The organism is Herpetosiphon sp. NSE202 (genome assembly GCF_042688385.1).
In the GTDB taxonomy this organism is placed as follows: domain Bacteria; phylum Chloroflexota; class Chloroflexia; order Chloroflexales; family Herpetosiphonaceae; genus Herpetosiphon.
The window spans coordinates 1-56,461 of sequence record NZ_JBHUPY010000025.1 but is presented as its reverse complement, the minus strand read 5'-3'; the positions used below and the strand labels follow the sequence as shown (position 1 = coordinate 56,461).

Annotated in this window: 57 protein-coding genes (1 of these 57 cut by a window edge); 38 read left to right on the top strand and 19 right to left on the bottom strand. The window is 52.2% G+C overall.

Going from position 1 to position 56,461, the window contains the following annotated elements; translation table 11 throughout:
* Together ACFMKP_RS22865 and ACFMKP_RS22860 are read left to right on the top strand one after the other, a co-directional pair.
* Positions 1-941 carry the 3' portion of an MFS transporter gene (locus tag ACFMKP_RS22865; RefSeq protein ID WP_382295604.1) on the top strand. Its footprint begins 298 nt before the window's first position, so 941 of the gene's 1,239 nt are visible here — the last part of the coding sequence; its start codon lies off the left edge, out of view; it ends in the stop codon at positions 939-941.
* Between the two features lie 10 nt (positions 942-951).
* Positions 952-2,127, top strand: a complete 1,176-nt coding sequence (locus tag ACFMKP_RS22860; protein WP_382295601.1) for a cysteine synthase family protein — start codon at positions 952-954, stop codon at positions 2,125-2,127.
* A 50-nt stretch (positions 2,128-2,177) separates the two neighbouring features.
* Here the strand turns inward: ACFMKP_RS22860 and ACFMKP_RS22855 are convergent, their stop codons facing one another.
* The 8 genes from ACFMKP_RS22855 to ACFMKP_RS22820 all read right to left on the bottom strand — a co-directional run bounded on the left by ACFMKP_RS22855 (position 2,178) and on the right by ACFMKP_RS22820 (position 10,600).
* Positions 2,178-3,077, bottom strand: a complete 900-nt coding sequence (locus tag ACFMKP_RS22855; protein WP_382295599.1) for a manganese catalase family protein — start codon at positions 3,075-3,077, stop codon at positions 2,178-2,180.
* Positions 3,078-3,178: 101 nt separating this feature from the next.
* Positions 3,179-3,784 (bottom strand): cysteine hydrolase family protein, encoded by a 606-nt coding sequence (locus ACFMKP_RS22850; RefSeq protein ID WP_382295596.1) that lies wholly within the window; start codon positions 3,782-3,784, stop codon positions 3,179-3,181.
* Positions 3,785-3,890: 106 nt separating this feature from the next.
* The gene (locus ACFMKP_RS22845; RefSeq protein WP_382295593.1) at positions 3,891-4,349 is read right to left on the bottom strand and encodes an SRPBCC family protein; all 459 of its coding nucleotides are present in this window, start codon (positions 4,347-4,349) and stop codon (positions 3,891-3,893) included.
* 56 nt (positions 4,350-4,405) lie between these two features.
* A complete protein-coding gene (locus ACFMKP_RS22840; protein ID WP_382295590.1) occupies positions 4,406-6,931 on the bottom strand; it encodes a glucosidase in 2,526 nt (841 codons plus the stop codon).
* On the bottom strand, positions 6,928-7,908 hold the full coding sequence (locus tag ACFMKP_RS22835) for a TIGR03885 family FMN-dependent LLM class oxidoreductase (RefSeq protein ID WP_382295587.1): 981 nt from the start codon (positions 7,906-7,908) through the stop codon (positions 6,928-6,930). Before ACFMKP_RS22835 ends, ACFMKP_RS22840 begins: the two co-directional genes overlap by 4 nt.
* 43 nt (positions 7,909-7,951) lie before the next feature.
* Positions 7,952-9,118 carry a zinc-dependent alcohol dehydrogenase gene (locus ACFMKP_RS22830; RefSeq protein WP_382295584.1) on the bottom strand — a complete coding sequence of 389 codons (1,167 nt, stop codon included), beginning with the start codon at positions 9,116-9,118 and terminating at the stop codon, positions 7,952-7,954.
* 595 nt (positions 9,119-9,713) lie between these two features.
* The gene (locus ACFMKP_RS22825; protein WP_382295582.1) at positions 9,714-10,058 is read right to left on the bottom strand and encodes a hypothetical protein; all 345 of its coding nucleotides are present in this window, start codon (positions 10,056-10,058) and stop codon (positions 9,714-9,716) included.
* 41 nt (positions 10,059-10,099) lie between these two features.
* Positions 10,100-10,600: a DUF892 family protein gene (locus ACFMKP_RS22820; protein WP_382295579.1), complete on the bottom strand. Its 501-nt coding sequence runs from the start codon at positions 10,598-10,600 to the stop codon at positions 10,100-10,102.
* A 635-nt stretch (positions 10,601-11,235) separates the two neighbouring features.
* On the opposite strand from ACFMKP_RS22820, the gene ACFMKP_RS22815 reads away from it, so the two are divergent.
* The 11 genes from ACFMKP_RS22815 to ACFMKP_RS22765 all read left to right on the top strand — a co-directional run bounded on the left by ACFMKP_RS22815 (position 11,236) and on the right by ACFMKP_RS22765 (position 18,679).
* Entirely contained in the window at positions 11,236-11,634 is a 399-nt protein-coding gene (locus tag ACFMKP_RS22815; protein WP_382295576.1) for a DUF2243 domain-containing protein, read from the top strand.
* Positions 11,635-11,865: 231 nt separating this feature from the next.
* Positions 11,866-12,411, top strand: coding sequence for an RNA polymerase sigma factor (locus ACFMKP_RS22810; RefSeq protein ID WP_382295573.1), 546 nt, complete (start codon positions 11,866-11,868; stop codon positions 12,409-12,411).
* Positions 12,401-13,192: a hypothetical protein gene (locus ACFMKP_RS22805; RefSeq protein WP_382295570.1), complete on the top strand. Its 792-nt coding sequence runs from the start codon at positions 12,401-12,403 to the stop codon at positions 13,190-13,192. The genes ACFMKP_RS22810 and ACFMKP_RS22805 overlap by 11 nt, the downstream gene beginning before the upstream one ends.
* A 276-nt stretch (positions 13,193-13,468) precedes the next feature.
* A complete protein-coding gene (locus tag ACFMKP_RS22800; protein ID WP_382295567.1) occupies positions 13,469-13,927 on the top strand; it encodes a KGG domain-containing protein in 459 nt (152 codons plus the stop codon).
* A 167-nt stretch (positions 13,928-14,094) separates the two neighbouring features.
* Positions 14,095-14,760: a response regulator gene (locus ACFMKP_RS22795; protein WP_382295564.1), complete on the top strand. Its 666-nt coding sequence runs from the start codon at positions 14,095-14,097 to the stop codon at positions 14,758-14,760.
* A 242-nt stretch (positions 14,761-15,002) separates the two neighbouring features.
* Entirely contained in the window at positions 15,003-16,160 is a 1,158-nt protein-coding gene (locus ACFMKP_RS22790; protein WP_382295561.1) for a PucR family transcriptional regulator, read from the top strand.
* Between the two features lie 87 nt (positions 16,161-16,247).
* Positions 16,248-16,673: a PleD family two-component system response regulator gene (locus ACFMKP_RS22785; protein WP_382295558.1), complete on the top strand. Its 426-nt coding sequence runs from the start codon at positions 16,248-16,250 to the stop codon at positions 16,671-16,673.
* A 47-nt stretch (positions 16,674-16,720) separates the two neighbouring features.
* Positions 16,721-17,287, top strand: a complete 567-nt coding sequence (locus ACFMKP_RS22780) for a DUF892 family protein (protein ID WP_382295555.1) — start codon at positions 16,721-16,723, stop codon at positions 17,285-17,287.
* 138 nt (positions 17,288-17,425) lie between these two features.
* Positions 17,426-17,812 (top strand): hypothetical protein, encoded by a 387-nt coding sequence (locus tag ACFMKP_RS22775; RefSeq protein ID WP_382295552.1) that lies wholly within the window; start codon positions 17,426-17,428, stop codon positions 17,810-17,812.
* Positions 17,813-17,832: 20 nt separating this feature from the next.
* Entirely contained in the window at positions 17,833-17,997 is a 165-nt protein-coding gene (locus tag ACFMKP_RS22770; protein ID WP_382295549.1) for a hypothetical protein, read from the top strand.
* 85 nt (positions 17,998-18,082) lie between these two features.
* Positions 18,083-18,679 carry a Crp/Fnr family transcriptional regulator gene (locus ACFMKP_RS22765; RefSeq protein ID WP_382295546.1) on the top strand — a complete coding sequence of 199 codons (597 nt, stop codon included), beginning with the start codon at positions 18,083-18,085 and terminating at the stop codon, positions 18,677-18,679.
* Here the strand turns inward: ACFMKP_RS22765 and ACFMKP_RS22760 are convergent.
* The 3 genes from ACFMKP_RS22760 to ACFMKP_RS22750 form a co-directional block, all read right to left on the bottom strand.
* Positions 18,669-19,550 (bottom strand): NAD(P)-dependent oxidoreductase, encoded by an 882-nt coding sequence (locus tag ACFMKP_RS22760; RefSeq protein WP_382295544.1) that lies wholly within the window; start codon positions 19,548-19,550, stop codon positions 18,669-18,671. The genes ACFMKP_RS22765 and ACFMKP_RS22760 overlap by 11 nt on opposite strands.
* A 107-nt stretch (positions 19,551-19,657) precedes the next feature.
* Positions 19,658-22,987 (bottom strand): CheR family methyltransferase, encoded by a 3,330-nt coding sequence (locus tag ACFMKP_RS22755; RefSeq protein ID WP_382295541.1) that lies wholly within the window; start codon positions 22,985-22,987, stop codon positions 19,658-19,660.
* 35 nt (positions 22,988-23,022) lie between these two features.
* Complete coding sequence (locus ACFMKP_RS22750; protein WP_382295538.1) at positions 23,023-24,012, bottom strand: chemotaxis protein CheB; 990 nt, start codon at positions 24,010-24,012, stop codon at positions 23,023-23,025.
* Between the two features lie 141 nt (positions 24,013-24,153).
* On the opposite strand from ACFMKP_RS22750, the gene ACFMKP_RS22745 reads away from it, so the two are divergent.
* The 7 genes from ACFMKP_RS22745 (at position 24,154) to ACFMKP_RS22715 (ending at position 28,987) form a co-directional block, all read left to right on the top strand.
* Positions 24,154-24,711: a dihydrofolate reductase family protein gene (locus ACFMKP_RS22745; protein WP_382295535.1), complete on the top strand. Its 558-nt coding sequence runs from the start codon at positions 24,154-24,156 to the stop codon at positions 24,709-24,711.
* Positions 24,712-24,740: 29 nt separating this feature from the next.
* Positions 24,741-25,400 (top strand): class I SAM-dependent methyltransferase, encoded by a 660-nt coding sequence (locus ACFMKP_RS22740; RefSeq protein WP_382295533.1) that lies wholly within the window; start codon positions 24,741-24,743, stop codon positions 25,398-25,400.
* A 24-nt stretch (positions 25,401-25,424) separates the two neighbouring features.
* Positions 25,425-26,453: a phosphotransferase enzyme family protein gene (locus ACFMKP_RS22735; RefSeq protein WP_382295530.1), complete on the top strand. Its 1,029-nt coding sequence runs from the start codon at positions 25,425-25,427 to the stop codon at positions 26,451-26,453.
* A 62-nt stretch (positions 26,454-26,515) separates the two neighbouring features.
* A complete protein-coding gene (locus ACFMKP_RS22730) occupies positions 26,516-27,091 on the top strand; it encodes a cysteine hydrolase family protein (RefSeq protein WP_382295527.1) in 576 nt (191 codons plus the stop codon).
* A 126-nt stretch (positions 27,092-27,217) separates the two neighbouring features.
* Positions 27,218-27,712, top strand: coding sequence for a hypothetical protein (locus tag ACFMKP_RS22725; protein ID WP_382295524.1), 495 nt, complete (start codon positions 27,218-27,220; stop codon positions 27,710-27,712).
* Between the two features lie 80 nt (positions 27,713-27,792).
* The gene (locus ACFMKP_RS22720; protein WP_204756662.1) at positions 27,793-27,966 is read left to right on the top strand and encodes a hypothetical protein; all 174 of its coding nucleotides are present in this window, start codon (positions 27,793-27,795) and stop codon (positions 27,964-27,966) included.
* Between the two features lie 808 nt (positions 27,967-28,774).
* On the top strand, positions 28,775-28,987 hold the full coding sequence (locus tag ACFMKP_RS22715) for a hypothetical protein (RefSeq protein ID WP_382295521.1): 213 nt from the start codon (positions 28,775-28,777) through the stop codon (positions 28,985-28,987).
* Between the two features lie 225 nt (positions 28,988-29,212).
* Here the strand turns inward: ACFMKP_RS22715 and ACFMKP_RS22710 are convergent, their stop codons facing one another.
* Together ACFMKP_RS22710 and ACFMKP_RS22705 are read right to left on the bottom strand one after the other, a co-directional pair.
* Positions 29,213-29,698, bottom strand: a complete 486-nt coding sequence (locus ACFMKP_RS22710; protein ID WP_382295518.1) for a DUF1579 domain-containing protein — start codon at positions 29,696-29,698, stop codon at positions 29,213-29,215.
* Positions 29,699-29,860: 162 nt separating this feature from the next.
* Complete coding sequence (locus tag ACFMKP_RS22705) at positions 29,861-30,310, bottom strand: SMI1/KNR4 family protein (RefSeq protein ID WP_382295515.1); 450 nt, start codon at positions 30,308-30,310, stop codon at positions 29,861-29,863.
* A gap of 74 nt (positions 30,311-30,384) precedes the next feature.
* Between ACFMKP_RS22705 and ACFMKP_RS22700 the strand changes: the two genes are divergently transcribed.
* Positions 30,385-30,831, top strand: coding sequence for a hypothetical protein (locus ACFMKP_RS22700; protein ID WP_382295512.1), 447 nt, complete (start codon positions 30,385-30,387; stop codon positions 30,829-30,831).
* Here the strand turns inward: ACFMKP_RS22700 and ACFMKP_RS22695 are convergent, their stop codons facing one another.
* Positions 30,832-31,743 (bottom strand): helix-turn-helix transcriptional regulator, encoded by a 912-nt coding sequence (locus ACFMKP_RS22695; RefSeq protein WP_382295510.1) that lies wholly within the window; start codon positions 31,741-31,743, stop codon positions 30,832-30,834.
* A 125-nt stretch (positions 31,744-31,868) separates the two neighbouring features.
* On the opposite strand from ACFMKP_RS22695, the gene ACFMKP_RS22690 reads away from it, so the two are divergent.
* Complete coding sequence (locus tag ACFMKP_RS22690) at positions 31,869-32,813, top strand: alpha/beta fold hydrolase (protein ID WP_382295507.1); 945 nt, start codon at positions 31,869-31,871, stop codon at positions 32,811-32,813.
* Positions 32,814-32,886: 73 nt separating this feature from the next.
* On the opposite strand, the gene ACFMKP_RS22685 is transcribed toward ACFMKP_RS22690, so the two are convergent.
* Together ACFMKP_RS22685 and ACFMKP_RS22680 are read right to left on the bottom strand one after the other, a co-directional pair.
* Entirely contained in the window at positions 32,887-33,897 is a 1,011-nt protein-coding gene (locus ACFMKP_RS22685; protein WP_382295504.1) for a hypothetical protein, read from the bottom strand.
* 81 nt (positions 33,898-33,978) lie between these two features.
* Positions 33,979-34,125: a hypothetical protein gene (locus ACFMKP_RS22680; protein ID WP_382295501.1), complete on the bottom strand. Its 147-nt coding sequence runs from the start codon at positions 34,123-34,125 to the stop codon at positions 33,979-33,981.
* Positions 34,126-34,438: 313 nt separating this feature from the next.
* On the opposite strand from ACFMKP_RS22680, the gene ACFMKP_RS22675 reads away from it, so the two are divergent.
* The 7 genes from ACFMKP_RS22675 to ACFMKP_RS22645 all read left to right on the top strand — a co-directional run bounded on the left by ACFMKP_RS22675 (position 34,439) and on the right by ACFMKP_RS22645 (position 41,172).
* The gene (locus ACFMKP_RS22675; RefSeq protein ID WP_382295498.1) at positions 34,439-34,927 is read left to right on the top strand and encodes a hypothetical protein; all 489 of its coding nucleotides are present in this window, start codon (positions 34,439-34,441) and stop codon (positions 34,925-34,927) included.
* A gap of 203 nt (positions 34,928-35,130) precedes the next feature.
* Positions 35,131-36,732: a tetratricopeptide repeat protein gene (locus ACFMKP_RS22670; protein WP_382295495.1), complete on the top strand. Its 1,602-nt coding sequence runs from the start codon at positions 35,131-35,133 to the stop codon at positions 36,730-36,732.
* Positions 36,733-36,833: 101 nt separating this feature from the next.
* The gene (locus tag ACFMKP_RS22665) at positions 36,834-37,235 is read left to right on the top strand and encodes an Imm10 family immunity protein (RefSeq protein WP_382295492.1); all 402 of its coding nucleotides are present in this window, start codon (positions 36,834-36,836) and stop codon (positions 37,233-37,235) included.
* A 490-nt stretch (positions 37,236-37,725) separates the two neighbouring features.
* On the top strand, positions 37,726-38,496 hold the full coding sequence (locus ACFMKP_RS22660; RefSeq protein WP_382295490.1) for an MOSC domain-containing protein: 771 nt from the start codon (positions 37,726-37,728) through the stop codon (positions 38,494-38,496).
* A 48-nt stretch (positions 38,497-38,544) separates the two neighbouring features.
* Positions 38,545-38,757: a DUF4287 domain-containing protein gene (locus ACFMKP_RS22655; RefSeq protein WP_382295488.1), complete on the top strand. Its 213-nt coding sequence runs from the start codon at positions 38,545-38,547 to the stop codon at positions 38,755-38,757.
* A 53-nt stretch (positions 38,758-38,810) separates the two neighbouring features.
* Entirely contained in the window at positions 38,811-39,587 is a 777-nt protein-coding gene (locus ACFMKP_RS22650) for an MBL fold metallo-hydrolase (RefSeq protein ID WP_382295485.1), read from the top strand.
* A gap of 124 nt (positions 39,588-39,711) precedes the next feature.
* Complete coding sequence (locus ACFMKP_RS22645; RefSeq protein ID WP_382295482.1) at positions 39,712-41,172, top strand: serine hydrolase domain-containing protein; 1,461 nt, start codon at positions 39,712-39,714, stop codon at positions 41,170-41,172.
* 92 nt (positions 41,173-41,264) lie between these two features.
* Here the strand turns inward: ACFMKP_RS22645 and ACFMKP_RS22640 are convergent, their stop codons facing one another.
* From ACFMKP_RS22640 to ACFMKP_RS22630, 3 genes are read right to left on the bottom strand one after another with little or no spacing between them, the layout of a single operon-like run.
* Positions 41,265-42,428 carry a VWA-like domain-containing protein gene (locus tag ACFMKP_RS22640; protein WP_382295479.1) on the bottom strand — a complete coding sequence of 388 codons (1,164 nt, stop codon included), beginning with the start codon at positions 42,426-42,428 and terminating at the stop codon, positions 41,265-41,267.
* Positions 42,425-43,423 (bottom strand): AAA family ATPase, encoded by a 999-nt coding sequence (locus ACFMKP_RS22635; RefSeq protein ID WP_382295476.1) that lies wholly within the window; start codon positions 43,421-43,423, stop codon positions 42,425-42,427. The genes ACFMKP_RS22640 and ACFMKP_RS22635 overlap by 4 nt, the downstream gene beginning before the upstream one ends.
* The gene (locus ACFMKP_RS22630; RefSeq protein WP_382295473.1) at positions 43,420-44,805 is read right to left on the bottom strand and encodes a hypothetical protein; all 1,386 of its coding nucleotides are present in this window, start codon (positions 44,803-44,805) and stop codon (positions 43,420-43,422) included. Before ACFMKP_RS22630 ends, ACFMKP_RS22635 begins: the two co-directional genes overlap by 4 nt.
* A 302-nt stretch (positions 44,806-45,107) precedes the next feature.
* On the opposite strand from ACFMKP_RS22630, the gene ACFMKP_RS22625 reads away from it, so the two are divergent.
* From ACFMKP_RS22625 to cas6, 9 genes are all read left to right on the top strand, one after another.
* The gene (locus ACFMKP_RS22625; protein WP_382295471.1) at positions 45,108-46,352 is read left to right on the top strand and encodes a response regulator; all 1,245 of its coding nucleotides are present in this window, start codon (positions 45,108-45,110) and stop codon (positions 46,350-46,352) included.
* A gap of 17 nt (positions 46,353-46,369) precedes the next feature.
* Positions 46,370-47,899, top strand: a complete 1,530-nt coding sequence (locus ACFMKP_RS22620; protein WP_382295468.1) for a sensor histidine kinase — start codon at positions 46,370-46,372, stop codon at positions 47,897-47,899.
* A gap of 215 nt (positions 47,900-48,114) precedes the next feature.
* Complete coding sequence (locus tag ACFMKP_RS22615) at positions 48,115-49,116, top strand: ABC transporter substrate-binding protein (protein ID WP_382295465.1); 1,002 nt, start codon at positions 48,115-48,117, stop codon at positions 49,114-49,116.
* 181 nt (positions 49,117-49,297) lie between these two features.
* A complete protein-coding gene (locus ACFMKP_RS22610) occupies positions 49,298-50,302 on the top strand; it encodes an ABC transporter substrate-binding protein (RefSeq protein WP_204757183.1) in 1,005 nt (334 codons plus the stop codon).
* A gap of 79 nt (positions 50,303-50,381) precedes the next feature.
* On the top strand, positions 50,382-51,896 hold the full coding sequence (locus tag ACFMKP_RS22605) for a sugar ABC transporter ATP-binding protein (RefSeq protein ID WP_382295461.1): 1,515 nt from the start codon (positions 50,382-50,384) through the stop codon (positions 51,894-51,896).
* Positions 51,893-52,987, top strand: coding sequence for an ABC transporter permease (locus ACFMKP_RS22600; protein WP_382295458.1), 1,095 nt, complete (start codon positions 51,893-51,895; stop codon positions 52,985-52,987). The genes ACFMKP_RS22605 and ACFMKP_RS22600 overlap by 4 nt, the downstream gene beginning before the upstream one ends.
* A 30-nt stretch (positions 52,988-53,017) precedes the next feature.
* Positions 53,018-53,998, top strand: a complete 981-nt coding sequence (locus ACFMKP_RS22595) for a sugar ABC transporter permease YjfF (RefSeq protein ID WP_382295455.1) — start codon at positions 53,018-53,020, stop codon at positions 53,996-53,998.
* A 193-nt stretch (positions 53,999-54,191) separates the two neighbouring features.
* Entirely contained in the window at positions 54,192-55,127 is a 936-nt protein-coding gene (locus ACFMKP_RS22590; protein WP_382295452.1) for a GNAT family N-acetyltransferase, read from the top strand.
* 638 nt (positions 55,128-55,765) lie between these two features.
* Complete coding sequence (gene cas6, locus ACFMKP_RS22585; protein WP_382295449.1) at positions 55,766-56,032, top strand: CRISPR system precrRNA processing endoribonuclease RAMP protein Cas6; 267 nt, start codon at positions 55,766-55,768, stop codon at positions 56,030-56,032.
* Positions 56,033-56,461: the final 429 nt, after the last annotated feature.

Below are 56,461 nucleotides of genomic sequence, written 5' to 3'. Positions count from 1 at the left end.
CAAGTTTGTTTGCTGCTTTGGTGGTTTCGGCCTTGGGTGGAGCCTTGTTCGAGGTTCCCTATCAGGCCTCGATTGCCATGCTGACCACTGACGAATCGCGGCCTCGCTACTATGCGCTGAGCAATTTGGTGAGTGGCGTGGCGACAACGCTTGGCCCACTTATTGGCGTATGGCTGCTGCGCTTTGATTTTCAATGGGTTTGTTTGAGCGCGGCAGCCTGCTTTTTGGTGACGTTTGTGATTGCCGTGCTGGTGCTACCAGCAGTGCGCACTGCCAATTCGGGTAGTAAGCTGGGGGCTGGCTATGCGCTCGTATTTCGCGATCGGCGCTTTTTGGCCTTGACGGCGCTGCTCATGGGCTATTGGTTTGTGGCGGTACAAATTAATATCAGCCTGCCAATTATGGTCGAGCGCCTAACTGGCAGCAGCGATGGCGTTGGTGTGATGTTTGCGCTCAACGCTGGCATGACGGTCTGTTTGCAATACCCAATGATTCGGCTACTGGAGCCACGACTATCCGCCCGCGCAATCCTGGTGATTGGGGTTGGACTCATGGCCTTGAGCCTGGGCGCGGTTGGCTTGGTCGATAGCTTTAGCCTCTTGCTTGGCTGTGTTGGTTTTTTTGCCTTTGGTTCGCTCCTGACCAGACCAACTCAACAAAGCTTGACCGTGGCGTTGGCCGATTCGCAAGCCCTTGGCACCTATCTCGGGGTTAGTTCGTTGGCACTAGCAATTGGTGGTGGCTTGGGCAATGGCATTGGTGGCTGGCTGATCGATTTGGCGGTAGCTTATGCGTTGCCGCTGCTGCCATGGATCGTGTTTGCGATGGTGGGATTGGTGAGCGCAATTGGCCTCGTGCTGTTGCCGCTACCCAAGCCAGCGCTTAATTCTGTCGAGGTCGAGGCTCATTCCGAGGGCGAAACGACTGCTGCCACAGCGTGATGGAGAACCTATGCTTACGATTGTTGATACGATTGGTCAAACGCCGCTGGTGCAATTGCAACGCCTAACCCACGCCAATGAGGCGCGAATTGGGCTGAAGTGCGAGCGCACCAATCCAGGCGGTAGCGTCAAGGATCGTCCGGCGCGCTTTATCATCGAAACTGCTGAACGCGCTGGCTGGCTTAGCCAAGGCGGCACGATCATTGAATCGTCAAGTGGCAATTTTGGCATTTCGCTGGCGATGCTTGGGGCTGCCAAAGGTTATCGGGTGATTATTCTAGTCGATCCAAAAATCACGCCAACCAATTTGGCGCTGCTTGAAGCCTATGGCGCAGAAGTCGAGATTGTGACCGCGCAAGATGACAGCGGCAGCTATCACAAAACGAGAATTGCCCGCGCCAACGAATTGGCGCGCCAAATTCCCGGGGCATTTCGGCCCGACCAATGCTTCAATTTGCTCAATAGCGCGGCCCATGCCAACAGCACCGCACGCGAGATTCTGGTGCAGGGCGGCGATTCATTGGCCATGGTGATTGCAGCGGTCAGCACTGGCGGCCAGCTTGGCGGCATCATTCGACAGCTCAAACTGGTTGCACCACATGTTCAGGTGGTTGGAGTGGATGCAGTTGGTTCGGCGATTTTTGGCGGCGCGGCCCATAGCTATCTAATGCCTGGAGTTGGGCTGGGCTGGACTCCTGCCAATTTACCGTTGGCCTTGCTCGACCATGCCTTCAATGTGCCCGATGAAGCTGCCTTTTTGGCCTGTCGAACCTTGGCGCGCCATGAAGGGATTATGGTTGGCGCTTCGAGTGGCGCAGTGCTGTTGGCCGCCATGTTTTTTGCTCAGCAATTGCCTGCTAATAGCCAGATTGTGGCAATCGCTGCTGATAGTGGCGAGCGCTATCTGCAAACTATTTACAATGATGCGTGGCTCGGCGACCATGGGCTTAGTATCAATTGTAGTCCTGCTGAATTGCGCGCGCGTGCTCGGAGCTTGCGGCCATGCGCGTTTCACGAAGGTCAGGTTGGCACAGTCCAAGCCAATTTGGCCGAAACGCTGCAAGTTCCCGCCTCGACGCAGCAGATGAATCAGTTGGTGCAGGAACAATGGCAGCAACGCTCGGCCTTGCAAGTGGGTGCGGCGTTTGCCATCCGCCAAGCCTTGCTGCAAGATGTCTATTGTTGAGATTTAAAAAAACGCCACTCACTGATTGTTCAGCGAGTGGCGTTAATAATTTATTTGCTGTCACCCATGGCGGCAATTTGGTCAACCAGTTCTTTGAGTTCTGGCGGCAAGCCTGGGCCAAACTCCTCTGGGCGTTCGGGAGCAGGCTGCATTGGGAAGCCCGTTGGTGGGCTGTCGGTAGTTTCGACGGTTGCGCCATCGTTGGCTGGCGAGGAGCCACTGAAAATCTTGGCCATTTCTGAGCTATCCAAGCGCCAATGATGTTGTTGCAGGTGCAAGCCTGTATCCATTAGTTTGCGCACTTCGGGAAATTGGGTTGCATCGAAATTGGGAATTGGCAAGATTTTGCCCCAATTCACGCCCAACGATTCTAAGGCCTTGGCAAACACCAGCTCGTGGGCATGGTCGCGCACAATCAAATAGGAAATGGTTGAGCGAGCCGTGGCATTATCGGTCATTTCATAAATGCGACACTTTTGCAAGCGCCCAGTCGATTCGAGCATTAAGTTATACAACAAATCGAGGGTCAAATTGCCGCTGTTGTAAACATACGAGCCGAGCCATGGGTTGCCAGCGGCATCAACCGGCATTGCACCTTGCGCCCCCACCAAGAAATGGTGAATATTGCCCTCAGAAAGCGCATTTTTCAAGGGCGTACCACCTTTGCCTGCGCCCATTTTGGGCAAGCTCTCCGACGCGCCATCAAGCAGACGGCTAATGGTAGTGCCGATTAATTCAACGTGGCTAATTTCCTCAACCGCAACCGCGTGAATCAAATCGTGATAGGGCTTGGCTTTGCCGCGAAAATTAATGCTTTGGAAGAGATACTGCATCATTGTGCGCATCTCGCCAAACTGGCCACCCAAACCTTCTTGCAAGGCATTGGCTGCCGCTGGATCGGGCTGATCGACAGCAATTTCGTTGATTAATTGTTGGGTATGAAAATACATGAGTCTAATCCTCTGAACAGTATCTATTATAAGGATGCTGTTCCTAAACGTAATTCATAAGCCCCAAGCAACGATGTGAGCGCAATGGAGGGGAACTATCGTTAATCATCGCGATTGTTAAGCTGCTTGATTAGCGTTGCGCTTGTTGGCGTGGCGCTTTGCAAAGTTGTGTTGCAATAATCAAGCGTTGTTTGGCTCAGCTCCTCGGTGTGAGCCGTAACCGCATCCTTAGGAATGATGATCTGGAAATCGCGCATATAGGCATCAATCGCAGTAAATAAAATGCACATATGGGTCGTCATGCCCGTCAAAATCAGGGTTTTGGCGTGCAGCGATTGCAACAGCAGGTCAAGCGGAGTTGCAAAAAAAGCCGAGTGTTTGGGCTTGAGCAACATCACGCTCTCGGCCAAAGGCGCTAAGGCCTCGACAATTGGGCGACCTTTGCTGTTTGGCGCTGCGGCTTTTGCAAGCAACTCAGTGCGATCCATCGTCCATGTGCCTGCGGTGTCGTTGACATACACGACCTTGCCACCAGCCGCGGCCAAACGATCGCGCAATTGCACAATGGTGGGAGCAATCGCAGCACATTGTTTGGCAAGCAGGCTGCCATCTTCGAAACGAAAATCACTGATCATATCAATGATTAGCAGCACGCTGGTGGCTGGCTCAAATGCTGGTTCAGCTGAATGCTGCTGGTTGTTGGCCATTGCTATTTCCTTCTTCAATCAGCGAATGCGTTGGCTGTTCTTCCTAGACCGACGCTCCCCTCTCCCGTGTTTAGTGGGAGAGGGGTCGGGGGTGAGGGGAAACCAATTATGCTTTACCACCATGTTCGCGGCTACTAGTAGCTTCGATATGTTGTTTGAACTGTTTGAGCACTTGTTCAAGCGCGGTTGCTGGGTTGGCTATCACATGGGCCAATGCTTCACCAAGCGCGCCAGCTGGTGGATCGTATTGGAAGGTTACGGCAACGTGGGTTTGATTGTCGGCTAAAGGAGCCAACACAATTTGGCCGCTAGTGGTAATTGCACTTTGCTGACGGCTATTCCAGGTTACTTGGTGATATTGTTCTTGCGTACTAATATCGGTGCTGAGGTTGATCGTTGCCCCAAGTGGCCCTTTAAGCTCCCATTGCAGCTGATCAGGCGTGCTCGTATCAACCGAAGTAATCGCTGGAAAGACGCTTGGGTAGTGGGCGAAGTTGGTCAATTCGCTATAAACCCGTTCGATTGGCGCACCAATATGAATAATTTGGGTTGTTCGCTGTGGCATAATCAAATCCTCCTAAATGAACCACTGTTTCTCATAACCAAGCCATGTTGCAGAAACTATGCCGTGCTTGAGCTGTTTAACTCAACCTGCCACAAACCAGCACAGTGAATAATTGCCGCGATGCTTGCCGTCCAGCCGTGTTGGTGGCTAGCCCCAAGGCCTTTGCCCGTCTCAGCATGAAAATATTCGTGGAACCAAGGATGTTCATGCCAGATTGATTCTTGCTGAAACAAGGCTTGGTTGCCAAGATAGGGCCGTTGGCCTTGCTCGTTGACCACAAAGATGCCAACCAAACGCTGAATTAAGCTATTGCGGGCTTCCGTCAGATTTGCAAATTCATTGGAATGCCATGCTTGTTGCTGCACTCCGCTTTGCAAATTGTGGACTGCTTCGAGCAATAGTTGATTGAGCGGCAACCAGATTGGCCCGCGCCAATTGGAATTGCCGCCAAACATCCGATCAGGTGCTTCGCCTGGCTCGTAGCTAAGTTCATACTGCTCTTGCTCAAGTGTCAGCTGGGCTGGATATTCTGCATGAACCAACGAAACTGAGCGAATGCCATACGGACTGAGAAATTCAGCCTCATCGAACAGCGCGTTGATCAACGGTTTCCAGTGTTGGCCAACCGCAGTTAAAAGCAATTGCTCTGATTGATCGTCAGCTTGATTGAGTTTCTTCAAGTGCGCCGCAACTTTTGGAACCTCGCTCAGGCTGGTAAGATCGATAACCGTGGTTGCCAATAAGGGCACAAGTCCAACCAACGAGCGCACTTTCAGGCTGGTATAGCGATCCTTTTCATCGACCAAAGCATCGTAGAAAAAGCGATCCTTTGAATCCCAAAGCGTGTTGAGTGCTTTGCGAATCGCGAGAAACTCGTCGAGAAAATCACATGCATCAGCATCGTTGCCTAGCACAATCGCCATTTTGAGCAGCATCAGCGTGTATTGAGCCAGCCAGCCCGTGGCATCGGCTTGTACCAAGCGATAGCCTTTGGGCAGTTTTTGGCGATCAAGCAGGCTGATGTTATCCATGCCCATAAAACAGCCAGTAAACAGGCCATCTGCTTGGCGATGCTCACGCAGCCACCAGCTAAAATGGCGTTTTAAGCTCGGGTATGCTGCTTCCAAAAACGCATCATCCTGATCGCACAGATGGTAGATTTGCCAAATTGCCCAGCCATGAATTGGCGGATGCGGGTTGGCCCAAGCACCCTCAGTCGCTGGAATCGCCCCGTTGGGATGCTGATAGCGCTCATTCAAAAGCAACAAGGCTTGCGCTTTGGCAAAGGCGGGATCGACCAAGCCCAAGGTTACGATTTGAACATCTAAATCCCAGGTAGCCAATATTGGAAATTCCCAGCGATCGGGGATTGACACCAAATCATTGGCCCGCAGATGGCCCCATTCTTTATCAGGATGATCTTCGGCTTCGCTGTGCTCGCCTGTGCCAGTTGCTAGCCATTCTTCAACCTCAAAGCGATAGGCCAGCTTGTTCCAATTCAAGCCAGCAAATGCTGCACGTTGAACTAGTTGCAAATCACTCTGCTGTGAAGAATGACTGATCGATCGATAAAATTCATCAGCCTCGGCTTGACGTTGAAGAAAACATTCATCAGCATGAGCAAGCGGATTGGCTGCCGAGCTTGGGCCAAAGCCAAGCGTAATCGACCATGTTTCGCCTGGCTCAAGCATGCGCTGGTAGTGGGCACTGGCTTGGGTTCCATGGCGCTCTGAATTGAGCAAATCGGGCTTGCCATAGACAATCATGCGCTGAATTGCATCTTTGGCCGAGGCTGGTTTGGCTTGGTCATACAACGCATGAGTATTGCTCTGATAGTCGTTAAAGTAGACCGTTGCTGCATCATCAAGCCACCAACGATATTCTTCAAGGTTTGGGTGTTGCAGCACGATCGCCTGATCTGCGTGTTGGTTAATGCGGGCCTGGGCAATTTCGGGATTGCACGGCAACCAAAGTTTGGGCACGATGTGCAATGACGCTGGATCAGGGCCGCGATTAACGGCGCTAATCCGGCAGAGCATGACATCGGGCGCTGGCTTGGTATATTCAATCGTGATATCGAAAAAGCGTTGCTCGCGAAATGTTTGCGGCAAGGCATCGATCAGGCAAAATTCTGGCTCGCTTTGACTGCGCAGTTTATTCTCTTGGCGCAAGCGTTCGTAGGGAAAGGCGACCTGCGGATAGAGATAGCGCATGCGATAATAGGCACCACTGGGCAATGCCTCGATATACCAATAGTATTCCTTGACATCCTCGCCGTGGTTGCCTTCTTGGTTGCTGAGGCCAAAAAATCGCTCCTTGAGCCGATCATCCTCTTCATTCCAAAAGGCGATCGCATGACAGATCTGCTGTTGAATGTCGCACCAGCCAGCAATGCCATCTTCAGTCCAGCGATAAACCCGTTGTTGGGCTTGCTCCCACGGAAACGTTGCCCATGGATCAGCACTTGTCGGTGCGCTTTCGCGAATCGTACCCCAAGCGCGATCGCCGAGATAACAACCCCAACGCCGCCACTGAGCGAGCTGATCGGAATGTAAACGCTGGTGCTCAGCGGTTTGCTTCATACAGACGACTCCTTGCGATCAAGGGTGGGCAAAACATGCTCCCCAAAGGCATGCAGGAACGGGAGTTGTTCCTGATTCACATTGTGGATATAAATCCGTTCAAAGCCAAGCTCAATATCCTGCTGCAACCATTCGCGGTGCTGGCCCAAATCTGCCGAAATGCGAATATGCTCTGGCAGTTTTTCGCGCGGAATTAAATCGACCAATTGATCGAACTGGCTGGGCATGCGCAATTCGGTGCTGATGGTGCTTGGCAAAGCAGCATTACGCCATTGATCGTACGCGCCTGCTAGAGCGGCTTCATAGCTGGTAGCATACGACGTTTGGGCTTGTAAAAAGATTGGTTTATGCTCGCCGCCATTCGTGCGAAAGGCCTCGATAAAGGCCCGTTGCTGATCAAGCGGCTTATGCACGGTAATAATGCCATCGGCCCAACTAGCAACCCACGCCGCCGTTTCAGGCGTAATTGCTGCGCCTAGCAGCAGCGGTGGCTTGGCTGGGCGCGTATACAAATAGGCTTCATCAACCTGAATTGCCGCGCCTGCATACGAGACGGTTTCGCCCGCCCAGAGCGCCCGAATAACCTCAACACACTCCAAAAGGCGGGCGTTGCGTTCAGCTTTGGCTGGCCAGCGTTGCCCAGTTACGTGCTCGTTCATCAGCTGGCCAGTGCCAAAGGCACACCACAAACGCTCAGGAAACATGGCAGCGAGGGTGGCCGCTGCTTGGGCAATAATCACCGGGTGATAGCGCTGGCCTGGTGCATTGACCATGCCAAATGAAAGTGACGTTGCTTGCATGGCTGCACCGAGCCACGACCAGACAAACCCGCTTTGGCCTTGGCGTACGCTCCACGGGGCCAAATGATCGGAGGCCATAACGCCCGTAAATCCAGCTGTCGCAGCAACCTGCACATAGTGCAATAAGGCTTGCGGGGTAAATTGTTCATGCGAAGCGTGATAGCCGATTTGAACCACAAAGCGCTCCTTCTCGATATAACTAACGCGCTAAGCCAATGGCTTAGAACGTGATCATATATTTGATGCTTTGGTTTTCCTTGGTGCGAAACTGCTCGTAGGCCTCGGGCACTTCGTCGAGGCCAATGCGATGGCTGACGATAAACGAGGGATCGATTTTGCCGCTGGTAATCAGGTCGAGCAGTGGTTCGAGGTAGCGTTGAACATGAGTTTGACCCATTTTGAAAGTCAGACCCTTGCCAAATGCCGCCCCAATGGGCATTTTGTCGATCAGGCCACCATATACGCCAGGAATTGAGACCGTACCACCTTTGCGACAGGCCATAATTGCTTGACGTAATGCGGTAGGACGATCGCTTTGCAAGCGCACAAATTGTTTGGCTTTATCATACAGCGCATCAAGGCCATAGCCATGAGCTTCCATTCCAACTGCATCGATACAGGCATCAGGGCCGCGACCACTGGTCAGGGTTTTGAGCACTTCATCAACATCTGCATCTGCATAATTGACTGGAATAGCGCCAGCGCTACGGGCGAGTTCGAGCCGTTCAGGAAAGCGATCGATCGCAATCACCTGTTTTGCGCCAAGCAAGAGGGCTGAGCGAATTGCAAATTGGCCAACAGGGCCACAGCCCCATACTGCAACTGTATCGTTGTCGCCGATGTTGCAATTTTCCGCCGCCATATAGCCAGTTGGGAAAATGTCGCTCAAGAACAGCACTTGATCATCGCGCCAGCCAGTTGGCACTTTGAGCGGGCCAACATCGCCATAGGGAACCCGCACATACTCTGCTTGGCCGCCAGCATAGCCGCCAAACAGGTGCGAGTAGCCAAACAATCCTGCTGGCGAAGCGCCATAGACCGCTTTGGCCGCATCGGCGTTGGGGTTGGATTCGTCGCACGCCGACCATAAATCGCGTTCGCAGAAGAAACAATGGCCGCAGGAAATGGTAAATGGCACAACGACCCGCTCACCAATCGCCAAGTTTTTGACTTCCGAGCCAACTTCGACGATCTCGCCCATAAATTCATGGCCCAGAATATCGCCTTCTTTCATCGATGGGATGTAACCATCGTAAAGGTGTAGGTCGGAACCACAAATTGCGCTGGCGGTGATTTTGAGAATAATATCGCGGGGGTGTTCGATCTTTGGATCGGGCACAGTATCAATTCGGACATCGTGGACTCCATGCCAACAAGCAGCTTTCATCACATACTCCTTCCGTATCTATTACTATGCGCTTGCAAATCGCAAGATCTGTTCCCAAATTGCTACTTCGTGTGCGTCGCGGTTGCGACGCGAGGGGTCGGGGATCAGGGGCTCTTACAAGGGTAGGTTTTAAGATCCCCTCACCCCAACCCCTCTCCCGTGGCGCGGGCGAGGGGCTTTAAACGGGTGGTTCTTACACAGTTCTTGGTAAACACTGGTCGGCTCCCCCTCGCCCGCGTTTTCGTGGGCGAGGGGGCTGGGGGGTGAGGGAACGATCCACCGCAGACCAATCGCTCAAAACCTACCCTTGCAAGGATCAGGGGCTGGGGTCGGATCTCCAACCAATGCCACCATTTCCGACTAAACCCCGATAGCCAAAAGCCAAAAGCCTGTAGCCAAATTTCTTCGCGATCTTCGCAGTTTCCTATCCCTGCCATCTAACTTCTGATCCCTGTTCCCTGACAACTGAACCCTCAATTTCGTATCCCTGCACCCGCTAAATCCCGATAGCCAAAAGCCAAGAGCCTGTAGCCAAATTTCTTCGTGTTCTTCGCGGTTTCGTATCCCTGCTCCCTGACACCTAGCCCCTAGCCCATCAACCCTGATTAACTGCTTGTTGATCGGGGTTAGCAGCGGCATTTTTTTGGGCATAGCGCACACCGTGATAGAGCGAAAATAAACGCCGCGCGATGGTAATAAACTCGACTTGGCGCACATGATCGTCTGAGGTTGGAGCCTCAACCGCGTGGCGGCTGACCCGATCGGCAAATTGCACCAAGAGTTGTTGATACTCAGGCAGCAGCTCCATAACCCGCATCGTATTCATTGGAAGGATTGCCTGATACGCTGATTGCAAGCGTTCGTCGAGCGAACCGGTGCCTTCTGCCAAGGCTTGGAGCGCCTGAAACAGGCAGGATTCTTCGTGTTGATAGTGTTCCATCCATGCTCCTTTCGATCGTATTCATCAGCAACGCGCTTTGGTTATGCACCAAGGCTGCGAGCATGTTCTTGTTCAAGATAGTGTTGGGTGAGCACAGGAATTTGCTCGGCCAGCCATTGGGCCATTGCATGTTCATCGGCAAGGATTTCTTGACAAACGCTTGCCAGTTGTTCATCGCCAATCAGTTGGGCGCTGGCAAGCAATGAGCTATAGCAGGCAATCTCAAATTGCTCACTGGCATAATCGCTTAGCGCATTTTTGACGATGGTATCGGCGGCTAAAGCCATTGGCACTTCTTTGGCCATGCCACCAAGGTTGGCCATGCCAGCTTTAAGCATTGATGGATCGTCGCCCAAGCGCTCAAGGCACGATTTAACTAAATCGGCGTGGCGCTCGGTTTCGGCAATATGTTGCTCGATGCGGCTGCGGGCGGCTGGCAGATGCTCAAGATCATTGGCGTGTTTTTTAAGCGCAGGAATTAATGATGTTTCAAGCGCATAGGCATCTTTGAGCCAGCCAATGACGGTTGCTTGATGTGACATAGGTTCCTCCTAAATTGCTTTTTCAACACTCTTGGTTAAAGCGTACCTGAGCAGTAGGCCAAAAACATTAGGCATTTGCCTAATAGCTGGTTGGCGTGCTTGCCCATAAAACCGTGCAAGCGCCTAAGTGTACTGGTTCATCAGGTTAACCACGGCCTGATCCCCTCACCCCAACCCCTCGCCCACGTGGCGGGCGAGGGGCTTTAATCCCGTGGTTCTGTCGCACGGCGTTGGTAAAAACGGCTGCTCCCCCTCGCCCGCGTCCAGTGGGAGAGGGGGTTGGGGGTGAGGGAAAACGGTTGCTAATCTAATAAACGATTACACCTAAGTGCTATGCCTGCTCGCTCCTGGATTCGTGGCTGAGCTTTAGGCATTTGCCCAAAACGCTGCTTGCTGTATGCTAATTTGCTTGGGCGCTTGCCTGTGGGTTATGGCTCTGTGGCTGGTTATAGTGAAGCTACCTGATCGAAATTAAGCACAATCAAACGGAGGCTGCGATGGATCTTGCAGAAGCAATTATTGCTGGCATTGAGCGCATCGTTGTGAAGCTCTTAATTGGTATTTGCTGTTGGCTACTTATGGCATGTGGCTATAGTGCCTGGTTGCTGGTTCATTAATAGGAAGGAGGAATTAATATGCTTGCTGATTCGCGAAGTGTGCAACTTAACCAATCAATAACCATTAAGCCAATTATCCTTTTAGGCGTTGCCTTGGGTGGCATGGTTGATGGAATTGTGCTGCATCAGGTGCTGCAATGGCATCATATGGTCAGTCATGCCGACCCTAGCGTGAGCCAATTTAAATCGATGGTTTGGGCTGATGGCTTGTTTCACGGCACAACCTATCTGCTCTTATTAATCAGTGGGTTTTGGATTTGGCGGCTGCTATTACAGCACGCTTCACTGTGGACGACGCGCCAAATCATTGGAGGCTTGCTCAGTGGTTGGGGGTTATTTAATGTGGTTGAGGGCTTGATTAACCATTATCTGCTTGAATTGCACCACGTTAATGAAACTGTTGCGTTTGAGCAGTGATATCTGTGGGATGCAGGCTTTTTGGTGTGGGGAGCGTTGATGCTGGTTGGTGGCATGGTGCTGATGCGCAACGCCAACCAAGATTAAGCGCTTAACGGTTCATTCCCCTATGCGCAGCACGTTTTTGGTTCGTGCTGCCGCTTAACTGTGTGCAATTGCTGGTCTGGATAGCCTATGGAATTGATGCCTCATCTGATGAGATACATCTGACAGTTCTGGCAATAATACAGTATGAAGATACACGCTTTGGCGACACCCGCCACCACTAGCCCACCAGACACGGTTGATTGGCCAGCTGTCTATTCGGCCTTTCAGCGGCGCGTGTATAACCTGTGTCTGTACGCCGTCGGCGATCGCACGCACGCCGAAGATTTGACCTCGACGATCTTTTTGGAAATTTGGCGCTGTCGAACGCGCTATGAGGCGAAGAAAGGAGCTCTCTCAACTTGGATCTTTACGATTGCCCATCGGGCGGTTGGTCACCACCTGCGCCAACAACGCCCAATTGCCCCGCTTACGGAAGCCATCCTGCTGCCTGATACCACCAACATCGAAACCATAGTGGAACGGCGAGCGGCCATTGCCAACTTGATTCCGCATTTGCGTCAGCTCAGCGTGGAGGAGCATAAGCTGATTGCACTCAAATATGGAGCTGGATTGACGAATCGTGAGATTGCCACCGTGCTCGGCCTGAATGAATCGACGGTTGGAACGCGCTTGCATCGACTTGTGGTGCGGTTGCGCCATAGTATAGGAGTAAATCAGGATGAAGAATAATCATGATGACTTTCTGTATCAATATCAGGAGACCCCTGATCTGGAGTTTACGACTCGCCTGCGGGATAATTTGATGGCGGTTGATCGTGCGCTGCCTTCCGCCGCCAGCGTCATGGCCCAATCTACGCCACGCATGCGTGACCGACGCTGGAGTGGGCGACTGCGGATGCTGATGGGCGGCGTTGCCCTGCTTTGTGCCCTGACCCTGACACCCTTGCGGGCACTAGCGACCAACATTCTCCACGAACTTGGGCTAGTGCAAATTACAAATGCCCCAACTTATGCTGATATGATCGCTGCCGGGCAGACCCCAACGCCTCAGCCGCCATCGGTCCCCCAAGTCAGCTTTACGTTCGATACTCAACTGACGGAGTTGGCACCAATCCAAGCGCAGGCAGGGTATAGCGTCTATCAAGTGGATAGCCTGCCAGCTGGGGTCGAGTTGCAGGATCGCGACATTCAACATGTGGTGGATAACGACTATGCGATCGCGACCGCGTATAAGCAGAGCGGCGAGTCCAGAATGATCATACTCATCCAAGTACGCGAAGGGAAAATGTTGACGAATGTGCCGGTAGGCGCTGCCCAGACGGAATCCGTAACCATCAATGGCGCTCCTGGGGTATGGGTTGACGGTGTCACCTTCTACGATCAGGAAGATGGAGTCATGCCGAGCAATAAGCTGATCTGGAATGCTGATGGCTTTAGCTTTCAGTTGGTGGGTGTTCCAAGTAAAGCCTTGGCCCTGCAACTTGCCGCGAGCGTGACACCTGCCCCGTAGTGGCTATTCTCCCGAGGTTTGATCCACAACCAGCCAGTAGCAGAGCAACGATCACAGTTTGAATCCCCCGCACCTACAGGCGCGGGGGATTTTTACGCATCGATTGTTGGGCAAGCATAGGGCATGTGACCAAAAACAAGGCCATGTTTTGGCTCGAAGATTGTTCCAGTGCTCATTGTTTGGGTGAGCAGGCTGAGCTAAAGTGAATTCACGAGTTGGAAGTTGGTATGATGGGCCTTCCCAAGAGCAGGAAGGCACGAATATAAGGAGGATTCAATGGCGAATCAAAACCAAAATCAAGAACGTGGCTTTGCTACAATGGACGAAGCCAAACAACGGGAAATTGCCAGCAAGGGTGGCCGTGCCGCGCACCAACAAGGCACCGCCCATGAATTCACCTCAGAAGAAGCGCGTGAAGCTGGCCGCAAAGGTGGCCAAGCATCGCACGGCGGTCAAGCGAGCCAAAGTAGCCAAGGCAATCAAGGCGGCGGCAACCAAGGTGGCCAAGGTGGTGGCCCTGGTCAAGGCCAAAGTGGTGGCCAAGGCGGTCAGGGCGGTAACCAAGGTGGCCAAGGCGGCAACCAAGATGACCGTGGTGGCAATCAAGGCGGCGGCCAAGGCCAAGGTGGCAACCAAGATGATCGCGGTGGTAATCAAGGTGGCCAAAGTGATCAGGCCCAAAGTGGCCAAGGCAACCAAGGTGGTCAAGGCGACCGCGGCAACCGCGACCGTTAATCCCAAGGCTCTCCTGTTATCCTAACTCCTTTGTGCGCCCCGCTGATTCTGAAGGCTTTTCAGTGGGGCGCATTATTTGGGGGCTTGGCATAGCTGTTGCTAGCTTGCAGCATCCGCTATGTTATGAGCATAGTGCTACTGCCCAAGTAGGGTAAAGGATACCGAGAATGATGATCCGCATTTTGCTTGCCGATGATCATGCAGTGGTTCGCGCCGGATTACGCGCCTTAATTGATAACGAGCACGATATGGTTGTGGTTGGCGAGGCTGCCTCTGGCAGCGAGGTTGTGCCCTTGGCCCAGCGCTTAAATCCAACGATTGTGCTGACCGATATTGCCATGCCCGAAATGAATGGCATGCAGATCACGTCGTCGGTGCTCGACGATAACCCAGCGATTCGGGTGTTGGCGCTGAGCGCCTATGAAGATCGCAGTTATCTGCGCGAGTTGATTCGGCGTGGAGCCTCAGGCTATGTGCTCAAACGCGCCGCCTCTGAAACCTTGATTCAGGCAATTCGGGCGATTGCTATAGGTGGCTTATATTTTGACCCAGCTCTCACGCGCTATTTAACCTCAACAGAAACGAGTTCATCGATGAATCACTATCCTGACGAAGTAACCTTATTAAGCGATCGCGAAACCGCGGTGCTGCAACTGATTGCCCAAGGCTATACCAATAAAGAGATTGCCGCTCAATTGGATCTAAGCGTGAAAACTGTCGAAACTTATAAAATGCGCGGCATGGAAAAGCTCAACTTGAACAGCAGGGTCGATTTGGTGCGCTATGCGTTGCTCATTGGCTGGCTGCAAACCAAAGAAACCATGTCAGGTTAATCCTGACACACAAGTGGGGATTAACTGACAGACAGCTACGAACTACGGTCGTATACTGAGCATAATGATAGCAGCCAAGCCAGCATCATCGTTGACCTGCTCTTCTGCACACTCTTTTTCCTACTCGTACAAAAATCCATGTACTGGTTATTACGCCACGAGTCTGCATATTGGGACTCCGCATTGGCACATTGTTCGCATGCGAACAGTTGTTGCTGCTGCTGAATTCTAGGGAACTTGCTATGCTCGCCCACCAGACTCCCATCGCCGCCCCAGCGCTTGCGTTTGAGCATGTGTCTGCGTTAGTCCGTCATTTAGCGCAGATTTTCGATGGCACTGTTACGATTATTGATGACAGCAAAACAATCTTAGCAACCGCCCCAAGCACAATCGGTCACGAGGATTCACACCATAGCTGCCAATTGCCAGTGCTGATCAACGGTCGCCTTGGGACTTTGATTATTGGCACCCTCCACCCCCATGATTTGCCCTCATTAACCATGCTCTACCGCTTAATCGATCACGTTTGTCGCAGCGATGTGCAAGAGTCGCTGCAAACCGGCTATCGCTTTGAACCGACAATGCCTGCTTATACCATGTTGCTGCAACGGCCAACCTTTGCGGTTGAGCAGTATCCTGCTGCCCAACAGTTTCGCTACGATCAAGCCTATTATTTGGTGATGATTCGGCTTGGTACAAGCGACCAGCCAGCAGAACTTGCGCCCAGTAATCAGCAAGCCTACGATGGCGTGCGCATGATGACTCAGCATCTTGACCAAATTCTTGGCGAGCCACATGGCTGGATGCGCTTTTCGACCACCCCAAGCGAATTGGTAATTTTGATCGAATCGCAACGCGCCAGCCACTATCGCTCAGCCCACGCTTGCAGCCATCAAGCAGCATGCTGTTGCCCCATCCAAACGGTTGCCAACCATATTTTCGAGCGCCTAACCGCCTTGCTCAACGCCGAAATTCGGATTGGGATTGCCCGCGAACAAAGCGATCATACGACCGTCACGAAGGCCTATGCAGAAGCAGAGTTGATTATTCAGATTGGCTCGCGCTTTCAGTTGCCAGCCCATGCCTGGACACTCGAAAAATTGGGCTTGTTTGCCTTTCTTGGTAGCGCTGATCAGGCGATTCAAGCCTATGTTGCCAATTTGATTTTGGCTCCGCTGATTGCTGAGCCTGACCTGCTACTGACGCTACGCAGTTTTATTCGCTTGAATGGTCATAGCAACGAAATTGCCAGCGTTTTGCATATTCATCGCAATACGCTGAGCTACCGTTTGCACAAAATTCAAGAGTTAACTGGCTACAACCCCTATAGCTTGAGCGATATTGTGGTGTTCCAAAGCGCCTTGCTAATTTACGACAACGGGATTGTGCCCGCCGCCTAAGCAGTTGTGATTCGAATTCCTCTTGCTTACTCAATCGAGTTCAATTGACCTACCCATAGCAGCGTGCAAACGCTGATTGGAGTTTTTATGGATTATGGTGTTAGCACAAATGCGCATCAATTGATTGATATTTTGATTATTGATGACGATCGTCCAACCTGCGACTTTTTATCCACACTCTTGACTGCTGCCCGCTACACGGTGCTCGATACCCAACGTGGCAGCAACGCCTTGGCATTAATTCAGCATTATCAACCACGCTTAGTGATGATTGATATTCATATGCCTGATTGGCATGGGCTGGAGTTTGCCCAATACTTAAGCATGCAGACCGAGTTTCCCCCACCAGCGATCATATTGATGAGTGCCAAACCGTTGCCCAGCGCAGTAGCGAACCAAACTTGGGCCTATGTTGAGAAACCATTTGATATTCGTAGCTTGCTGCAACAAATCGATCGACTGCTGCATTTACCAGCGGCGCATAACCCACGCTGGATTTGGCACGGAACCTAACATCGGCGTTATGAATCGATGCCAAATAGTGCTGTGAGGAGCCATTGATGCCTGCCTATGCAACCATTCACGATCTTTTTTATCACCATTTAGATGAACTGTATGCTGCCGAAAACCAAATTATTCATGCAGTGACCAGCCTGCTGCCGCAGATTAGCCAGCCTGCCTATCAAGATGCGTTGATGCTCTATCGGGCTGAAGCGCTGCGCCATCGCAATCTACTGCACGAGGCATTTGAGGCTTTAGAACGCCATCCAGCTGATCATCCATGCACGGTTGTAAACAGCATGCTGAGCGGATTAAAGCAAACGCTTCAGCGCAACCAGCTGGGATTAATTCGCGATTTAGGTATTCTCGCGGCGTTGCATCAGCTCTGTCATTATGTGCTGAGCCACTATCAGCTGCTGGCACACTGGGCCGAACGCGCCAACCATGAGCCAATTGCGCTTATTTGTACGACGATTCAGCAGCAAAAAACCTATGCCGCGCATATTCTGACGCGGCTTTGTCAGCAGGGGCTGCAATTGGGTTTGCCGGAGCAACTTCAAGCCCTAGAACGCGGTGGCTTCGGGCAATTGCCCAATCGACCTGCTCTAAGCAGCCACAAGCGTTAAGCAATTGCCCGATCACATTGGCTTCGCCTCCAACTATCATAGAACAACAGCGTTGCCTCACTCCCAAGCGCCGCCCAACCACAGCGGGAGCAGCTTTGGGAGTGAGGGAAAATCGACGCAATCTATGGAGGATGGATTATGCAGCATAGTCGTTTTTTGCAGCTCGCGCTTTGTTTGGCGCTGCTGCTTGGCTTGATTGCCTGCGGTGAAAGCACCACCACAACCAGCGTCGCAACCCAAGGCGGCGCAACTGCCGTCAGTAGCGTTATTCCAACTTCAGATGGTCAGGCGGTTGCCACTGCAACCAACATGCAAGTTGGCGAGGGAACGCCATGCCCCAGCAATGCAACCTTTCCCCCAGGCGGCAATGCAACAACGGCCACAGTTCAGGCTGCTACGAATGTTCCTGCAACAACGACGTTGGGCGCGATGACCGATATTCCGCTTGGCACGACAATTCCCGATGATCCATGTATTCAGTTGCCAGCCGATGCCCCAACGACCCAAACCAGTCCAACTCCTTAACCTCACTAAAGGAGCAGTCTATGATTGGCTACGCTTCGCTGCAGCAAGCAGGATTAAGCAGCGACGAAGCCTATCACGCTATCCGTAAACGGATGACCTCTGAGGTACTTGCTTGTTTGGCTGAGTTGCGGCGCGCAGCACCCGAGCTGTTTGCGACCTACGAGGCTCAATGGCATAGCGCTTGAATCCACAGGTGAGATCGCGGATACTAGTACTTGTTTCGGTATAATGGGGCAAAATCTGTTCCCGATAGCCGATAGTGAGGAACCTATGAGCCACCTACAGCTGCGCGCCGCTATCCAGAAATGGGTGGCATTGGAGAACACTCAGTGGACAGAACTGGCTGCGATCTTTCATCAACGCAGTGTGGCTGCCGGAACCCACCTGCTCCTGCCTGGTAGTCATAGCCATGAACTTGTTTTTGTGTGCAGCGGCCTGCTACGCTTCTATTATTTGACCGAACAAGGCGGCGAGGCCAACAAGGCGTTTATTGCTGAAGGAGCCTTTGCTGGCCCGTTGGCCTCGTCGGTCCTTAATCTGCCAGTAATCTATGGCGCGCAAGCACTTGAACCGAGCGTTCTGCTTGTGGCCAGCTATTCTGCGTTTAGTGCGTTGTTTGACCATCATCCAGTGTTTGATCGCTTGGGACGGAAGTTGGCCGAGTATCTGCTGGTGGGCAAGGAACTACGGATGCGCACGTTGTTGCTGCATCAAGCAAAAGATCGCTATTTGGCCTTTGTCAATCAATATCCCGATTTGATCGAACGGATTCCACAGTATCACATCGCTGGCTACTTGGGCATCACTGAGGTTTCGCTTTCACGTCTGAAGGGCGACCTTCGCCGTGCTCAGACGGTCATTGTTTGAGCATTGTTGGTTGTTCGTCGGCCTGAAATAGCTGAGCAATCGCCGAAAAATCCTGGTCGCCTAGGCCATATTCAAGCGCTTGCTGATACAGGGCAGCGGTGGTTGTGGCAAGCGGGATCGCTGCTGAGGATGCCGCAGCGGCGATCATGGCGAGATCTTTGTGCATCCAGCGTAGCGGGAACTCAGCAGCATAGCTGTTGTTGGCCAGCTTTGCCCGCTTGAAGCTGAGAAATGGTGCCACGATCGGAGCGCCAAGCAGCGTATCTAGCAACGTCTCACGACTGATACCGAGCGATTCGCCGAAGGCTAACCCTTCGGCAAACGAAGCCATTGCATTGGCGAGCAGCAGATTGAATACCAGTTTGAGTGCAGTGCCCATGCCATGAATGCCGACATGGATGGTCTGCCGCCCCATGCATGAAAACAGTTCATCGGCTGCGGCCAAATCCTCGACATTCCCGCCAGCCAGAAAAACAAGTTGTCCGGCTTCGGCTTGGCCTTTGGAGCCAGTGACTGGCGCATCGATGAAGGCCACGCCGCGCTTGGCCGCTTCCGCCGCCATCCGCCGCGCAAACGCTGGATTACCAGTGCTACAATCGATCCATAGCGCACCTGCTTGGAGTTGGTCGAGGAAGCCAGCGTGATCAAGTGCCGCTGCTTCGACGGCCTGTGGATGCGCCAGCATCGTGATAATTGTGGCAGAATGACGACCTACCTCAGCTGGATTGGTTGCCAGTTGTGCCCCATTAGCAATCAGTGCTTCTGCTTTGGCGGGCGTACGGTTGAAAATGATCAACTGCTTGCCAGCGTGCTGAAGATTGGCCACCATTCTGCTACCCATAATCCCTAAGCCAATAAAGCCAATGGTCATTGTGTTGCTCCCGTTCTAGATTGATTCGACGGGAGTATAGCGCGGCAAAACCCACCGCGCCTTATCAATTGATAAGTTCATGAGGCGTTTCACATGGATTTATGCTGTTAATGCTGGCCATCGTCCAAGGGAATTTGGACATAGATAGTTGTGCCTGAGCCTGGTGTCGATTCAATATCGACGGTTCCACCAAGCAAGAGCACCCGCTCCTGAATGCCTTGGATGCCGAGGCTTTGCTGTGGATTGGCTTGGATAAATTGCGCATATTCGAAGCCAGTGCCATTATCTTCAATAATTAAGCGCAAATGTTTGGGGCTATGGTGAATAACTAAGCTGACTTGGCTGGCTTGGGCATGCTTAATAATATTGGTTAAGGCCTCTTGGGTAACCCGATAAATCGTGGTTTCGATCTCTGGTGCAAAGCGCATCGATAGCGCAACATTGAAATGCATTGCTAGCCGAATTTCGGTGCGCTCTTGCCATTGTTCGCCATAACTACGCAGCGCCGTCAGCAGACCCAAATCGTCAAGCACGGTGGGCCGTAAACTTAACGCCAAATTATGGGTTTCATAGCCTAGAATGTGCAAATGCTCTTGAATCGCATTCAGGATTGTACGCGCTTCTGGAACGGTATTGAGCGTTCCGAGCCGCTGCATATCAAGCCGAATTGCCGTCAGTTGTTGCCCAATATGGTCGTGTAATTCGCGCGCCAAATGCTTGCGTTCATCTTCTTGGACAGTAACAAGTTGCCGTAATACTTCTTGGCGCGCTTTTTGGGCCTCAATCCGTTGATTGATCTCGGTTTGCAAGGCAGCGTTGGCTTCGACCAAGGCCGCAGTGCGCTCCTGCACTCGCGCTTCGAGAATCGTATGCGTCTTGGAGAGTTCTTCTTCGCTTTTGCGCAAAGCATCTTCAGTGATTTTGCGTTCAGTAATATCAATGAAGGTAATCACCACTCCATCAATCCGATCTTCAAGGGTGCGATAGGGCAGCAGGCGCATAATGTACCAATGGCCATGGCGGCTAGAAACTTCGCGCGAAACTGGAGCTAAGGTTTGCAGCACTTGCTGGACATTCTGCATCAGATCATCATAGCGCAGTTCATGGGTTACATGGGCCAATGGCCGCTCAAGATCAGCGGGAATCAGATTGAAAATGCTTTGAACGCTGGGCGTAAAGCGCTTAATGCATAATTGGCGATCAAGAAAAATCGTGCCAATTTGGGTTGACGTAATCAGATTTTGCAGATCGTTGTGCGCTTGACTGACCTCTTCGACCTTATGTTTAAGTTCAACATTTAAGGTCGTTAGCTCTTCGTTCACCGATTGCAGCTCTTCCTTGCTGGTGACCAGTTCTTCCGACGCAGCTCGCAGCTCTTCGTTAATTGCTTGCAGTTCTTCGTTTGCGGCTTTATATTCTTCCACGGCAGCCTCATATTGGTCAACGGTTGTGCGCAATTGAAAGCGCGTGTGTTCAAGTTCGGCCTCCAGTTCAGTCAGCAGCATGTCGGTACTGCTCCCGCCGCTCGCACCTCGTAATCCAGCCTCGCCAACATCGTGAAACAATACCAACATGTGGCCAAGTGCCCAATCTGGCTCAAGAATCGGCTGGACGGTCAAATCAATTAATCGGATGCTCTCGTTGATTTTGGCGCGTACTCCGTTGACACTGATTGGTTCTAAGCGTTGGCGGGCCTTGAAGAGAATGCTGCGCAAATCCAGCCGCAAATCGGGATGAATCACGGTGAGCAAATTCGACGAGAGCCGCCCTTCATCAAAATGCAAGAAACTGCCCATGCCTCGCCCAAGATGGATAATTTCGCTATCTTCATTAATAATTACGCTGGGCGTGGTATAGGCTGCCAGCAAACGCTGATGCAAATCTTCAAACGAATCGATTGGTTGGGTTGCGCTTGGCCATTTGGGCAAGGTGCTAATCGAGCGGCTTGGGCGATTGGCTGGCAGTTTGAGCGCAAGCGAGTTGTTGGTCGTGCCTGGCAGGCGTTGAAAAATGCGCTGTTTTTTATCAACCGCCGTAAAGAGATTCAGCGAGCCATCAAGCGATTCGGAGCTGCCAAGCATCAAATAGCCTCCAGCGCGCAAACTAAAATGAAAAGCCTGAATCACATTCGCCTGCGCTTCATGATTGAGGTAAATCAGCAGATTGCGACATGTGAGCAAATCCACTTGCGAGAAGGGTGGATCGTGCAAAACATTATGCCGAGCAAACAAAACTAGATCGCGAATCTCTTGGCGCACGCGATAGCCGCCTTGATCGAGCACAAAAAAGCGTTGCAAACGATCTTCGCGAATATCACCTGCAATCGTCGCTGGATAAATTGCCCGCCGCGCAATCGTAATTGCATCGTCGTCAATATCGGTGGCAAAAACCTGAATTTTAAGCCGTCGATCCAGCGTATCAGCAAATTCGCGCAGCAAAATGGCGATTGTATAGGCTTCTTCGCCGGTGGCACAGGCCGAAACCCAAACCCGAATTGGAATTGTCGCTTGCTTGCGGGCAAAAATCAGCGGCAAAATTGCTTCGATTGCACGCCAAGCCTCGTGATCGCGAAAGAAATTGGTGACACTAATCAGCAAATCTTGAAACAAGGCTTGAATTTCGTCAGGCCGATGGCGAATTAATTCCAGGTAGGACGGAAAATCAGCAGCTCCCGTAACTTGCATGCGGCGGCGAATGCGGCGTTCAATCGTTGGGCGTTTATATTGGCTAAAATCGTGGGCGGTGCGGCGCTGGAGCAAGGCGAAAATATCGTGCAAAATTTTCTCGTTATCGGTTGGATCGCCCTCGAATAATTGGCTTGAAAGATGCACCCCGCGGTTCCAGTAGGAGCTGAGCATGCTGGGTAAGGTTGACGCAACCGCAATAAAATCGATCAAGCCCGTCATCATTGCTGCCCGTGGCATTTCGGGATAGTCGGCGGTTTGGGGATCTTGGGCGAGGGTTACGCCGCCAGCCTCTTTGACCCGTTTGATGCCAATTACGCCATCGCTGCCACTGCCAGAAAGAATAACTGCCGCCGTGGCCCCATTGAAATGATCAGCCAACGCCCGCAAGCCATGATCAATCGGCATGGGAATACCATTAATCGCTTCTGCAGGAATACTATTGAGCAGATTATTGCGAATCTGAATTTGATGCATTGGTGGCACGAGATACAGCTGATTTGGCGTAAGTGCGATTGCGCCGTGCAAACGAATAAATGGCAGCGCTAGCTGATCGGAAATGGCATTGTGCAGCTGTTCTTCTGATGGGCCATTGGTGCTGAGAAACAGAATAAACGCCATGCCGCTATTGCTGGGAAGTTGGGCAAAAAAAGCGATCAGCGGCTCAATGCCACCGCGACCTAGCCCAATGCCCACAACAGGAAACACCCCAGCCTGTTCAATATCGCGCTCAAAAAAAGCATGTGCATCCATCAACAGTGTCGATCCTTTGCTAAATAGTCTATGGATTAGGCTGGTTTGCGCAGCAAGGCTAAGCGCACCAATTGTGATTGTTGCTCAACCGCCCGCGCATGCTCGCGCAACTGTTCGGCCATCATCAACGAAGCTTGTTCATCCATATGCTGGGCGATATGTTGCAACAAAAAGACCTTTTCATCCATTGCCCGAATTGTGCTCCACAACGAGGCCTCAACGGCCTTAGAAACTTCATCAAGCAGCGTTCTGGCTGAATAGGCATGGCCTGTATGGCAGCGAAAGCGCAAAATGCCATCCTGCATAATCTGAAACAACACGCCATGGCATTCAGGGCAGGTATAGGGCGATAGTTCGCCAAGTTGGCTTATATCATACTTGTGATCACCATGGGCTTGGGCAATTTGGGTTTCTGTCACCAAATCCCAGCGGGGCTGGTAGTCGGATGGAGGCGCGGTTTGGGTCTTGGCCAAGCTGGTTAAGAGTGAGCCAATGGCCGCCGCTGATTTAATATAATCGATCGCTACTTGATTAATTGCGTGATGCGGCATGCTTGGCTCAAAGGCTTCTTGGGGATCTTGCACAATTGTGATGCCGCCTTGGGCCTTGATCGCCGCCAAGCCAGCAATTCCATCATCAAGCGCACCACTCAAAATAACCCCAACCGCCCGTGGCCCAAAGGCAACTGCTGCCGAACGGAACAAAGGATCAATCGCAGGCCGAAAGCGATTTTCTTTCGGCCCATAAGAAAGTTGAAAAACATGATCAACAATCAGCGTATGATAATCGGGCGGCGCAACATAGATAATGCCTGGGGTAATCGGTTCGTTGTGTTGCACAAAGCGCACGGGCAGTGGGCTGACTTTGCTTAACATTGCTGGTAATACCCCGGGACTTTCTGGAGACATATGCCAAACGATGCAGATTGTGGCTGGAAGATCGGGGGCAAGCGTGGCAATGACTAATTGGAGGGCTTCAACACCACCGAGTGATGCACCAATCACAATCAGATCATGAGTTGGCATGGAAAATCCCCTTGTCTAACGCTACACTATTCTTCAGTATTATGGCATAGCCCGCAAAATAAGCGAGCTGAGCCCATGATTGAGGGTAGAAAAACGCACACATGTTCGTTATAATAACCGAGATTGTGCATGGAGGACAGTATGGGCCTTTTGACTTTCAGTATTAACCTTACCTTGGATGGGTGCATCGATCACCAAGAGGGCATCGCCGATGACGAGACCCACACCTTCTTTACCAAGCTCATGGATGAGAGCGGCGCAATGCTGTGGGGCCGCGTCACCTACGAGCTGATGGAAAGTTATTGGCCAGCGGTAGCTCGCGGTGAAACGGAGGCTCCGCCGGCGCTGCGTGAGTGGGCGCTCAAGCTCGATGCCAAACCCAAGTATGTGGTTTCCTCGACGCGAACGGACTTCCCTTGGAATAACAGCCACCAGCTAAACGGTGACCTGCGCACTGCCATCCAGCAACTCAAGGACGCAACCCCTAATGGTGTGCTGCTCGGCAGCGGCAAGCTCGCGACCGAACTTGATCGGCTGGATCTGATCGATGCGTACACATTTCTCGTCCAGCCGAGGATTGCAGGTCATGGCCCAACCCTCTATGAGCGGGGTTTGCCAAGCACCCGAAAGCTCGAGTTTATCTCAGCAACTCCGCTTCGTTGCGGCGCAGTCGCCATGCACTACCAGCGCGCATACTAGCCAAATTAACATAATGAAATGAGGAACGCATGCTAGGACGATTCGTTAATCTTGATGCTCAGTATCGACGACCGAGCGGCTGGTTGGGTCGCTACATTGGCCACGACATGGCCCGCGACCACCAGCCAGAGAATCGCTGGACGCTCGATGTTTTGCATGCCCGACCAAGCGACCAGATTTTGGAGATTGGCTTTGGCCCGGGGGTTGCGATTCAAGCGTTGAGCACGATCGTCAGCACAGGCCAGATCATCGGGGTGGATTTCTCACCAACAATGTTACGAGCAGCACGCCGCCGTAATGCTGCCGCAATTCGGGCTGGTCGGGTGCGGCTGCTTGGAGGCGAGGCCAATAATCTGCCATTGGTAGGAGAGCGCTTTGATCAAGCCTTCAGCATTCACTCGATTTATTTTTGGCCTCAAGCCTCGGCGGCACTGGCGGAAATTTGGCGGGTGCTGCGGCCGGGCGGGCGCTTGGTGCTCACCATTTTGCCACGCGAACGCTGGAACAGCGACAACCCTGATCTGCCAGTTGGCACGCCTGAATGTCGCCCATACACTGGGGCCGAGTTACAGACGATGCTGCACGTTGCAGGTTTCAGCGCCACGAGCATTGTTGCCGACTCCAACCCTGCCCATCGATCCAACTATTGTGTGGTTGCAAGCAAGGATGTGGCAACCAGCAATTCGTAGCAGATTTACGGAGGAGTGTGATCGATGCTAGAAAAACCGCAGCTTTCCGAAACAGCCCTTGTTCAGTGCATTAATTCGACCTATGGATTGAAGGTGCGTGATCTTAGCTTTTTGCCGCTGGGAGCCGATGCGCATACGGCGGTTTATCGGGTGGTTGCTGCCGATGAAACACCCTATTTTTTGAAGCTGAGACGGATGCACTTCGTCCCAGCCAGTGTGCTTATTCCAACCTATCTGCATGATGTTGGCATGCGCCAGGTTATTCCGGCCATTCGCACCCAGACCGGATCCATGTGGGCGCAGTTTGAGTTGTTTACGGTGGTTCTCTATCCGTATGTTGCTGGACTGCATAGCATTGATCGTCCGCTCTCCGATGAACAGTGGCGCACGTTTGGCTCTACACTCAAAACATTGCATACGGTGCAGTTTCCAAGCACGATAACTGCTGATTTGCCCCAAGAACAGTTCGCGCCCCATTGGCGCGAACGGCTGGCATGGTTTCTTGCACAGGCGGAAAGCCTATCGACTGCAGATTCAGTTGCTGCCGAACTGGTTGCGCTGTTAAAAACTAAGGCTGCCGAACTGCACGCAATAATTACGCGAACGGCTGCTCTCGCCCAGCACCTTCAGCAGCAGCCACCGCCATTTGTGCTTTGTCACGCCGATTGCCATGGCTGGAATCTCTTGGTTGTGGATGGTGATCGCTTCTTTCTGGTTGATTGGGATACATTGCTGTTCGCTCCCAAAGAACGGGATTTAATGTTTATCGGGGCTGGGCTTTTTGGCAACGCGCATTCGTCAGCGGCGGAGGCTGCGCTATTTTATCAGGGGTATGGTTCGGCTCCCGTTGATCAAGCAGCACTCAGCTACTATCGCTATGAACGGATTATTGAAGATATTGCGGTCTATTGTGCTGAAATTCTCGATAGCGCAACGGGCGCTGCTGATCGCCGCCAAGCACTGGTCTATCTTCAATCCAACTTTCTGCCCGGCAGTACGATTGCGCTGGCCCGCCAAGGAGACGATCAAACCTTAGGAATGAACACTGGATGATTGAACATACGTGCTATACTAGGCCAATGTTTCTCTGCTCAATTGCAATAAAGGATCACCATATGGCAACTATTCGGGAAGGCAACAACGCAGCACTCGTGGTCGTCGATGTTCAGGTCGGGGTGGTCAATGAGGCGTGGGATGCCGCACGAATCATCGGAAATATTGCCCATGCTGTGGAGCGTGCCCGCGCTGAAAAGATTCCTGTGCTGTGGGTTCAACACACTGATGAAGAACTGCCCACCGATAGTCCACAATGGCAATGGGTTCCGGAGTTGGTGCCAGCAGCAGGTGAGTCACGCATCCATAAGCAGTTTAATTCAGCGTTTGAACAAACCAATTTAGCCGAAGAACTAGCGGCACGTGAGGTCTCGCACATTGTGCTAGCAGGAGCGGCAACCAATTGGTGTATTCGGGCCACCGCCTATGCTGCACTTGAACGCGGCTACGATCTTACCTTGGTCAGTGATGGGCATACCACCAGCACGATCGAATTGGAGAGTGGTGTCACAATCGAAGCAGCAGATATTATTAAGGAACTCAATATCGCCATGCAATGGCTCTCCTATCCTGGCCGCACGAATAGCACGGCCCGCGCTGAGCAGATCGATTTTGACCAACCAGGCGGCGCGCAGTAGGTTCCACGAGGATCGGTGAATTCAGCATTGCGATTGGGGCTTGCTTTCTCGCCATCCTTCAGCTTGTAACGCCAGCGTAACATCATAGCAGCATACTGCATTCATCACTAGCACAAGGAGATCGCGATGAATGCAGTTCGAGCAACACGCAACACGCCAACGCTTAAGGCGCTGTTTTGGAACATTGGCGAGCAGTTGGTTTTGTCGGGTTTGATAGCTGGCCCAATCTATGGCGTTGTGATGGCATGGCTGTACCTCGTAATCTCGATGCCTTCTTCGTTAGCAGGAATGCTGATCATTGGCTTTGTGGTTGGGGGCTTTATTGGTTGCTTGTTTGGCATCATCAATGCAGCCATGGTTTCATTGCTGCTTGCGATCATTGCGCGGCTAGGGCTGGTCGATTGGCTATCAGCACGTTATACGCCAAATAGAGTGCGCTGGATTGTGACTATTCTCTGTTGTGCCAGCTGGATTATTGGTTGTTTTAGCGCTTTTTATGGCGAATATGGCTCGCTCCAAGTAGCCTTAGAAGGTATTCTGATTGCTAGTATTGCCCCAACCGGAGCTGGTATATTTATTTTCTGTCCATGGTTGGTGCTGGCTGGGATTATTTTTTGGTGACTGCCAAACATTCTGAATGAACTGCCGGAGTAATTCGTGCTTTTTTCAGCCATTTGCTACAATACGGCTAAGGAGGCATTATGCAATTATCAGTAACGTGTGAATGTGGAACTGAGTACGATCTGAATTATGCGGAACATCAAGACGGTGAGATTAGCTTCGATGCCTGCCCCGATTGTGGTGTGCAGCTCGCTAGCGAAACCGTGCTTGAGGCAGTCAATGCTGATGTCGACGAGAGCGAACAACTTTATTAATTCCATTGGCTAGCCAAGCGGCACGGTTTAACCGCGCCGCTTGTTCACCCACCGCCAGCAGCGAAGAATGTATGCTGATTACCTTCATAGAAAATGGAATAACCCCAAACCCGCTAAACTATAGGCAAGCGTCGAGAGCATAATCCATCTGATAGGCTTATAGCAGGCTGGTAGCGCGGTAGCTTGGACGAACCCCAACATCAAACCCCAAAAACCATAGGTAAGTCCGGCTTGGAGTCTGGATTGTAACTCCATAGGATAATTTGGCATATATGTCTGTATAGCAAATCTCAATAATGGTTCTAACCAAAAAGTCGTTAGCAACAAGCTCAGCATAAAGACCCCAATACTGCCAATGATCCAGCGCAGCCCATCGGGATGGGGCACAAACAGCCACCATTGCAGCGTAAAGAGCAACCCTGTGCTAACTAAATAGAGTGGCCACAACCCATAGCCAAAAATGTTTGTTAGCAACCAATCGCTGAAGCTAAAATAGCCAAAACTTGTCAAGAGCACAAGCCAATAGCGCCAGTGGATGCCACGCTGGGGTGATGTGATTAGGCTGAACATGGATTCTCCCTTTCAGCAGCCATTAAATAACCAGAGTTGCTGCTTGAAGAGAGGATAGCCCTGTGATGTTACAGCGCTGTTACACATAGGGCTATGCTTGACAATTCGATGTGCAGCACCTACGCTTGCACCGCAAAGATACATCCTCACGTTGGATAAAAGCCACGTTTAGTTTTTAAGGGTACGATTTTCACCTCTTATTTTGCATAATGAAAGATATATTAGAAAGCGATTTAGTATGTGGCATGTGCCATCAAACCAGCCAATCCCATCACGCTGGAAAACGGCGATGCATTGGTTTTGGACGTTGGTTACAGCACGTATTTGGCTCATGCTTGCTAGCTTTCTGTGGTATCTCGATTTATGGCGCTATTCAATGTGGGAGTGGCTACCGCGCATTGGCGCAGGACTCCTCAAAGATCCAGAAACTCATGCCTTGATTCCCAGCTGATCATTTATCTTGGAGTGAGCATCGATGCGGCTCGGCAACGCCGCCATGGGCAACGGATTGGTAGCCCGCCAGATTTACGCCAAAATTATTGGATTCGTAGCGGGTTATTGCTCGTATCTGCATATCTGTTACTACGAGGAATAGCTGCATAACCTACTGTGGTTAATGTTGCTGGCATTGGGCTAAATGGCCGTCGGACACCTCTATTGATGTCCGACGGTCGCACTAAATGCGTGAGAACTCCATAATCCAGTTGGTTTCCCATGTATCCCCGTTATCGGCGGAGAAGGCTTGTTCCCAGCGCAACGCATCCGGCGTGACCGCGAACCAGAGGAAGCGCACTTTAATTGGCTTGCCGCGCAGCGTATCATCAGCGTAGAACGTGCCCACACCGTCGAAAAAATTTCCGACCACGGGCACATCAAGCTGGCCGGGCATGCGCCCATCGAGCCACCAGATCGACCAACTCATGGTTTGGGGATTGAACGAGCGAATCGCAATCGCGCGATATGGCCCTTCTGGGAGATTCAAGAGGTTGTCTTCGACATTGCCATAGCCGCCAAGCACTGCTTGGGTGGACATCTGCCCAGTAAAATCAATCCATTCGCTGCTGCCAACTAGCCGATCTTTGAGCCGTCGGTGGCGAACATTCCAGTCGCCAAGCACAAAATCAAAGTCGGTTGGGGCAGCAGCCAGTCGTTCTAGTGCCATCGCAAAAACTCCTCACAGTATATGCAATACGTAGCGGGCGAATGCCCAGCCAGCACCACAATACCACCAGCCAGCGCTGCGGTTAACCGCTTGTGGACTGAGTTCTCATCGCCAGTAAGCCGCTTGCCAGCAGCTGGTTACGCTGCAACCATCAGCTCAAACTTATACATCGAGATTTTCTGGGGTCAGGTTGGCAAGAAAGGTCGCTAAATCGGGCGCACACCATGAAAAGGGATCGTCGTCCTCGGACGTGTCATGATCCCAGAAAAAGATCTGGCCGGTGGTCTCGCCCGCCAGCGAGAGACAGATTAAATTCCCGCCTGGGTCATTAGCAATTGGCAACATCGTTGCAGGGATCTCATCGCCAAAAATATCCAGATCGCGGTGAATATAATGGTGCGGATCAGCGGGATCAACTGACGAAAAGACGTTCACATGGCCTTCCGTAATCCATTTTCCCTTGATACTAAAGACAATGGGATTGGGTCTGCCCCCATTCGTGGTGCGCAAAAACGTACGATAGGCTTCGGGCAACGGGTAGCCGATGCGTGCTTCTAGTGCTGCTAATTGCTCATCGGTGGCTGGTGGTCGTACCTGCGAAAACGTTGGCATTGAGAACGATCCTTTCACGCATACTCAACATTAGTATAATTGCATATTAAAAACTATTTAATTCAGGAGGAGCCATGATCCACCGACTCAGACAATGGTGGCATCGGCGGCGGATGATTCGGAGTATGGCGGCAACGCTCAACAACCATCAAGGATTTGGTGCGCGGGGCTGGGATGTTAGCGCCACAATGGCCTTTGAGGCACGCAAGGCATTGGCTGATGACGTTTTGGCCTGGCTTCGCTCCCAATTACCCTATACTGCTACGCCGTATGGCATTAATCGCTACCAACTGCACCTTAGTTTTGCGCATATGGCTGGCCAACAACGCACCTTCCTTGGTCATGCCGAGGGGTTTCCTGCCTTCAATCGCTTGGAGAGTGGAGCCATTTTTGAGCAGCTGCATCAGCGCTTAACAACCAGCGATTGGACTGCAATGCCCACTCTCACGACTCTTGAAGTCTATCTGGTTAGCTATGGCGATTTGCTCAAACCCATGCTTGATGCTGATGCCAAGCGCTAATCAAGCATAGTTTTGGAGCATTTGGGCGAGATACGTGCGAAATTCAGCAACGTAGCTTTGTGGTTCGAGCACTTTAATCTGGGTACCAAAGCTGGCCAAAAGCTGAAATCCCTGCGGATTCTGCGGCACATACATCGTTGCCAGCCCATATTCAGCAGTAGCCGCTTCAATGCTGCTGCGGCCATAGCGTTCGATAATTTGGTCGTGGATGCTTGGTGCAACCATCGCTTTAATGGTCACGAATTGCGGATTAGCGTGGGTTGGATTAGCGTGGGCTGGCCAATCAGCTCGCTGCTGAAACCCGCGTCTATCCATCCTCAGCTGCCCCATTCTGGCGAGCTTGAAGCTGCGATAGCCATGCCGATCAAGGCAAAAGCCTTGCAAATACCAGCTTGATTCGCTGAAATGCAGCGCATATGGCTCGACCATGCGTTGGGTTTGCACGCCAGTTTTATCGGAGTAGTCAAATGCGACAAGCCGCTGCTTTAATAACGCTGTTTGGCAGATTTTTAAGCTTTCACGTAGCTCGGCTCGCCCTTCCCACGCATAAAATGACAGCTGCATCGAGCGATTAAGCGCCAATGGGCCGACCATGGCCTCGATTTTTTTAATTGTTTGGGCAATCTCTGCGCTGAGGATGAGTTGTTCCAAGCCAGCAAGCGCAGTTAAGAGATGCTCCAAATCGGCGCTGCTCAACAGGCGCTTATCAACTTTGTAGGTATCCAAAATGCCATAGCCACCGTTGACCCCAGTCAGCGCGTAGATCGGGATATTCGCCATGCTCAAGGTTTGCATATCGCGCAGAATCGTGCGCTTGGAAACTTGGAAGAGCTGGGCGAATTCGCTTGCCGAAACGCGCTCTTTTTGCAGCAAGATCATGGTAATCGCAATCAAACGCTCGACTTTTTCCATGGAATCCTTCTTTGCTTCAGTAAAACAGTGACATATTGCTGTCATCGTTTGGCTATTATACTCGCGCTATGAGCAGCACGTCGTGTTGATGAACTTCAAACACGATAAGTAACGAAGGAACCCAAATGTTTAATCCAAACGATTTTCCCAAGCCCATATTAATCACCGTCAATGGAATCAGCCTTGAAGTTTTTGAAGCAGGCAACGCCAATGGTGGCAAACCAATTGTGCTGTGCCACGGCTGGCCAGAGCATGCCTTTTCGTGGCGCTATCAGCTGGCAGCCTTGGCCGATGCAGGCTATCACGTTATCGTCCCAAATCAGCGCGGCTATGGCAACTCAACCAGGCCAGTAGCTGTTGAAGATTACGATCTTGACCATTTGGCGGGCGATCTGGTTGCTCTGCTCGATCATTATGGCTACGCCGATGCCACGTTTATTGGCCACGATTGGGGCGCAATGGTGGTGTGGGGCTTAACGTTATTACATCCAACGCGAGTCAACAAACTGATTAACCTGAGTGTGCCCTACATGGATCGCGGCACCATGCCATGGCTCGAATTTTTAGAGGCAATTCTGGGCAGCGATTCGTATTTCGTGCACTTTAATCGCCAACCAGGCGTTGCCGATGCGATCTTTGCTGCCAATACCATGCAGTTTTTGCGTAATTTGTATCGCAAAAATGTGCCGCCCACTGAGCCACGGCCCGGGATGGCCTTGATCAATCTGGCCAACGCTGAAACACCACGGGGCGAGCCGATTATGGGTGATGAAGAATTGGCTGTTTTCGTCGCCGCATTCGAAGCATCAGGCTTTACTGGTAGCATCAATTGGTATCGCAACCTTGACCGCAATTGGCAGCGCTTGGCCGATGTCGACCCAATTATCCAGCAACCAGCGCTGATGATTTACGGCAATCACGATTCAGTTCAGCGCTCGCCAAACCTGCCGATGTTCGTGCCCAACGTGGAAGTGCTCAGTTTCGATTGCGGGCATTGGATTCAGCAAGAAAAGCCTAACGAAACGAACCAAGCAATCTTGAACTGGCTCAAACGCCACGATTCGGTTTAGGCCCACTAATATTGTGCCCTCCGACCTAATCGGAGGGCACATAAACTTCAGCCCTCGTTCAACTGCTGGAGACTTAATTGCCGCCGCGCCGCTGCCAGGTTTTGCCACCTGTATACGAGGTTGCAACCGTAATGCCAAAACCACGCGCCGAACTTGGATTCAAGGCGCAGCCCGTCATTAGGCCAACGTGTTGCGGCGCGGCGTTGCTTGCACGCGGTCGCAACAGCGATACAAACAGCGTTGAGCGACAATGAGGCCCTAGTTGTCCAGTAAATTGAAGCGTTTCAGTCTTGCCACCATCAGTAGATTGATAAATCCAATAGGTTGCGCCATCCTGAACTAGCTGATTATTTGGGTCGGTGATTGTCGTAATCTTTAGCTCAAGGCGATAACGGGTTGTGCCATCGGCGCTGGTAAACTGCGATTGATCCATGACATAATCGTATTCACGGGCTGCTTGCGGATTGGTGAGCCAATCGTAGTAGTGTGCGCCAACATTGCCCATCTCAACTTGAAAGGCTGGCGGGTTGGCAGGATTGTAGGTCAATACTCGACGCTCAAAAACTTGGAAAAGCACAGTTTGGGGCTTACCAGCAACTGTCGTCTCGACCCAAACAGCTGGTGTTACTGGATGCCCAAAGATATAGACTGGATCATAAATCATGCCTGTTGTCACCTGCCCATCGCGCAATGTTTTTCCTGTTTGCTGCATAAAATCGAGCATTGCTTGCGGCACAAAATGCCCATTCGAGCCTTGGCGCAACAGCGTTGCTGGATCATCATGGAAGCTATTGACAACCCCAATCGAGAGATCGGGCCGTAGCAGATCGTGGGCTGGCGTATTGATCGTTGCGCTGGATTCTGTCGCTGGATTCTGGTAGAGCACTTGTAAATCACGGTAGGTTGGAAACGAACCTGGATCGCCTATTACAGCAATAAAGGCATCGTGCCAGCCATTGTGATCCCAACTGGTTTCTGCATGCATCAGGTCGATTGGGAGCAAGCCGCTGGTCACATACCAGAGATCATGTTCGTTGGCATCAGGATTATTGATCTCCATGCGGCCTTTATCGAAATACTGCACTGCTCGCTCACGGTCGGCTACTTGGGGATCGGGTTCGAGCAGAACGTCGGTTAGGGGAATAGGCCCCCATGTCCATGAGCGTTAAGCCGAGCCGTCAGTGACCAATGAATCATGGCGTTGCCAGCGCTCCTGAAAAACCATTGCTGGCGAAGGTGCTGCCGTGGTAGGCAGGCTTGGAACAAGCACAGCGAGCATAGTCAGACCCAATTTCCAGAAACGACGACGCATACCAGATTCCTTTCATATCATATAAGAGCGGCGCGATTCCTCAGGATGGGGTGCATAGGTGAATGAGGATAGGTGTATCATACATGCTCAGCGCGGTATCGCGCATAAAAGCAACGTGATGCGCCTCTGATAGCCTGCTGAGAACCCTAGCTTGTTATGTTTGACGAGATTTTAAATAGAGCTAGAAGGAAAAACAATGCTTCCACTGTTAACTGAAACCCAACTTCATCAGGAGCTAGCGCTTAGCCAAAAGCAGCTGGCAGAACGGCGAAATTAGGGCCGAATAGAGCGGGTAGCACGCTGTCTGCGCCTGTTGGCTGATCCAGCAGCTGCGGCCTTATTTTGTGAGGCAGCAGCCTTGCACGAACGCGTATTCCATGAACCGACCAGTTTTGATAGCTTAACCAGAGCAAATCTCTATCGTTTAGCTGGCGAAAAGCATCTAGCACAGCGCTGGTTTCAAGCAACGACCGAGTATGCAGCGGCGCGACTTGTGCGCTACCCACGCAATACGACTGAGCAAACAACAGCAGCGATTGGCTGGTATTTTCTCGGCGACTATGATCAGGTTCGGGAGTATATTGTCCAGATTCGCAACGATCCTGATGGTGATGGCGGAATGGGCGAATGGTTGACAACCCTGATGCAGCTTGAAACTGCTCCCAATCAACAGCTGGCCCACCAATTTGTTAGGACAATCGAAAAGTACATTCAGCACGATCAGATTCGTTTTTCCGATACTGGCTCAGTCACGATTTGGGATTGGTATGAACTTGCCTATCGTTATACCCAGCACCATTAGCGTACAATTGTGGGCATTGGATTCAGCAAGAAAAGCCCAACGTAACCAATCAAGCGATAAAGGAGGATAGGATATCTTTGGATAGCATGCAGATTGACCCCTTTGATTCACTTCCTGTGCGGCAGTCCGTCGTTTATCCAACGGCGTTTATTCCGTTTGAGTCAAGTCTTACTTTTATAGGTCGTGCGGTGGAATTAAAAGCCATGGCCGCTGCGCTGGTTCCAGCTCAAGCTGCGCTCGTTCTACTTGGGCCAAGCGGAATCGGTAAAACCAGCCTCGTGACTGAGTCCATTGCTCGTTTTGGATACGCTTTTCCTGGTGGGATCTTTTGGCTTAATTGTGCCAACCGTAATCCGATTGAGCTTCAGCTTTCAGGCTATGCGCAGGAATTATCGATTGATAGAACTGGTTTGGATGGAGACCAACTGATTGAGCAGGTGATCAAGGCTTGGCAGTTGCCCATTCCACGCTTGCTGGTCTTTGATAGCTGCGACGATCCTCGCCTGCTAGAGCAATGGCAACCGCTAATTGGCGGTAGTCGGGTCTTGGTGACATCGCGCTTCGATCAGTGGTCAACCCTGAGCTCGCTTCAGCTTGACGTGCTAACGTCGATCGAAAGTCGTGAACTTTTGCAGCAAATCTGCCCGCGATTAAGCGCTGGAGAAGCGACAACGCTTGCGGCTGATTTGGGCCATTTCCCGTTGACATTACATGTGGCAGCGATCTATCTCCAAGCTGCTGCTTCACATAGCGTGCAACGCTACCAACAGGCGTTAAGCTTGATCAAGCAGCAAGCAAGCGTGGTTGTGTCGCAGCCATTAGATTGCTGTATAGCCAGCGTACGCTTGACTATTAATCAGCTTGATAGTTTGGCCTTGGGCCTGCTCGATTGTGTTGCATGGTGTGCCTATGGCGTGCCGCTACCGCGTGCGCTTGTGCTAACGTTTATTGCTGCTGAAACGCCAGTTGATACCGCCGTTGCGACCTTGCAGCGCTTGCTGGACGTAGGGCTACTTAGCGGAACAAATGCGATCATCATTCATCAAATAGTGGGCCAGATCGTTCATACACAGGTGGGCGATCATGCCCATGCCATCCACGTTGTAGAACGGTGGCATACCCAGCTTGATGGTTTGGATGGATCGGCTTATTTTGCCGCGATGCGTTGGGCGGCTCCCCATTTGCAGCAGCTTGCTAGCCGTATGCAGGGCTGGGGCGATCGGGCGGTTGCGATCTGTGCCAACCAACTTGCTGCTTATGCAGACGATTTGAACTGGGATTCGCTTGCAGAGTATTGGTATCAACAGGCTATGCTGGCACAAGAACGCTCATTGGGCTTGGTGCATGAGCAGCTTACTACAAGTTTAAATAATTTGGCCGAAAGTAGTGTGCGCCAAGGCAAAACTCTGGCCGCAATCGATTATGCCCAACGCGCCTATCAGATCAATCGCCAGCTCTTTGGGGAAATTCATGAGACCACGATGTTTCACGCGCTTAGAGTAGGCCAAATGCTGCGTGCCCATGGTTCATACCATTCAGCCCAAGCCTGGTATCGCCAAACCTTAGCGATTTTAGCGCAGCTTGATCCTGCAGAACACATCAGCACTATTCTTGAAGCGAACCTTGCTCTCATTGGCCTTTTGCAGCATGAAGGACAGGCGAAAGATGCTCGCCATATCTATCAACAGGCGATGCATATGCTCCATCCCTTCCCAATTACCAACGATATGGATGCGTATTGGGATCAATATCAAGCATTACAAGCAACACATCCTCATCAGACCGATCAAACAATGGATTCTTAAAAGCAGTTGGCGGAACGCCGAAATTATGGCCCCCTAGAACGAGTAGCTCATTGTCTGCATCTATTGGATGATCCAGATCATCGTGGATAGGAATCGTATTCATGGAAAAAATTCATTTTTTGGCGCGTGCAGTTGGCATCGATTGGATTGATGATGATATTTTAGCGATTGTTTTTGCTGATGATCCTGAGGAGCCTGCAGAATATCTCGAATTGCAGCGTAGCTTTGCCGCGCCTGATGAACAGGATCTTGCGTTAGGCATGGATACCTATTGTCTCAGTACCGCAGCGGGTGCTACAACCTATGGCGGGATTACGAGCTTTGTTATTCGTGATAACCAATGCACTATCGACCTAGCGCCAAGCGCAGCAGCAGAAATCGGCATAGCGCAGTATCAGATTGAGTTCGATCTCGCAGCAGACGATAGACTAATTCTGTATGAGCATATCCGCCAACTTTTTCAGGCTGCGCCGTCGGCTCCGCAGACGCTGCTTTTAGCGTAACGGAGCGGCATTGTGCTGCCATGGCCATGGCTCGTCAATCAACTGAGAGTTTGCCGCGCTGGGCATTAGGATCGAGGAAACTAATCCACCCGACGATGGTTTCACCAGGCAAGGCTGTGCGATCATCAGCTGAAAAAAAGACGCAGTAGCAACCAAACAAATCATGAGGATAATAGAATGATGTTCGGGTTTCTTTGGTAAAAAAAGGGAACGTGTGGGACTGTACTCCCTAAAAACGTCATCGTCACTTCAAGATCTGGTATATAAGCCATTGCATAACTCCAAGCTCTCAGTCTTTGTTGGCAGTGCTAAACCAGCACCTAATCTGGGGCAATTAAAGGTTCTTTTAGCATAGCATGCTGGGTAATGTCAACCAGCACTGCAAGAAATTATATTTACATAATAAAAAACTTTTACTGTTTAGCTTGATCCACTATAATTGCCAGCGCACTCTATCACCATATGCGTGCTTATCACAAAGGATTGTGCAATGTCGCGAGCTACAATACAGGCGCTCTTTCTTAAACCAGCCAAGGGTCAAGCGCTGGTTGATGTCAGCGCGCTTGGTATGGCAATGCAGCAAGGCTATGGGATTGTTGGCGATTGCAATGCCCATCTTTTGAGTCCTCGGCAAGTGTTAGTGCTCCGGCGCGAAGATCTTGATGCTTTTAAGCTGCACCCGGGCGATTTGCGCGAAAATATCGTGCTTGCTGGGCTGCCAGAGGCTGAATTCGTGCCTGGCGCAGTGCTGCATGTAGGCAAGTGCGTACAAATTCGGCTTACTTTTCATTGTGAGCCGTGTAAGCGAATCGCCCATGTGCTCGGCAGGCCGATTAAAGAGATTGTTGGCAAACGCGGGATTTTAGGAACGGTGCTTGCTGGTGGGGAGCTACGTTGTGGCGATGCGGTCGTGGTTGGCGCGGAGACTCAGCCGCCGCTCTCGCATATACCCTATAACCGTTTTTTGAGCTTTATTGCTTCCGTTCCCTATGCTAAAGTTGTAAGCTACAAAGAAATTGTGCTTGGCATGGGGGTGGCAAACAGTTTTATGCGGGTTATTCCGCATTATCTGCAAAAAACAGATCCTGAGCAGTATCCGATTCATCGGGTGGTTGATACACAAGGCCATCTGCTGCCCCACTATATTCCTAATCAACTTGAGGCCTTATGTGCTGAAGGTATCGCGTTGGTTAAGCTTGATAGCCTTGAACCAGCAGCGTATCAACTCGATCTTAAGCGCTATGGATGGCGTGGAAAATAGCGCAACCAGCGGCGATGCTTCACAAATAGCGATTCAGAAAGGATAGGTATGACGAAGGAACCATCGGTCAAAGGCCCAGCTTCCTATTTTCCAGCAATCGAAAAAACCTATGGCCATTCGATTGATCATTGGATGACGATTCTCGCTGGCATGACGGACAAAACCCATATGCAGATGGTTGCTGCACTGAAGGCTGAGTATGCTATGGGCCATGGCCATGCGAATGCGCTAGTTGCCTATTATCGCGCTCAAAAGCAATAGATCTGAGCGCTCGTGACGGTCTTGTGCACTTGCATCACGTATGAGGAAATTCGATGGAAATTCATTTGCTGCGCAATGCCACGATGCGGCTGCGCTATGCCCAACATACCTTGCTGGCTGACCCTGATCTTGCGCCACGCCATGCGCGTGATTCGTTTACTGGGCGTTCACGCAATCCCATGGTTGATTTGCCGCTGGCAAAAGAAGCGATTGTCGAAGGCATCGAGGCGGTTTTGGTATCCCACCTGCATGCCGATCATTTTGATGCTGAGGCGCAACAGCTTTTGCCAAAGGACATCCCCGTTTTTTGCCAACCAACTGATGCTGAACGGATTCAAGGCTATGGGTTTCGTAACGTTATTCCAGTCGATCACGTCGTTGAATGGCAGGGTGTGCGGATTACCCGGGTGGCTGGCCAGCATGGCTTTGGCGCTGACCTCGCAAGCATGGGCCAAGTATCAGGGTTTGTGTTGGCGGCTGCGCATGAACCAACGCTGTATTGGGTTGGCGATAGTGTGTGGTATCCCGATGTTGCAGCAACGATTGAGCAGTTTCAGCCAAGCGTGATCGTGACCCATTCATCGGGCGCGATTTGGGAAGCAGGAACTCCGATTGTGATGGATGCCCAGCAAACCATCACGCTATGTCAGACAGCAACCGCCAGTACGGTCGTTGCGATTCATCTGGATTCGCTTGATCATGGGCAGGTGTCGCGAGCTGATCTCCGCATGGCAGCCAGTGCTGCTGGAATTTCTGCGGCTCAACTGCGCATTCCCAACGATGGTGATGTGCTGAGCTTCGAGGGTTCATCAGCAGTTGCCTCTCAATAATCGACTAACCAGCAACGAAATGGCGTGGGCAACATAGCTCATGTGGTTCTGGATTGCTCCCGCAACATTCGGGCTATACCTTCCGTCTGATGCACTGAATAATGCTTCAGATAGGAGGATCTGTGTGCGCGTAACGATGTTTACGAGAATACTGCTTGCCATTTTTTGTCTACTTCTGATATTTGCTGGCCATCCAGGATTAGCGGCAACGCAGATTTCAATTGATTCGGTTATTCAAGACTTTATGCGCCAATCGCATGTCAGCGGCGGTGCGGTTGCAATCATTAAAAATGGGGAAGTGATTCATTCAGCAGGCTATGGGCTTGATTCGCTGGGCAATCCGGTTACTCCAGCTACGCCAATGCGGATCGCCTCAATGAGCAAATCGTTTACGGCAGTTGCGATTATGCAGCTGGTTGATGAGGGGAAAATTGAGCTTGATCTGCCTCTCACAACCTACCTACCAGAGGTCACGACGAGTAGCCCTAGCGGCCAACCGCTGATGGTTCGCCACCTTTTGAATCAGACTTCTGGTTTGATGCCCAGTGTCTCATCAGAATATGCCCATCCAACCCGTAGCTCGCTGGCTGAGGCCGCTGCCGATGTCCATGCGATCACGTTGGCAACCGCACCAGGAACAAGCTTTGCCTATCATAACCAGAACTATATGCTCGCAGCCCGTGTGGTTGAGGTGGTCAGTGGCCAACCCTATGCGCAGTATGTGCAGCAGCATATTTTTGAACCGCTCGCCATGCAGCACTCGGTTGAAACAACCCTTTGTAGTGATCCGGTGCCTGGTTTAACCAATGGCCATATCCTGCTTTTCAACCAAGCCATTGCTGCTCCAGAACCAATGGCGTTGTGTGCTGGCTCTGGTGGGGTGGTCAGTACTGCTGATGATATGGCGAAGTGGCTAAATCTACACACTGCGCAAGGCCGACTTTCCGATGGAACCAGCTTGCTGAGCGCTGCCAGCCTTGCAACCCTGCATACCCCGCCGAGCCAAGTCAGTGATTATGCGATGGGCTGGCATCGACACTTAGCGCCAGAAAAAACCCTGATCGAGCATAGCGGGAGTCTGATGACCTTTACCTCAGCCATGATCTTTAATCCAGCTACCAAGACTGGCGTGGTGGTTTTGCTCAATACCAACTCGTTGCCGCTCATCCTCGCCAAAAATTTGCTCACGGTTGTCGATGGCGATTCATCAGCACTCGAACCAATCAACGACCCGCGAATTTGGCTTGATATTATTGGCGTTGCGTTGACCTTAGGAACGCTGGCATTGGGCATCCGTGGGATTCGACGGGCACGGGCTTGGGCTACCCGTTTGAGCACAGCCTCAGCTTGGATTGTGGGCTTGCGTCTGTTGCCCTATGTACTACTACCAATCATTGTTGGCTTTCTGCCTTCAATCCTCAGGCGAGGTTTCAACAGCGATATTGATTGGGTTGGGTTGATCTATCTCCTGCCTATGCCCAGTTTGTTCAGCATTGTGCTGGGTCTGATGCTCGGTGCTATTGCGATCACCCGCATTCGAGGCTACTTCCAAACTCGAGCCAAGCGGCCAACCCCAATTGCCTAAATGCTCTCGTGAGGATGCACAGCATAAGGGATGTGCATCCTCCTCTGCCTTCGGCGTGCATGCAGCACAACCATAGCCAAGTGGTGTTTTGTTTATTCAAGCAGCAGCCGAATGGCCTCGCCAAAGGGAAAAGCTTCGCTATCCAGGCCGCCAGCAACGACCACCCACAATAATGGATATTCAGGGGGCATTGGCGGAAAACTGCCATAGCCATCGGTCAGATAGACCGCCACAACTGGCATATGCGGATGAATTAAGCCCTCAAGGGCTGCAAAAAAGGGGCGAAAATCGGTGCCACCACCGCCGATTGGCGCAGGAATTGGGCTATGGGCGGTGAGCTGAAATGGGCCATGGGCTTCTGCATCAACATAAAATAAATCACAGTTAATATGCGGATAGGAGCGTAAAATCCCCTGCACCTCATCCATAAAGAGCTGCAAATGGCGCTCATCGATTGAGCCGCTGGTATCGACCGCCACAAAAACGTGCAGACTCTCGCCAGCTAAGGCATCGAGGTAGAGACCGCGACTCAAAAAACGTCGATCAAAGCCAACAAAATCGGTGGGCGTTTGCACCAAATAGCGCCATAAATAGGTCCGCCAATCGAGTTTCTCAGGGTCGGTGCTGCGCAACTCGCGGCGTATGCTGCTTGGCAAACTGCCTTGGGCAACCATCAGCGCAATCAGATCTGCTTGGTGGCGCGCATTGCGCCAATGGGCTTCCAGCACTGCATTGCGTTTGGTGCCACGCGTCTCTTGTTCAAAACCGCCTTGGCCACTGAGACCCGATCGATTAGCCTCGGTTGCTTCGAGCAAATCAAGGCTGTCGGTCAGGGGGTAGCGGCTGGAGTCGCGGACTAATAATTCGTACACTTCTTCGACGCTTAATGCTTCAAGCTCAGGGTCGCGCTGGGTCATGGGGTCGCAGCCAATGCCCTCGATCGTGCTGATAATGCCATTCAACACAATATCGCAGGCCGTGTTCCAAATCCGTGGGTTGCGACTGCCACGGCGGGGAAGATGCAGCAAGGCCGCATGCAACACCTGATGCAGGATCAAGCGATCTTGATCCTGCTGGCGGAGAGTGGCGAAATAATCAGGGTTGACATACACCCGTTCACCATCAGTTGCAGCTTGATTCACATTCGTGGCCGCAACCACGGGCGCAAATAACACCAAGCTCGCAAAATAGGCTGAACGGGTGCGTAGCCGCAGCACCGACGCACTGATCATGCGCTCAAATTCGGCGGCACTCATGCCAACATCCTTTGATATGCTTGGAAGAAGGCTTGCAATTGGGCATCGCCCTGAACATAGGTGGCAAAGGCTCCAATTTGGCCTTTGAGCCGTAACTGACGCATTAGATCGGCAATAAAGACCTGTACCCATTCGGTTGGCGCTTGGGCCGCCATCCAACAAAAGGCTTGATAGGCGCTATCGGCAGTTGCAGCGCGTAAGGTCAAGCCGATCGTGTTGGCATAGCGTGCCCCAGGCTCGCTAGGAAAGGCCAAGTTTGCGCCTTCACCACGCAGAATCGCCTCAAAATCGGGCAGCGTTTGATACAGCTCGGTGTAGGAGTAAAACTCAGCTGCTGCATCGATCCCCACCACAGGAGCAAGATCAAGCTCGGCCTGATAGAGTTGGCTGGCCATCACCCATGAGCGTGGCGATGGCCACGCTGGATGCTGCGGATTGAGTTTGTGCAACAGGGTTGGGCGAAATGAGAGAAAGGCAATCACTTGCTCAGCCACATTCGCATTCAGCGCATAGGCCTTGAAACTATCAAAATCGGGCGTAACTTCAAGGTGGACAAAGCGATTCGCCAAGGGCGCTGGCATATCGAAAACCGCGGCTCGATCCTCTTTGCGATTACCTGCCGCCCAAACAAACCAGCCCTCAGGCAGGGTGTAGGAGCCAACCCGTCGATCAAGAATCAGTTGTTGGGCGACCCCTTGCATGGCTGGGGGAGCCATGTTTAATTCATCAAGAAACAAGATACCTTGGCCAGTTTGGGGCAGAAACTCTGGTGGGAACCAGCGCGAAATCCCGTTATCGGGCACTGGCAAGCCCCGCAAATCGGTTGGCGCAAGCTGCGATAAGCGCACATCAATAAACTCGATGCCGCTGTGTTGGGCAATTTGGGCCACAATGCTCGATTTACCAATCCCAGGTGGCCCCCAAATCATCGTGCTGAGATACAGCTTTTTCTGCACCAACGTATCGAGATAGTGCTGTAATTCTAACGGATTCATGCTTGCTCCTTCGCTCGTTGCTCAAGCACAGTTTGGGCTGCGCGGCGGACAAAACAATGCGCATCGTTGGCCAATTCGCTGATAATTTCTAGCGGAACTGCGGGATTGAGCGCCAATGCATAGCGCGCATACCAATAGGGCGAGCGCAGGCCTTTGCGCAAATGGTCGGGATTGGTGTATTGATTGGCCATGGCAATAAAATGAAACATTGGATGGGCCGAATAGAGCGCGGCGGTTAATGCCCGATCAAGCAATTGTTGGCGCGCGCTGGCTGATGTTTGCTTGTTGCGAACCACTGCATTGCGCACCTGAATCGATTCATCGGTCGCCAGGCGGGCTAAAATATCGGGGGTGACATTGGGATGCTGGGCAATCGCCTTGCGCATGCGTAACGCCGACCAGCTATAATCGCGGGCCATGGTCGCCAACAATGCAGTTGGAACATTGGGATTTAACGCGAGGGCATTGCGCACTGGCTGCACATCATCAAGCTCGAGGCTGGGCAACACCTCAAGCGGCGTATTGATATTGAAGGCAACTCGGGCACGAACGCTTGGGTCATCATCATCAGCCAGCAGCCTGAGAATTTCGGGGTCGCTCGATTCAGCAGCGAGTTTGCGTAGCTCACGATCTGCCGTGGCAATGGTAGCCAGATCGAAGCGCTCATGATTGACCGTATAGCTCATCGCCGCGAACACTTCATCTTCTAAGACCGTGACTGTTTGCTGCAAGGCTTGTTGAATATGTTCCTCATTTGATGCACGAAGGCGTTGCTCAAGCCAAGCTGGCAGCGTGCCCAACGCCAGATGCTCAATTAACGCCTCTTGGCCATCGACTGGTGGTAACGCAAGCTGGGCCACGAGCGCCTCAGCTTGCGCTTGCCAATCAGCGCCAGCCTCGCTATAGCTATTAATATGGTAGGCAATGGCTTGGGCAACATCGGGCGAGGCATAGCCACGAATCGTATTGAGCAGATTAAGCGGAATTGCTGGGTGGCGCAGAAATACTAATAAGCGCAGTTCATCCATCTGGCGAAATAAATCGGGATGTTCGAGCAGCAACAACAGCAAGACCGGATTGGCGAGAAACGCTTCGGGAAAGTCAGCGGCAAAGTGTAAGAGCGTTTTTTGCGGCGTATTGGGGTTGGCAACCAAGGCGGCAACAATCGCCGTGCGGGGATGAGGCTCTAAAACAACTGCTAATGGGCCTTGGCGACCAATAAAGCGCAGGAAGTCGGTTCCAGAAGTCGGGCGTTCAAAGTCGGGGTCGGCTACCAACGCAAGATAATTGGCAATCCGCAACAGTTCTTCGGGCGTGGTTGTCGAATCAGATGCTGCTTGGACCATGGCTTGTTCGTCAAGCGCTAATGGCTGATTTGGCACAGAAAACTCCCCCAATAAATCGCTCGTTTACCCAACCGCTCAATCGATAAACTTGGCTGATTGTACCATTTATCTAGATAGCCTGGAATGTGTAATGGATGCTTAAACGTCCAAGTCGCAACTTGACACCCATGCCATCATAGCCCTACACTACCCAAACATCTTCAAGCTCATTCCGCAAGCAGGCACAGCCTGGCTTAAATTCAAATAAACAGTAGCGGCAATATCCTCAATTGAACTGCTTGACACAAGCTATCTAGCCGATAACGCTGGGCGTGCGACGACGCATGAGGGGCGCAACGATGACCTACAAACTATTTTTAGTCGAGGACGAGATTATTACCCGCGAAGGGATTCGCGATGGGGTTGACTGGGCAGCGGCAGGCTATCAGTTTTGCGGCGAGGCCCCAGATGGCGAAATCGCGCTGCCGCTCATTCGCGAGCGCCGACCAGACATCGTGATCACCGATATTAAGATGCCGTTTATGGATGGCTTACAGCTCTGTCGAATTCTCAAGGAAACGCTACCAACCACAAAAATTATGATTCTCAGCGGCCATGATGAGTTTCGCTATGCCCAAGAAGCACTGCAAATCGGCGTTACTGAGTATCTGCTGAAACCCATTGTGGCCCACGATCTACTCGCGGCGCTGGCTAAAATCGCGCGCCAAATCGCTGAAGAACGACAGTCACGGGCGCACTTGGCAACACTGCAAGCTCAAATGTCCGACCATCAACCACTGTTGCGCGAGCGTTGTCTGCTTGATCTGGTTGCTGGAAGTAGCTCAGCAGCTGATTTTATGGAGCAAGCACGCAGCCTTGAGATTGATCTGTTGGCACCTTGGTATCAGGTGCTCGTGCTGCACGTTATGCCGCCGCATGCCAGTGCAATCCCGCTGTATGCCGTTTGCCAGCAAGTTGATGCAATCGTCGCCGGAATCCTCGCTGAGTCGCTATCGGTGGTGGCTTTCAAGCATGGCCTCGAAGACACGATCCTGATTATCAAGGGCGAAACTCGCGCTGATGTGGCCCAACGCGCAGCTGCGCTTAGTGCAGCCTTGAATCGGCAGTTGGCCGAGCAGGCAACTTGGCGGGCGAACATCGGCAGCGGCGAGCCAACCGATCGGCTCAGCATGATTACCCAATCATTTGCTCAGGCCCTGCTCCAGATCAGCGCTGGTGAGCGTTCGGCCGAGGTTGGGTTTAGCGATCAAGCGCCGCTGCACGCCGATCCGATGATTATGAAAGCGCTGGCCTACATCGATGCCAACTATGCTGATCCTGCGATGTCACTGAGCCAAGCTGCTGCCCAAGCCTTACTCAGCCCAACCTATTTCAGCGCACTCTTCCACCGCGAGGTTGGCGAAACCTTTATCGACTACTTGACCAATCTCCGGATTCGCAAAGCGATTGAACTGCTGCGCTCAACCTCGCTGACCGCCAGCGAGATCGCCTATCGCATTGGCTATCAGAACCCACGCTATTTCTATTCGGTGTTCCGCAAGGTTGTCGGGATGCCACCCAACGAGTTTCGCCAACGCGCCTAGGCTACGAGAGGCTCTCTATGGATGAAAATCTTTTCGCTCGTGCTCGAATCAGCGGCTTAGCAGGCATGCTTACCCTCCCTCGGCTACGCATGCGGCTGTCCATCCGCGACAAAATTCTGCTCGCCTTGCTGATGGTCGTGATTCTGATGAGCGTGCCCTATGTTTTCTTGATCGTGCCTGGCCTCGAATACAAGACCCAGTACGATGGGCTGATTCAGAACATTACAACTGCGAATAGTATCAACGGCTATATCAAGCCATCGATTGATGCAGAACTGTGGGAAATTATTGCTGGCAAAAAACCATTTGCCCAAGGTACGCAATATGCAATTTTGAGCGATGTCGACCATCGAATCGAGCAGATGATCAATAACTCCACCTCGGAAAAGGGTCGGGTTAAGCTCAGCATTATCCAGCACACCCTGCAAACCCTGCGCAGTTCGATCGATCGGGTTGGGATTCAGATTGCCCAAGGCAAAACGTTTGCCGAAAATTTGCTGCTGATGGAGGAGATTCGCAGCATTACCCAATTGATTGAGGGCAACGTTCAAGCCTATGCGCTGTTTGAGGTGAAGCGGACGCAACTGCAATATCAGGCGATGCAAAGCGACCTCACTAACTGGGCGATTGGAGGCCTGAGCGTCATAATCACGTCGATTGGCTTTTCGATCGTCGCTGCCTGGCGCATCTCAAAAAGCATCTATGTGCCAATCAAGAAGTTGCACGACGTAACCACCACGATTGCCCGTCACGATCTTGAGGCTCTCGTTATTGCCGATAATGCCGATGAGATCACCGAACTTGGCTTGAGCTTTAACATCATGGTTGGCAAGATCAAAGAATTGCTTGATGCCAAGCTCGAAGAACACGAGAACCTCAAAAAGGCTGAGTTGCGGGTGCTGCAAGCCCAGATCAACCCCCATTTCCTCTACAACACGCTCGATGCGATTATCTGGATGGCCGAATCCAAGCGCACAGCCCAGATCGTCGAGCTTGTTTCGGCGCTGTCACGCTTCTTCCGGATTACGCTCAGCAAAGGCCGAGATTGGATTACCGTTCGCGATGAGATTGCGCATATCGAAAGCTATCTGGCGATCCAGAAGATTCGTTACCGCGACATTCTCGACTATCAGATCGATATTCCCGAGGAAACTCGCAGCGGTGAGATGCTCAAACTTACGCTCCAGCCGCTGGTGGAAAATGCGCTCTATCACGGCATCAAGAACAAGCGCAACGGCGGCGCGATTGTGGTGCGTGGCCGCTGGCTGGCTGGCGATCGGCTCCAAATCGAGGTTGAAGATAATGGAATTGGGATGACCTCCGAACGGCTTACCCAGATTCAGGAGCTGTTGGCGGCGGGCAACCGCTGGGTAGCAGGCGCGATGCCGATCGTCGAAGATGGCTATGGCATTAGCAATGTTAATCAACGGATCAAGCTCTACTACGGCCCCGACTATGGGCTGTCGATCGAGAGCAGCCATGGACGTGGCACCTGCGTAACCTTGATCATTCCGCAGCAGCGCAAACCAGCGCCCGGCGGGAGCTGATATTGGTTGCCAACTCATTAATCATAAAAAATTAACCACCAGCTTAAAAAAACGAACACGTTGATTGCTAAAAAAACATTAAAATAGCAGCTATTCTGCATACAAATCAGGCTTGTTTGATGCGAGCCAGCCGCTATAATAGCCAGCATCCCAAGTCAATCACGTGTAATAGCCGACCATGACTGGTCGGGAATGCGCCAAAGGAGGCGACCTCAATGATTGCTCTTGCTCTCTACCGCAGCGTTATCGCGCTAGCCATAGTATCGACTCTGGCGGCGTGCAGCGAGTCTGCGCCTACAGCGAGCGGAGCACTAGCAACTCCACAAACTATCCAAACCAAAACCTATCCTGAACTCGTTGTCGGGTTTGCTCAAATCGGAGCCGAAAGCGAGTGGCGTACCGCCAACACCCGTTCGATCCAAACGACCGCAGACCAACTCGGCATCGAATTGGATCTTTCCGACGCTCAGCAACAGCAAGCCAACCAAATCAAAGCTATCCGTTCGTTCATCGCCCAAGGTGTCGATGTCATCGGGGTTTCACCAGTCGTCGAAACCGGATGGGACGAGGTTTTTGCCGAGGTCAAACAAGCGGGTATCCCGCTCATTTTGCTCGATCGCAGCGCCAATGTATCAGCCGATCTCTACAGCGTTCGGATCGGCTCGGACTTTGTTGAAGAGGGTCGGCGTGCTTGTGGCGAGTTAGCCCGCCTGCTTGATGGCCAAGGATCAATCGTCATTTTGGAAGGCACGCAAGGCTCGGCTCCAATGCTTGGGCGCGGCGCTGGCTTCCAAGAATGTCTGCAAACCTATCCAGATCTGCACGTGCTCGCCAGCCAATCTGCTGATTTTATTCGCGCTCGTGGCAAAGAGGAGATGGCGGCCTTACTGCAAACCCATGGCCACAGCATCGACGGTGTCTTTGCCCAAAACGACGACATGGCGCTTGGCGCAATCGAGGCCATTGAGGAGTATGGGTTGCGGCCAGGTATCGACATCAAAATTGTTTCGATTGATGCGGTGCGAGCCGCCTTTGAAGCAATGATCGCTGGCAAGCTGAATGCCACAATCGAGTGCAACCCGTTGCTTGGCCCGCTTTTCTTCGCGACAGCCCTCAACTTGGCCAATGATCTTCCAGTTGAAAAATGGATCAAGCCAGACGAAGGGATTTATCGCCAAGATACCGCCGCGCAGGAATTGCCCAATCGGCTCTACTAGAACTTTCTTTTCCCGATTTCTTTGAATCTAGCGAAATTCCTTTTGGGTGCGCACAGGCTGCGTGCTGTGGATCAGGCTGCGCTCGATCCGGGAGGATACATCCAAACTACGCTATTTTTTTTGTGGGCAACGACCGTTTACAAACACGATTTTCGTTTTCTTCGCGTAAGGAGGACTTTCCATGAGTAGTTCACGATCATTCGCCGCGCGTCTTATGGCGCTCCTGGTTATCATCGGGTTGGTTGGTTGCGGTGCCCAAACAGCGACCGAAGCGCCTGCGAACGCACCCGCGACCGGGGCAGGAGCGAAAACCTACAGCGATATGGTGCTTTGCTACCCACAGCTTGGGGCCGAAAGCGACTGGCGCACTGCCAATACCGCCTCGATCAAAGAAACAGCAGCCACCTTGGGCATCAAGCAATTGGTCTTCTCTGATGCTCAGCAAAAGCAAGAGAATCAAATTTCCGCTGTGCGTGCTTGTATTCAGCAGGGCGTAGATGTGATTGCCTTGCCGCCCGTGGTTGAAGATGGCTGGGATGCGGTTTTGACCGAGGCCAAAAATGCTGGCATTCCGGTGATCATTGTTGACCGCAGCGTGAGCGCCGACAAATCTTTGTATAGCACCCACATTGGTTCGAATATGACCTTGGAAGGCGAACGAGCTGCGGCTGAATTCAACAAAATGATGCCAAACGGCGGCGTGATCCTCGAGCTTTCGGGCACGACCGGCTCTGGTGCTGCCGTCGGACGGGCCAAGGGCTTACGCAACAAACTCAATTCGAACATCACCATTCTCGACTCGCAAACGGGCAATTTCACCCGCGCCGAAGCCGTACCGGTGATGCAAGCGTTGTTGAAAAAATATACCCCTGGCAAAGATTTCCAAGGCTTGTTTATCCACAACGACGACATGGGTATTGGCGCGATTGAAGTGCTCAAGGCAGCTGGGGTCAAACCAGGCGATCTCAAGATTGTATCGGTGGACGGCACACGTGGCGGTTTCCAAGCCATGGTCGATGGCTGGTTCCAAGCAGATGTTGAGTGTAACCCATTGCTTGGGCCACAGGTATTCGAATTGGCGCTGAAGCTGATGAACGGCCAACCAGTTGATGCTGAAGTGCTGACCGATGAAACCGTTTACTACCCAGAAAACGCCGCAGAGTTGTTGCCAACGCGCAAATACTAGCCAGCAAACAACCGCTGGAGGAGGCTCGATACCTTCTCCAGCGGTTTATGTGCTGCTAGATGAAAGGCGAGTGATTGTTATGGCTGATCCGCAGAATTTTATCACCGTCAGCGGCGTTTCCAAAGCATTTCCTGGGGTTGTCGCCCTTGAAGGGGTTGAGTTTACCCTACGAAAAGGCGAGATCCATGCCCTGATGGGCGAAAATGGCGCTGGAAAGTCGACCCTGATCAAAATTCTCACTGGCGTGGAGCAGCCCGACACGGGCTACATAGAACTAGAAAACAGCGCCATTAGCATTAGATCGCCGCAGCATGCCCAAGCGCTTGGCATCAGTACGGTGTATCAAGAGATCAATCTCTGCACCAATATTTCTGTGGCCGAAAATATTATGCTTGGCCATGAGCCACGGCGTTTTGGTGCCATCCATTGGAAAAAACTGAACGAGTTGGCGCGTCAGGCGCTTGCGCGGCTTGGCATTGAGTTGGATGTAACGCAGCCCTTGGGAATCTACTCGATTGCAATTCAGCAGATGGTTGCGATTGCCCGGGCGCTAGCGATTGCCTCGGCCAAGGTGTTGATTTTGGATGAACCAACATCGAGCTTGGATGCCACCGAAACTGCCCGTCTCTTCGCGGTTATGCGCTCGCTCAAGCAGGCAGGCATCGGGATTGTGTTTGTCACCCATTTTCTCGACCAAGTGTACGAAATCGTCGATCGGGTGACAATTCTGCGCAATGGGCGCTTTGTTGGCAGCTTCGAGATTGCAGCGCTCTCGCGGGTGGAGCTGGTGGCCAAAATGCTTGGGCGGGTGGTTGATGAATTACAGGCCTTGGCTCATGACAAAGATAATTCTGCTCAACAGACCGAAAAAAATCAACTGATTGAAGCCTCCGGTTTGGGGCTGCGGGGCGCGTTAGAACCGCTTGATTTGACGGTGGGTGTTGGCGAAGTGCTTGGGATTGCAGGGCTGCTTGGCTCGGGACGCACCGAATTGGCAAGCTTGCTGTTTGGCATCGCAACCCCTGATAGCGGCTCGCTGGTGATCGATGGCCAGCCAGTGACGCGCTTCTCGCCCCAAGCGTTGATTAAGCGTGGGGTCGCCTTGTGCCCAGAAGATCGCAAAGCCGAGGGGATTGTGGGCGAACTCAGCATTCGCGAAAATATTATCTTAGGCTTGCAAGGGCGTTATGGTTGGTTCAAGTTTATTGGCCGCCAGAAGCAGACCGAAATTGCTGAAAAATATATTAAGTTGCTCGGCATTCGCACGCCATCGCCCGACCAGTTGGTTAAAAACTTAAGCGGCGGCAACCAACAGAAGGTTATTTTGGCACGCTGGCTGGTTACCCAGCCTCGGCTGCTGATCTTAGATGAACCAACGCGGGGCATCGATGTTGGAGCCAAGGCCGAAATTCAAAAGCTGGTGCTGGAACTGGTGAAGGATGGCATGTCGATCGTCTTTATCTCTTCCGAACTGGAAGAGGTGGTGCGGATCAGCGACCGAATTGTGGTTTTGCGTGACCACGCGAAAGTAGCCGAGTACGACCATGCGGTAAGCGATCGGACTCTTATGCAAACGATGGCAGGTGAGGCATGAACAATCGAATTTCCTTCAGCCGAATTCGCGAAAGTCGGCTGTTTTGGGTGCTCACTGCGTGGGCAGTTATTCTTGGCTTTAATGCGCTGTTCGTGCCCGAATTTTTTCGGATCGGCATTCAAGATGGCCATCTCTACGGCAATCTGATTGATGTGTTGAACAACGGCGCGCCGCTCATGCTGGTGGCAATCGGGATGACCTTAGTGATTGCTACAGGCGGCGTTGATCTTTCGGTTGGGGCAGTGATGGCAATCTCGGCGGCTATGGGGGCGGTCTTGATCAACCCAGCGCCTGGTGACAAGCTGGTCTCAAATGAGATTTTGACCAGAAACGCCACCAATACACCACTAGCAATCATTGTGATTGCGACACTGGCGGCGGGCACGCTCTGCGGCCTTTGGAACGGCTTACTGGTATCGCGGGCCAAGATTCAGCCGCTGGTAGCCACCCTGATTTTAATGGTAGCAGGGCGGGGCATTGCCCAGCTGATTAGCAACGGTCAGATTATCACCATCTACTACACGCCCTATTTTTGGTTTGGCAACGGCTACATCTTGGGGCTGCCCGTTTCAATCTATATTGTGGCAGCGGTGGCCATCCTCGCATGGGTGGGCGTGCGCAAAACCCCAATTGGCCTTTTTATCGAAGCGGTGGGGCTTAATCCAAAAGCCACCTACTACAGCGGCATTAGCGCCAAGAATATTCAGTTGCTGGCCTATACGTTTAGCGGTTTTTGCAGTGCACTGGCTGGTCTAATTCTTAGCTCGTATGTGCATAGCGCCGATGGCAACAATAATGGCCTTAACTATGAGCTAGACGCAATTTTGGCCGTGGTAATGGGTGGGACGATGTTGTCTGGTGGGCGTTTTTCGCTGCTGGCGAGCGTGCTTGGCGCGATTGTGATCTGGACATTTACGCTTTCGATGTATGCGCTGGGCGTGCCTGCGAATGCTTTGCTTGCTGGGCGGGCGGTGCTTGTGCTGCTGGTGATTCTGCTCTATTCCGATCGGCGGCTGATCAAACGGCGTGGCAAGAGCAACCAAGCGGCGGTGCAGTCGCAGGATGAGAAGCCAAGCCTGCCGCATCCATAGCCTCGAACCAGCGCTTTGAAAGGGATTTCCATGACACAACGGCTAAAGCTTTCCGTGCTGCGGCATGGCCCGCTGCTGACAACAATCACGATTTTTCTTCTGGCCTACATCATTGGTGCGCAGCTGTACCCTGCGATGCAGCGGCCTCAGGCATTTTTCAACCTGTTTATTAACAATGGCTTTTTGCTCATCCTAGGGATTGGCATGACCTTTGTGATTCTGACGGGAGGAATTGACCTGTCGGTCGGTGGTGTTTTGGCCCTGACAACAGCAGCATCGGCGGCGTTGCTCAACCTTGGAGTCAGCCCGCTCGTGGTTATGCCGCTGATGCTGGTAATGGGCACAATGATTGGGCTTGGTTTGGGCTGCCTCATCCATTTCTTCAAAGTGCAGCCTTTTATCGTTACCTTGATGGGCCTGTTTTTTGCTCGTGGGCTGGCGTATATCATTAGCCTTACATCGGTCACAATTACTGACCCACTCTACAAATACTTGGCCCTAACCCCGATCTATCTGCCTTTTTTTGCCAAAGCCTATATTTATATTCCGACCCTCGTCGGCCCGGCGCTTTTGGTAGTGGCGGTCTATCTGGCCTACTTCACCCGTTTTGGCCGAATTGTCTATGCCATCGGCAATAATGAGCAGTCGGCGGCGCTGATGGGATTTCCGGTTGGCCGCACCAAAGTCTTGGTCTATGCCTTCAGTGGCTTTTGTTCAGCCTTGGCTGGGATTGTATTCAGCATTTCGCTGCTGGCTGGCTATGGGCAGTTCGCGACCGGCGTGGAGCTGGATGTGATCGCGGCGGTGGTGATGGGCGGCACGCTGCTTACTGGTGGGGTTGGCAACGTGATCGGCACCTTGTTTGGCATCCTGATCGAAGCGACGATCATTTCGATTCTCCAATACAACGGTACGCTCAGCTCGTGGTGGACGCGAATTTGCGTTGGGGTGCTGACGCTGATCTTTATTGGTATCCAAAGCGGATTTGCGCTGCGTAAGAAAAAATCATGATCGACAGCACAGAAGAGTGGCTGCTATCCTGTTGCCAAAAATCTGCTATCTAATTCCAATATCTTCGGTTATCATACCGAATTGGCAGCTTTTCGTGATTTGTGCCAACTCATGGAATAGATGCTGCACGTTTAGGGCGAGCACCAGTGGCAGAAAACATTTTTGGGGGCTTGCCAGATTGCAAGGAGTTGGAATGGATAGCATTATCAGGCCCGCAGACAGACGTGATACAGCTGCGCTTGTTGCGCTGATTGCCAGTGAAGGCAGCAGCGTGGTTACGGGCGATATTTCGCATGATCAAATCGCTCCAGACGGGTATGTTGCTCAACGGATGGTTGCCTTGGCTCATGATGGCAGCCTGCTAGGATCGAGTTGGGTTGCCCGTGCTCCGTGGCGGCCTGATGGCTGGTTTGAACTGCAAGTCGTGGTCGATTCGGCGCAGCGTGGCCAAGGGATTGGCACTGCCTTGGTCGTTGATGCCCTTCAATTGCTTGAGCAGCAGGGCTGGCGCACGCTCCAGTGTCATGTTCGCGATGGCGATGCAGTGGCGCTACGGTTTGCCCAGCAGCATGGATTCAGCCTGAGCCAGCGTTTTTTTACCATGGTGCTCGATGTGGCCAGTTTCGATGCCAACGCATTTCAAGCGGTTGTTCAAACAGCGGAGGCAGCAGGATTTTCCTTCTTCACCTTTGCCGATGTGGCCAACCAGCCTGATGCAGCGCGCAAACTCTATGAGCTTAACCGGCGCTTAGCCCCCGATCTGCCCGGGAATGACGACTCCTTTCCCACATTTGAAGAGTACGCCCATGAAATTATTGGGGCTGACTGGTTCCGGCCTGAGGGACAGTTTATTGTGGCCGATGGCGAGCGTTGGGTTGGGCTAGTTGGCATGGGCTTTGATGATGCAGCCCGCACGATGAGCCATGAGTTTAGCGCGGTCGATCGAGCCTATCGGGGCCGTCGGCTGGGTATGGCCCTCAAGGTGCAGAGTGCCATGCTTGCCCAACGCTTGAACATGGAGCGGATCGTCACGGGCAACGATAGCACGAACACAGCGATTGTGGCACTGAATCATACCTTAGGCTACCGAGAGCAGCCCGGCATATGCAAGCTGCTACGTGAACGTTGATTCAGCTATGCAAACTCATCGCAGCATTATCTGCCCTCGGTGCATGCACATGATGGCTGTGCTATCATAGGCGCACGCTGCATTGAGGATCGAGGTGCCCCATTTACCCATCCTGCACGGACGATTTGTGTATGAACTGTTGGCGGATGCCCGCCTCCCGCGCTGGAAAGGCGCGTTACTGTGTGGCGGCTGGGGGCGTGCCCTCTCTGCCGTGTTTTGTCACCCGCACTGCGATCAGCCGGCTCACTGTTCGCATGCCTGCCCTTACCGCATGCTGTTTACACATTGTTTTCATGGTCTTGTACCCCCGCTAACTGCCGCCACTGTTCGCATGCCTGCCCTTACCGCATGCTGTTTACCCCCGAAGCCCCACCTGGCCATGTCGCTGGAGTGCGTGATGCGCCCCGTCCCTTTCTGGTTCGCCCTCCGTTGACCGATCACACGAGCATGCGGCGCGGCGATCAACTCGTGTTTGAGGTAGTCTTGATCTGATCAGCGGTACACTATGCCCATGTTATGATGGCCGCCTTTGCCCATTGAGGTCGCTTGGGATTAGGCGGAGACCGTAGTCCAGCAACGTTAATCCAAGGGTTCACTTTTTCTGATCGTGAGCAGCAGTTCATCCCATTTATGGGACAATGCCATGGCAACCCCCTGTCGATGCGCTGCTCGCGGATGCGCGCGTTGCTCACGTTGTTGAAGATCGCATGCGGTGGGTGGATTGGGGACGAACATCCGAGGCAACCGGCCAAACGATGCACTTGGGAGGTATGATCGGGACGCTCGATGTCCATGGCATGACCCCCGCCTTGGCAACACTTCTCACGATGGCATCAATCGTCCATCTTGGGAAAGCCGCTGTCTTTGGGAATGGCTGGTTTCGCGTGCAACCCACCGCTACCTAAACCATGATGCTATGGTCAAACATTCCCTCACCCCCCAGCCCCCTCTCCCACAAAAACGCGGGCGAGGGGGAGCATCCCTGGTACACCAGGGAATTGGGAGAGAACCACAGCATGAAAGCCTCTCGCCACGGGAGAGGGGGCTGGGGTGAGGGGATCTCAACAACCGACCCTTGGAAGCCCGTCCCTTCTGCCACGAAAACGCGGGCGAGGGAGAGCACCCGTTTTCACTACCAAATCATGCAACAACCACGGAATAAAAGCCCCTCGCCCGCGCCACGGGAGAGGGGTTGGGGTGAGGGGATCTCAACAACCGACCCGTGAAAGCCAGTCACTTCTGCCATGAAAACGCGGACGAGGGAGAGCACCCGTTTTCACTACCAAATCATGCAACAACCACGGAATAAAAGCCCCTCGCCCGCGCCACGGGAG

Excerpts from the sequence above, each read along its gene's own strand:
- ACFMKP_RS22795 (WP_382295564.1), top strand. The coding sequence starts at position 14,095 with ATGATGATCCGCATTTTGCTTGCCGATGATCATGCAGTGGTTCGCGCC.
- ACFMKP_RS22605 (WP_382295461.1), top strand. The coding sequence starts at position 50,382 with ATGGCTGATCCGCAGAATTTTATCACCGTCAGCGGCGTTTCCAAAGCA.
- ACFMKP_RS22855 (WP_382295599.1), bottom strand. The coding sequence starts at position 3,077 with ATGTATTTTCATACCCAACAATTAATCAACGAAATTGCTGTCGATCAG.
- ACFMKP_RS22775 (WP_382295552.1), top strand. The coding sequence starts at position 17,426 with ATGCAGCATAGTCGTTTTTTGCAGCTCGCGCTTTGTTTGGCGCTGCTG.
- ACFMKP_RS22850 (WP_382295596.1), bottom strand. The coding sequence starts at position 3,784 with ATGGCCAACAACCAGCAGCATTCAGCTGAACCAGCATTTGAGCCAGCC.
- ACFMKP_RS22595 (WP_382295455.1), top strand. The coding sequence starts at position 53,018 with ATGACACAACGGCTAAAGCTTTCCGTGCTGCGGCATGGCCCGCTGCTG.
- ACFMKP_RS22720 (WP_204756662.1), top strand. The coding sequence starts at position 27,793 with ATGCAATTATCAGTAACGTGTGAATGTGGAACTGAGTACGATCTGAAT.
- ACFMKP_RS22790 (WP_382295561.1), top strand. The coding sequence starts at position 15,003 with ATGCTCGCCCACCAGACTCCCATCGCCGCCCCAGCGCTTGCGTTTGAG.
- ACFMKP_RS22845 (WP_382295593.1), bottom strand. The coding sequence starts at position 4,349 with ATGCCACAGCGAACAACCCAAATTATTCATATTGGTGCGCCAATCGAA.
- ACFMKP_RS22800 (WP_382295567.1), top strand. The coding sequence starts at position 13,469 with ATGGCGAATCAAAACCAAAATCAAGAACGTGGCTTTGCTACAATGGAC.
- ACFMKP_RS22700 (WP_382295512.1), top strand. The coding sequence starts at position 30,385 with ATGATCCACCGACTCAGACAATGGTGGCATCGGCGGCGGATGATTCGG.
- ACFMKP_RS22665 (WP_382295492.1), top strand. The coding sequence starts at position 36,834 with ATGGAAAAAATTCATTTTTTGGCGCGTGCAGTTGGCATCGATTGGATT.
- ACFMKP_RS22760 (WP_382295544.1), bottom strand. The coding sequence starts at position 19,550 with ATGACCATTGGCTTTATTGGCTTAGGGATTATGGGTAGCAGAATGGTG.
- ACFMKP_RS22740 (WP_382295533.1), top strand. The coding sequence starts at position 24,741 with ATGCTAGGACGATTCGTTAATCTTGATGCTCAGTATCGACGACCGAGC.
- cas6 (WP_382295449.1), top strand. The coding sequence starts at position 55,766 with ATGCCATGGCAACCCCCTGTCGATGCGCTGCTCGCGGATGCGCGCGTT.
- ACFMKP_RS22755 (WP_382295541.1), bottom strand. The coding sequence starts at position 22,987 with ATGGATGCACATGCTTTTTTTGAGCGCGATATTGAACAGGCTGGGGTG.
- ACFMKP_RS22695 (WP_382295510.1), bottom strand. The coding sequence starts at position 31,743 with ATGGAAAAAGTCGAGCGTTTGATTGCGATTACCATGATCTTGCTGCAA.
- ACFMKP_RS22590 (WP_382295452.1), top strand. The coding sequence starts at position 54,192 with ATGGATAGCATTATCAGGCCCGCAGACAGACGTGATACAGCTGCGCTT.
- ACFMKP_RS22680 (WP_382295501.1), bottom strand. The coding sequence starts at position 34,125 with ATGCGTCGTCGTTTCTGGAAATTGGGTCTGACTATGCTCGCTGTGCTT.
- ACFMKP_RS22770 (WP_382295549.1), top strand. The coding sequence starts at position 17,833 with ATGATTGGCTACGCTTCGCTGCAGCAAGCAGGATTAAGCAGCGACGAA.
- ACFMKP_RS22750 (WP_382295538.1), bottom strand. The coding sequence starts at position 24,012 with ATGCCAACTCATGATCTGATTGTGATTGGTGCATCACTCGGTGGTGTT.
- ACFMKP_RS22840 (WP_382295590.1), bottom strand. The coding sequence starts at position 6,931 with ATGAAGCAAACCGCTGAGCACCAGCGTTTACATTCCGATCAGCTCGCT.
- ACFMKP_RS22615 (WP_382295465.1), top strand. The coding sequence starts at position 48,115 with ATGATTGCTCTTGCTCTCTACCGCAGCGTTATCGCGCTAGCCATAGTA.
- ACFMKP_RS22745 (WP_382295535.1), top strand. The coding sequence starts at position 24,154 with ATGGGCCTTTTGACTTTCAGTATTAACCTTACCTTGGATGGGTGCATC.
- ACFMKP_RS22780 (WP_382295555.1), top strand. The coding sequence starts at position 16,721 with ATGCCTGCCTATGCAACCATTCACGATCTTTTTTATCACCATTTAGAT.
- ACFMKP_RS22640 (WP_382295479.1), bottom strand. The coding sequence starts at position 42,428 with ATGAGTGCCGCCGAATTTGAGCGCATGATCAGTGCGTCGGTGCTGCGG.
- ACFMKP_RS22830 (WP_382295584.1), bottom strand. The coding sequence starts at position 9,118 with ATGAAAGCTGCTTGTTGGCATGGAGTCCACGATGTCCGAATTGATACT.
- ACFMKP_RS22705 (WP_382295515.1), bottom strand. The coding sequence starts at position 30,310 with ATGCCAACGTTTTCGCAGGTACGACCACCAGCCACCGATGAGCAATTA.
- ACFMKP_RS22710 (WP_382295518.1), bottom strand. The coding sequence starts at position 29,698 with ATGGCACTAGAACGACTGGCTGCTGCCCCAACCGACTTTGATTTTGTG.
- ACFMKP_RS22810 (WP_382295573.1), top strand. The coding sequence starts at position 11,866 with ATGAAGATACACGCTTTGGCGACACCCGCCACCACTAGCCCACCAGAC.
- ACFMKP_RS22725 (WP_382295524.1), top strand. The coding sequence starts at position 27,218 with ATGAATGCAGTTCGAGCAACACGCAACACGCCAACGCTTAAGGCGCTG.
- ACFMKP_RS22715 (WP_382295521.1), top strand. The coding sequence starts at position 28,775 with ATGTGGCATGTGCCATCAAACCAGCCAATCCCATCACGCTGGAAAACG.
- ACFMKP_RS22625 (WP_382295471.1), top strand. The coding sequence starts at position 45,108 with ATGACCTACAAACTATTTTTAGTCGAGGACGAGATTATTACCCGCGAA.
- ACFMKP_RS22655 (WP_382295488.1), top strand. The coding sequence starts at position 38,545 with ATGACGAAGGAACCATCGGTCAAAGGCCCAGCTTCCTATTTTCCAGCA.
- ACFMKP_RS22670 (WP_382295495.1), top strand. The coding sequence starts at position 35,131 with ATGGCCGCTGCGCTGGTTCCAGCTCAAGCTGCGCTCGTTCTACTTGGG.
- ACFMKP_RS22805 (WP_382295570.1), top strand. The coding sequence starts at position 12,401 with ATGAAGAATAATCATGATGACTTTCTGTATCAATATCAGGAGACCCCT.
- ACFMKP_RS22600 (WP_382295458.1), top strand. The coding sequence starts at position 51,893 with ATGAACAATCGAATTTCCTTCAGCCGAATTCGCGAAAGTCGGCTGTTT.
- ACFMKP_RS22660 (WP_382295490.1), top strand. The coding sequence starts at position 37,726 with ATGTCGCGAGCTACAATACAGGCGCTCTTTCTTAAACCAGCCAAGGGT.
- ACFMKP_RS22785 (WP_382295558.1), top strand. The coding sequence starts at position 16,248 with ATGGATTATGGTGTTAGCACAAATGCGCATCAATTGATTGATATTTTG.
- ACFMKP_RS22730 (WP_382295527.1), top strand. The coding sequence starts at position 26,516 with ATGGCAACTATTCGGGAAGGCAACAACGCAGCACTCGTGGTCGTCGAT.
- ACFMKP_RS22860 (WP_382295601.1), top strand. The coding sequence starts at position 952 with ATGCTTACGATTGTTGATACGATTGGTCAAACGCCGCTGGTGCAATTG.
- ACFMKP_RS22815 (WP_382295576.1), top strand. The coding sequence starts at position 11,236 with ATGCTTGCTGATTCGCGAAGTGTGCAACTTAACCAATCAATAACCATT.
- ACFMKP_RS22610 (WP_204757183.1), top strand. The coding sequence starts at position 49,298 with ATGAGTAGTTCACGATCATTCGCCGCGCGTCTTATGGCGCTCCTGGTT.
- ACFMKP_RS22690 (WP_382295507.1), top strand. The coding sequence starts at position 31,869 with ATGTTTAATCCAAACGATTTTCCCAAGCCCATATTAATCACCGTCAAT.
- ACFMKP_RS22820 (WP_382295579.1), bottom strand. The coding sequence starts at position 10,600 with ATGTCACATCAAGCAACCGTCATTGGCTGGCTCAAAGATGCCTATGCG.
- ACFMKP_RS22620 (WP_382295468.1), top strand. The coding sequence starts at position 46,370 with ATGGATGAAAATCTTTTCGCTCGTGCTCGAATCAGCGGCTTAGCAGGC.
- ACFMKP_RS22765 (WP_382295546.1), top strand. The coding sequence starts at position 18,083 with ATGAGCCACCTACAGCTGCGCGCCGCTATCCAGAAATGGGTGGCATTG.
- ACFMKP_RS22635 (WP_382295476.1), bottom strand. The coding sequence starts at position 43,423 with ATGAATCCGTTAGAATTACAGCACTATCTCGATACGTTGGTGCAGAAA.
- ACFMKP_RS22735 (WP_382295530.1), top strand. The coding sequence starts at position 25,425 with ATGCTAGAAAAACCGCAGCTTTCCGAAACAGCCCTTGTTCAGTGCATT.
- ACFMKP_RS22825 (WP_382295582.1), bottom strand. The coding sequence starts at position 10,058 with ATGGAACACTATCAACACGAAGAATCCTGCCTGTTTCAGGCGCTCCAA.
- ACFMKP_RS22650 (WP_382295485.1), top strand. The coding sequence starts at position 38,811 with ATGGAAATTCATTTGCTGCGCAATGCCACGATGCGGCTGCGCTATGCC.